General features: G+C 67.1%; 41 protein-coding genes and 1 tRNA gene. 20 read left to right on the top strand and 22 right to left on the bottom strand.

Annotated features, from left to right (window positions below):
• Nucleotides 1-345 precede the first annotated feature (345 nt).
• From MKK65_RS21080 to MKK65_RS21070, 3 genes are all read right to left on the bottom strand, one after another.
• A complete protein-coding gene (locus MKK65_RS21080; RefSeq protein ID WP_243960082.1) occupies nt 346-870 on the bottom strand; it encodes a hypothetical protein in 525 nt (174 codons plus the stop codon).
• A gap of 727 nt (nt 871-1,597) precedes the next feature.
• The gene (locus MKK65_RS21075; protein ID WP_243960081.1) at nt 1,598-2,383 is read right to left on the bottom strand and encodes an FkbM family methyltransferase; all 786 of its coding nucleotides are present in this window, start codon (nt 2,381-2,383) and stop codon (nt 1,598-1,600) included.
• Between the two features lie 797 nt (nt 2,384-3,180).
• The gene (locus MKK65_RS21070; RefSeq protein WP_243960080.1) at nt 3,181-3,834 is read right to left on the bottom strand and encodes a protein-L-isoaspartate O-methyltransferase family protein; all 654 of its coding nucleotides are present in this window, start codon (nt 3,832-3,834) and stop codon (nt 3,181-3,183) included.
• A gap of 337 nt (nt 3,835-4,171) precedes the next feature.
• On the opposite strand from MKK65_RS21070, the gene MKK65_RS21065 reads away from it, so the two are divergent.
• Both MKK65_RS21065 and MKK65_RS21060 read left to right on the top strand, forming a co-directional pair.
• On the top strand, nt 4,172-5,446 hold the full coding sequence (locus tag MKK65_RS21065; protein WP_243960079.1) for a PQQ-dependent sugar dehydrogenase: 1,275 nt from the start codon (nt 4,172-4,174) through the stop codon (nt 5,444-5,446).
• A 17-nt stretch (nt 5,447-5,463) separates the two neighbouring features.
• A complete protein-coding gene (locus MKK65_RS21060; RefSeq protein WP_243960078.1) occupies nt 5,464-6,039 on the top strand; it encodes a c-type cytochrome in 576 nt (191 codons plus the stop codon).
• A gap of 9 nt (nt 6,040-6,048) precedes the next feature.
• Here the strand turns inward: MKK65_RS21060 and MKK65_RS21055 are convergent, their stop codons facing one another.
• Nucleotides 6,049-6,825 carry an MOSC domain-containing protein gene (locus MKK65_RS21055; RefSeq protein ID WP_243960077.1) on the bottom strand — a complete coding sequence of 259 codons (777 nt, stop codon included), beginning with the start codon at nt 6,823-6,825 and terminating at the stop codon, nt 6,049-6,051.
• A gap of 195 nt (nt 6,826-7,020) precedes the next feature.
• Between MKK65_RS21055 and clpB the strand changes: the two genes are divergently transcribed.
• Nucleotides 7,021-9,645, top strand: coding sequence for an ATP-dependent chaperone ClpB (clpB, locus tag MKK65_RS21050; RefSeq protein WP_243960076.1), 2,625 nt, complete (start codon nt 7,021-7,023; stop codon nt 9,643-9,645).
• Between the two features lie 78 nt (nt 9,646-9,723).
• On the opposite strand, the gene MKK65_RS21045 is transcribed toward clpB, so the two are convergent.
• Entirely contained in the window at nt 9,724-10,872 is a 1,149-nt protein-coding gene (locus MKK65_RS21045; protein WP_243960075.1) for an MFS transporter, read from the bottom strand.
• A 51-nt stretch (nt 10,873-10,923) separates the two neighbouring features.
• On the opposite strand from MKK65_RS21045, the gene MKK65_RS21040 reads away from it, so the two are divergent.
• Nucleotides 10,924-11,253 (top strand): ArsR/SmtB family transcription factor, encoded by a 330-nt coding sequence (locus MKK65_RS21040; protein WP_058191151.1) that lies wholly within the window; start codon nt 10,924-10,926, stop codon nt 11,251-11,253.
• 134 nt (nt 11,254-11,387) lie between these two features.
• On the opposite strand, the gene MKK65_RS21035 is transcribed toward MKK65_RS21040, so the two are convergent.
• The 4 genes from MKK65_RS21035 to MKK65_RS21020 form a co-directional block, all read right to left on the bottom strand.
• Nucleotides 11,388-12,281, bottom strand: a complete 894-nt coding sequence (locus MKK65_RS21035) for an inositol monophosphatase family protein (protein WP_243960074.1) — start codon at nt 12,279-12,281, stop codon at nt 11,388-11,390.
• On the bottom strand, nt 12,278-12,853 hold the full coding sequence (locus tag MKK65_RS21030; protein ID WP_243960073.1) for an NUDIX domain-containing protein: 576 nt from the start codon (nt 12,851-12,853) through the stop codon (nt 12,278-12,280). The genes MKK65_RS21035 and MKK65_RS21030 overlap by 4 nt, the downstream gene beginning before the upstream one ends.
• 9 nt (nt 12,854-12,862) lie before the next feature.
• Nucleotides 12,863-13,570 carry a glutathione binding-like protein gene (locus MKK65_RS21025; protein WP_243960072.1) on the bottom strand — a complete coding sequence of 236 codons (708 nt, stop codon included), beginning with the start codon at nt 13,568-13,570 and terminating at the stop codon, nt 12,863-12,865.
• Between the two features lie 192 nt (nt 13,571-13,762).
• On the bottom strand, nt 13,763-14,719 hold the full coding sequence (locus MKK65_RS21020; RefSeq protein WP_243960071.1) for an SMP-30/gluconolactonase/LRE family protein: 957 nt from the start codon (nt 14,717-14,719) through the stop codon (nt 13,763-13,765).
• Nucleotides 14,720-15,151: 432 nt separating this feature from the next.
• Between MKK65_RS21020 and MKK65_RS21015 the strand changes: the two genes are divergently transcribed.
• Nucleotides 15,152-15,228 (top strand) — tRNA-Pro (locus MKK65_RS21015).
• A 26-nt stretch (nt 15,229-15,254) separates the two neighbouring features.
• Nucleotides 15,255-15,566, top strand: coding sequence for an ETC complex I subunit (locus MKK65_RS21010; RefSeq protein ID WP_058191156.1), 312 nt, complete (start codon nt 15,255-15,257; stop codon nt 15,564-15,566).
• Nucleotides 15,567-15,604: 38 nt separating this feature from the next.
• Here MKK65_RS21010 and MKK65_RS21005 read toward each other — a convergent pair whose 3' ends face one another.
• A complete protein-coding gene (locus MKK65_RS21005) occupies nt 15,605-16,063 on the bottom strand; it encodes a nucleoside deaminase (RefSeq protein WP_243960070.1) in 459 nt (152 codons plus the stop codon).
• A gap of 51 nt (nt 16,064-16,114) precedes the next feature.
• On the bottom strand, nt 16,115-17,182 hold the full coding sequence (locus MKK65_RS21000) for a spore photoproduct lyase family protein (protein ID WP_243960069.1): 1,068 nt from the start codon (nt 17,180-17,182) through the stop codon (nt 16,115-16,117).
• A gap of 181 nt (nt 17,183-17,363) precedes the next feature.
• Here MKK65_RS21000 and MKK65_RS20995 point away from each other — a divergent pair, with 181 nt between their 5' ends.
• Nucleotides 17,364-19,379 carry a putative bifunctional diguanylate cyclase/phosphodiesterase gene (locus MKK65_RS20995; RefSeq protein WP_058191159.1) on the top strand — a complete coding sequence of 672 codons (2,016 nt, stop codon included), beginning with the start codon at nt 17,364-17,366 and terminating at the stop codon, nt 19,377-19,379.
• Here MKK65_RS20995 and MKK65_RS20990 read toward each other — a convergent pair.
• Genes MKK65_RS20990 through MKK65_RS20980 form a run of 3 tightly spaced genes read right to left on the bottom strand, consistent with a single transcriptional unit; the run spans nt 19,376 to nt 22,612 of the window.
• On the bottom strand, nt 19,376-20,851 hold the full coding sequence (locus MKK65_RS20990; protein WP_243960068.1) for a flavin-containing monooxygenase: 1,476 nt from the start codon (nt 20,849-20,851) through the stop codon (nt 19,376-19,378). The genes MKK65_RS20995 and MKK65_RS20990 overlap by 4 nt on opposite strands.
• Entirely contained in the window at nt 20,848-21,759 is a 912-nt protein-coding gene (locus MKK65_RS20985) for an alpha/beta hydrolase (protein WP_243960067.1), read from the bottom strand. Before MKK65_RS20985 ends, MKK65_RS20990 begins: the two co-directional genes overlap by 4 nt.
• Nucleotide 21,760: 1 nt before the next feature.
• A complete protein-coding gene (locus tag MKK65_RS20980; protein WP_243960066.1) occupies nt 21,761-22,612 on the bottom strand; it encodes an SDR family NAD(P)-dependent oxidoreductase in 852 nt (283 codons plus the stop codon).
• 102 nt (nt 22,613-22,714) lie between these two features.
• On the opposite strand from MKK65_RS20980, the gene MKK65_RS20975 reads away from it, so the two are divergent.
• Together MKK65_RS20975 and MKK65_RS20970 are read left to right on the top strand one after the other, a co-directional pair.
• Nucleotides 22,715-23,356 (top strand): TetR/AcrR family transcriptional regulator, encoded by a 642-nt coding sequence (locus MKK65_RS20975; protein WP_243960065.1) that lies wholly within the window; start codon nt 22,715-22,717, stop codon nt 23,354-23,356.
• A gap of 56 nt (nt 23,357-23,412) precedes the next feature.
• Nucleotides 23,413-24,660: a NupC/NupG family nucleoside CNT transporter gene (locus tag MKK65_RS20970; protein WP_243960064.1), complete on the top strand. Its 1,248-nt coding sequence runs from the start codon at nt 23,413-23,415 to the stop codon at nt 24,658-24,660.
• Between the two features lie 227 nt (nt 24,661-24,887).
• Here the strand turns inward: MKK65_RS20970 and MKK65_RS20965 are convergent, their stop codons facing one another.
• The 3 genes from MKK65_RS20965 to pqqA (MKK65_RS20955) form a co-directional block, all read right to left on the bottom strand.
• Nucleotides 24,888-25,862 carry an NAD-dependent epimerase/dehydratase family protein gene (locus MKK65_RS20965; protein WP_243960063.1) on the bottom strand — a complete coding sequence of 325 codons (975 nt, stop codon included), beginning with the start codon at nt 25,860-25,862 and terminating at the stop codon, nt 24,888-24,890.
• A 216-nt stretch (nt 25,863-26,078) separates the two neighbouring features.
• Nucleotides 26,079-26,168 carry a pyrroloquinoline quinone precursor peptide PqqA gene (gene pqqA, locus MKK65_RS20960; RefSeq protein WP_007559225.1) on the bottom strand — a complete coding sequence of 30 codons (90 nt, stop codon included), beginning with the start codon at nt 26,166-26,168 and terminating at the stop codon, nt 26,079-26,081.
• A gap of 78 nt (nt 26,169-26,246) precedes the next feature.
• Nucleotides 26,247-26,336 carry a pyrroloquinoline quinone precursor peptide PqqA gene (gene pqqA, locus MKK65_RS20955; protein WP_243960062.1) on the bottom strand — a complete coding sequence of 30 codons (90 nt, stop codon included), beginning with the start codon at nt 26,334-26,336 and terminating at the stop codon, nt 26,247-26,249.
• Between the two features lie 434 nt (nt 26,337-26,770).
• On the opposite strand from pqqA (MKK65_RS20955), the gene mgtE reads away from it, so the two are divergent.
• The gene (gene mgtE, locus MKK65_RS20950) at nt 26,771-28,141 is read left to right on the top strand and encodes a magnesium transporter (RefSeq protein WP_243960061.1); all 1,371 of its coding nucleotides are present in this window, start codon (nt 26,771-26,773) and stop codon (nt 28,139-28,141) included.
• Nucleotides 28,142-28,414: 273 nt separating this feature from the next.
• On the opposite strand, the gene MKK65_RS20945 is transcribed toward mgtE, so the two are convergent.
• The 4 genes from MKK65_RS20945 to paoA form a co-directional block, all read right to left on the bottom strand.
• A complete protein-coding gene (locus MKK65_RS20945; RefSeq protein ID WP_243960060.1) occupies nt 28,415-29,956 on the bottom strand; it encodes an acyl-CoA synthetase in 1,542 nt (513 codons plus the stop codon).
• Between the two features lie 95 nt (nt 29,957-30,051).
• Entirely contained in the window at nt 30,052-32,274 is a 2,223-nt protein-coding gene (locus MKK65_RS20940; protein WP_243960059.1) for a xanthine dehydrogenase family protein molybdopterin-binding subunit, read from the bottom strand.
• Between the two features lie 21 nt (nt 32,275-32,295).
• Complete coding sequence (locus tag MKK65_RS20935; protein WP_243960058.1) at nt 32,296-33,270, bottom strand: FAD binding domain-containing protein; 975 nt, start codon at nt 33,268-33,270, stop codon at nt 32,296-32,298.
• Between the two features lie 10 nt (nt 33,271-33,280).
• Nucleotides 33,281-33,931, bottom strand: a complete 651-nt coding sequence (paoA, locus tag MKK65_RS20930; RefSeq protein WP_243960057.1) for an aldehyde dehydrogenase iron-sulfur subunit PaoA — start codon at nt 33,929-33,931, stop codon at nt 33,281-33,283.
• Nucleotides 33,932-34,132: 201 nt separating this feature from the next.
• Here paoA and MKK65_RS20925 point away from each other — a divergent pair, with 201 nt between their 5' ends.
• The 10 genes from MKK65_RS20925 (at nt 34,133) to lptB (ending at nt 46,034) form a co-directional block, all read left to right on the top strand.
• Nucleotides 34,133-34,963 (top strand): aldo/keto reductase, encoded by an 831-nt coding sequence (locus MKK65_RS20925; protein WP_243960056.1) that lies wholly within the window; start codon nt 34,133-34,135, stop codon nt 34,961-34,963.
• 137 nt (nt 34,964-35,100) lie between these two features.
• The gene (nadA, locus tag MKK65_RS20920; RefSeq protein WP_243960055.1) at nt 35,101-36,111 is read left to right on the top strand and encodes a quinolinate synthase NadA; all 1,011 of its coding nucleotides are present in this window, start codon (nt 35,101-35,103) and stop codon (nt 36,109-36,111) included.
• Nucleotides 36,112-36,113: 2 nt separating this feature from the next.
• Nucleotides 36,114-37,637, top strand: a complete 1,524-nt coding sequence (locus tag MKK65_RS20915; RefSeq protein ID WP_243960054.1) for an L-aspartate oxidase — start codon at nt 36,114-36,116, stop codon at nt 37,635-37,637.
• Nucleotides 37,634-38,506, top strand: a complete 873-nt coding sequence (gene nadC, locus MKK65_RS20910) for a carboxylating nicotinate-nucleotide diphosphorylase (protein WP_243960053.1) — start codon at nt 37,634-37,636, stop codon at nt 38,504-38,506. Before MKK65_RS20915 ends, nadC begins: the two co-directional genes overlap by 4 nt.
• Before the next feature lie 283 nt (nt 38,507-38,789).
• A complete protein-coding gene (locus MKK65_RS20905; RefSeq protein WP_243960083.1) occupies nt 38,790-40,670 on the top strand; it encodes a potassium transporter Kup in 1,881 nt (626 codons plus the stop codon).
• Between the two features lie 364 nt (nt 40,671-41,034).
• Entirely contained in the window at nt 41,035-41,553 is a 519-nt protein-coding gene (locus MKK65_RS20900; RefSeq protein ID WP_243960052.1) for a DUF2442 domain-containing protein, read from the top strand.
• Between the two features lie 94 nt (nt 41,554-41,647).
• A complete protein-coding gene (gene htpG, locus MKK65_RS20895) occupies nt 41,648-43,480 on the top strand; it encodes a molecular chaperone HtpG (protein WP_243960051.1) in 1,833 nt (610 codons plus the stop codon).
• 306 nt (nt 43,481-43,786) lie between these two features.
• The gene (gene lptC, locus MKK65_RS20890; protein ID WP_243960050.1) at nt 43,787-44,506 is read left to right on the top strand and encodes an LPS export ABC transporter periplasmic protein LptC; all 720 of its coding nucleotides are present in this window, start codon (nt 43,787-43,789) and stop codon (nt 44,504-44,506) included.
• Entirely contained in the window at nt 44,503-45,177 is a 675-nt protein-coding gene (locus tag MKK65_RS20885; protein ID WP_243960049.1) for an LptA/OstA family protein, read from the top strand. The genes lptC and MKK65_RS20885 overlap by 4 nt, the downstream gene beginning before the upstream one ends.
• A gap of 65 nt (nt 45,178-45,242) precedes the next feature.
• Nucleotides 45,243-46,034 (top strand): LPS export ABC transporter ATP-binding protein, encoded by a 792-nt coding sequence (gene lptB / locus MKK65_RS20880; RefSeq protein ID WP_058191226.1) that lies wholly within the window; start codon nt 45,243-45,245, stop codon nt 46,032-46,034.
• Nucleotides 46,035-46,071: 37 nt separating this feature from the next.
• Here lptB and MKK65_RS20875 read toward each other — a convergent pair whose 3' ends face one another.
• Entirely contained in the window at nt 46,072-47,223 is a 1,152-nt protein-coding gene (locus tag MKK65_RS20875) for a dimethylmenaquinone methyltransferase (RefSeq protein ID WP_243960048.1), read from the bottom strand.
• Nucleotides 47,224-47,393 lie beyond the last annotated feature (170 nt).

Genomic DNA, 47,393 nt, shown 5'->3' with positions numbered 1-47,393 from the left:
CCCTGCGAGACCAGGACATCGACCTGGCGCAGTTTGGAGACCATCTCTTCAGCCGTAGGCTTCTTCCGTCCCATGACGACATCCTCCACATGGCCCAAAGCCATACTTCAAGGAGCACCGCTTTTATGGAGGCAGGCCAGTACTCGCAGTGCAATTGGTCGATGGCGCCTCTTCCATGAGGCGACGGATGACACGATGGTGGGCCCGGCAGGACTCGAACCTGCAACCAGACTGTTATAAGCGGTCGGCGCTAACCGTTGAGCTACAGGCCGGCGCCCGCATAGCCCTCGCAGGCCTGCGAGTGCAATCTGTGTCCCATCTGCAAGCGGCGTAGCGGTGGGGTTCCTATTCGGCCGCCTCCGTCTTACCAGTACCCTCCTGATCGTCCTCAGCGTTGTCCTCGGCCTGATCGTCGGAGGCTTGGTTCTCCATGGTCGCAGCAGGAGCGCCGGCACGGTAGATGTCGCCATGGCGTTCGAGTTCGCCGCTCGTCGACATCACGCTGAGGTATGTGGCCAGGGTGTTGGCCGCCACGTCCGTCAGGCGCTCCGTGATCTGGGCGTGCGTCAGACCCTCTGTTCCGGCATCCTCAAGGAGCGCCTTGAGTCGACCCTTGGCAGAGTTCGCCCGGGGGCCTCGGGGTCCGCGGCCAGCGCGAGGCTGATTATCGCTGTTGGACGCATGGCGGCGCTTCGGCTGTTCGTCAGCCAGCTCATCCATCGCCGTGCCTTCAACGATCGACGCCAGCGACCGCTCGGCCATGCGGAGCTTCGTCAACTCGCCGCTCACCCGCTCGTACTCAGCCTCAAGGGTCTCGCGCTGACGTCTCACGTTGGACAGGGCCTTTGAGAGTGTGTCGTCATTTGCCATTGGTCGATCAACTTCTTCGGTTTTAGGGCGTGGGCTTACAGGCGTAGTCGCTAAGCGTATCATTTGGCCATCTCATGATCGTTGCGATGACGGAAGATCGCGCCTGCAGCCCGCAGAGCCTGCATGAAAGTGTTGAGCTGGGCAATCGTGACTGTGGGGTCGGCGAAGCTGCTCTCGGCTCGCGCCACAACGCTCACAGGAACCTTGGCGCGCTGAGCCAGATCTTGGAGCGCCCAGCGACGAGAGAGCGCGTCCGTCGGCAGGCGTTTTAAGCCATTGAAATTCGGATAAAGGGTGAGACTTTGTCAGGTGTCATCGACATGCAAGTCGCGATCGAAGTCCATTACTCGGCACCACTGACCGCTTCGAGGCGCTATGTATCAAACCTTCACCGCAAGTCTCAATGCCGGTGACCGAACAGCGCAGACGTCCGTCCGGGTTGATGTTCTCCAGCCTGATCGCCACCAAAGTAACATCAATCCACCACCAGCTCCTATGGTAATGCTGTTAGCCATAACAATTGGACCAATTACGCGGCCTATTTAGATTGGCAGGCTTGGCCACGCAATGATTTGAGAGATAATCAAGTAATAACTTTGAGGCGGGGATTACCTGAAGCAGAGGAAGATAGACGTCAGATAAAATGAGGGTTGAGGTTTTTGATCAAAAATAAACAACAGTCGGTATTGTCGACAAATTAGTGCGAATGGTAACTGATGAGGCTGTACTATTTTCTCAGCAGGGCAATAGTTTCTTCGCGTGACTTGTGAACTGCAATGAATGTATGGATACCTTTAGGCAAGCTATTGTAATTGGTCGGTTGCTCAAAGTTTATGCCTCGATTGGCAATAGTGCTCAGCGCAAAGTTATGTTGCGATAAAACATCGACTATTTTGCTCAGATTATCTGAATGATCTGACGTCGATAAATAATATCTCAGCCGCACTATATGAATTTCACCAACGGCCAGCTTGCCCTGCAAGCCCTCTAAAACAAGATTGCTTTCGCGGTCTGTATTTAGATTTAAAATGTCGATTGATTTGATCGAGTTTTTCTCACAGTAGGCATCTCCTAACAATTCTTTGACGATTGTTTTTTCCCATTTGCCACCGCGGGGCACTCTCCCATGAATTAGCAATGACGTTTGAGGGTCAATAGGGTCATATTCCAGCAAGCGAGATCCGTTTTTATTCGATAGGCTAAAGTCGTTTAGTATAATTCGGTCAGACGACAATCTGGCGCTGAGATATTTATGTAGTAAAGGGTTAACTTCAAAAGCATGTATTTTCGCCATTGTAAATTTATTTAGACACACGGCAGCATATTCACCATCATTTGCACCTACATCAAGGATCGTATTTACTTCCAACTGAGCAATTTTATCGAGAAAATTCAGTTCTTCGCGGGAAACTGACTGATATTTCAGACCGCTACGTCTAATTTTTAAAAACGGAGCCCACCGAGCAATAAGATTATCTATAATGGTCCCGTTTTGCTTAACAGCCTGATTCATGTTCGGACCTGCTTCCTAGTCTTGTACACTCACTAGAGATCAAATCTCATTTTAGCATATTCCCGGCGTGACACAAACTGACGTTCCGGAAAATTTTGTAGGTCCTGATCACTCCTTACGACAATGGCTTGATGGTATTTCAAAAGAGTTCAAACATTTATACTGATGTTTAACATTCGAGAATCTGCTACTGGGTAGTTATATGCTGCCTAATTAAATCGATCTCACAAGTTTGAAACCGTTCGAGAGTTCTGTTTAATCAACATATCAATTGTCACTCAATTTTGTAATGCAGCTTGATCGAGATGGAGGCTGGCCGGTTAATGCAGGCTCTGCAGCCTGTTTGTATGCAAAGATAGGTTTGAGGAACCTGTTTTCGACCTGTTCGGCGCGAGCAGATCGCTGTTCGCATCAGACGTAAGTACCTGCAGTGCCACTCAAAATGGCTGACTTGGAGCCATTTTCTGATTTTTTCTGGCCTAAATTTTTGTGAAAACAGGTCATCTGGACAATCGCCGTAGCGACGATGGCCACATTGTTCCTGATGGATCTGTGTAATTCCATCGAGCGAACACTGCGAAATAAAATACTGAAATCAAATGGTAATCTATAAATAATGATACAAACCAACGGTTGCCACTTCCAGCCAGCGTTTTGAAAGTTCACAAAACATTTCGCGGCTTTTTCAATATCGATCGTCCGGAGCGTGGCGTCCGGACAGAAGGTTGTCTTACTTAAATCACCCCGCCCGCATTAGGTGGCGCCTCCCAATTTGGGGGAAGTGTGGCGAATTTACCTTAAAACGCGAACCCGACTTCGGCAGCAAAAGCGTCGAGGAGCGGCAGCGACGCGTCGAACAGCGGGCGCGAGCCGAAGGCGTCGCCAGCGCGTACAAATAGAGTTGCCTTGGCGTTGCGGTGCGGACCGAACACGCAGGCTAGGCGGCCGTCATCCTTAAGTTGGTCCAAGAGGGCTTGGGGCCTGACTTCCACTCGGCCGTTGATCAGGATCACGTCAAAGGGCGCCTGCTTCGGAACTCCCGCTTGTAGCGGGCCCTCGATGACCCGGGCCGAGGTTCCAAGGTTGGCTCGGGCCATCTCGGCGAGGTCGGGCGCCGATTCCAGCGCGGTCACATCCGCCCCGAGATTCGCCATCACGGCTGTGGCGTAGCCGGTACCGGTGCCGACATCGAGGGCCTTGGCGCCGGGCCGGATTTTCAGAGCCTGGACCAGGCGGGCCAGCACCATGGGGGCCGGCAGGCAGCGGCTCCCACCGTTCGCACCATCAAGTTGCAGGGTCTGATCGATATAGGCGAACGGCTCACGGCCCTTCGGCACGAAGGTCTCGCGCGGCACCGTGTCGAACGCGTCGAGAACCGCGTTGTCGTTCACGTCGAAGGTTCGCAACTGGCAGTCGACCATCATCCGCCGCGCCTGCGCGTAATCGATCATATATACGTGTCCTCGAACCGGATCGGAACGTCGCCCCCCGCCGGGCCGCAGCCCCCGGTCAAGCTCAAGTGTTCCGGACGCGCGCGTTGTCGGAGATCGCCCGCCAAAACGCAAGGTTTTCGCGTGTGGAGCAGGCCATGCGTGTCCAAGGCCGGGGCGCGACGCCATCTCTGGCAAACAGGCGGTCGGTGATCCGCTGATGCGCCCGCGTGGGTGACGACAGCACTCCGCTGTCGCGCCAGGGTTGTCCATGGACTCGCATCCTGCGGCTCAACGTTGAATAACGCGTGCAGACCGGACCGGGCGATCCAAGATCCCGGCTGTATCGGGAGATATCATGACGCCAGCCAGCAGGCCGACTCGAAACCGTGGATTCGCCGCCGCGCTCGCCTGCTTGGGTCTCGGGACCCTGGCCCCAGGCCTGTCGCGTGCGCAGGAGACGAAGGCCAGCTCCGCGCCGCCGGCCAGCGTGCAGATCGACCGCGGCTCGGCCCTCTACGGACGCCCCGAAGGCGGGGACGCCGCCAAGCTCGCGCCCGTCGCGGGGCCGCCCTTGGCGACAGCTGCCGCCAAGCTGCCGCTCGACAAGCTGAAGGTGCCGGAGGGCTTCAAGGTCGAGGTCTATGCCAGCGGCCTCGCCAATGCCCGCTCGATGACCCAGGCGCCGGACGGGACGCTGTTCGTCGGCACGCGCACCGTCGGCAAGGTCTACGCCGTGCTGCCGCAGGCCGGCTCGGACGGAAAGCGTGAGGTCAAGACCATTGCGTCCGGCCTGCACCGGCCGAACGGCGTCGCGTTCCACGACGGTGCGCTCTACGTGGCTGAGTTGTCGAAGATCTGGCGCTACGACGACATCGCCAAGCACCTCGACGGATCCGAAAAGCCGAGCCTCGTCTACGACGACCTGCCCAAGGACGAGGCCCATGGCTGGAAGTTTATCGCGATCGGGCCGGACAACAAGCTCTATGTCCCGGTCGGCGCACCCGGCAACATCGTGATGCCCCCGGACACGCACGCCCAGATCCGGCGCATCGATCTCGATGGCAAGAACGCCGAGGTGATCGCCCGCGGGGTGCGCAACACCGTCGGCTTCGATTGGAACCCGAAGACCAAGCAGCTCTGGTTCACCGATAACGGCCGCGACTGGGTCTCGGAGGACATCCCGAACGACGAGCTGAACGTCCTCACGGAGCCCGGCAAGCAGCATTTCGGCTATCCGTTCTGCCACCAGGGCACGTTCACCGATCCTGAATACGGCTGGGGCCATTCCTGCACGGAATTCACGGCGCCGGCGGCCCTGCTCGGGCCGCATACGGCTTCGCTCGGCATGCGGTTCTACACCGGCGCGCAGTTCCCGGAAGGCTACAAGGATGCCATGTTCATCGCCCGGCACGGCTCCTGGAATCGCACGACCAAGCTCGGCGGCGACGTGGTGGTGGCGCGGCCAGGCCCGGACGGCAAGGTTGCATCCGTGGAGCCGTTCCTGACCGGCTTCCTTCAGGAGAATAAGTACGCCGGCCGACCGGTGGACGTGCTGGTTGCTAAGGACGGGTCTCTGCTCGTCTCGGACGACTATAATGGCGCGATCTACCGCGTCAGCTACGGTCAGTGATGCGCCTTGGGGTGAGGATGGGGCTGATCCGGGGGCTTGCGTCCGTCCTTGGTGTCCCGCTGGCGGGTGCGGCGCTGGCTGCGCCCTATGCGGCGATGCAGGAGCGTCTCGCCCCCTGCGTCGCCTGCCACGGGGGTGGAGCCTCGGAAACGGAGGGCGTACCTTCCCTGGGCGGCCAGCAGGCGGATTACGTCGTGACGCAGCTGTTCCAGTTCCGGGAGAAGCAGCGCACGGCGCCCCCGATGAACGATGTCGCCGCCGGCTTCTCCGACGACGACCTGCGCGCCTATGCCGATGCCGTCGCGACCCTGCCGCCGCCCGCGTGGTCGGGGCCGGCCGCGGACCCGGCCCTGGTCACGCGCGCCCAGGCGCTGGTCTCAAAGCACCAGTGCAATTCCTGTCATGGCGCCGATCTGGCCGGCCGGGATGCGATTCCCCGAATCCGGGCCCAGCGGGAGGAATACCTCGCTCGGGCGCTGACGGTCTACAAGTCGAACGACCGGCCGGGATACGACCCCGCCATGAATGAGGTCGCGCAGGGCCTGAGCGAAGCCGACATCCAAGATCTTGCGGCCTACGTGTCAAGGCTCTGAGGGCCGCGCCTACCCCACCACGCGGAGCGTATCGCCCACCGCGAGCGCTCCACCGGCAATCACTTCGGCGTAAACCCCGAGGTCGCGGTGGCCGAGTCGCGCGTCAAGGGTCCAGGGGATGTCGTGGTCGCGCATGCCGCTCACCGGATCGACGTTGGTGGCGGCGCAGCGCACCGTGCGCTTGGTGATCTTGAGCCGCAGCCCGCTCGGCGCCTCGATCACCTGGCCGACCATGTCCAACTCGGCGAAGGGCGCGAGCCCCTCGATCAGCAGGTTGCCGCGGAAGCGCAGCGGGTCGACCGGCGCGCCGAGATAGTCTTCCACCGCCGCCACGCTTGCCCGGTTGATCAGCGAGACGTAGCCGGTGGGCGAATCGGTGAACCGGTATTGCGGCGGCGCCGCCAGCACCTTTGGCTCGCCCCGCAGGCTCTCCGGCAGGATGCGCCGCATCAGGTCGGCGAGCCCGTCCCGGCCGGCTTCCGTGTCGAGCCGGAAGGCCAGCGATTCCCCGGCATGCTCCACCGTGAGGGTGGCGGAGGAATCGTCGTAGCGGGTGCGCAGGCGGGCGAGCGCCTCGTCACGCATCAGCATCAGGTACTTGGTCTTGGGCTGGTGCCGCGGCGCCACCGGATTGAAGCCCGAAGGGCCGTTCTCGATGGCGTAGAGCCGGTCCCCCGGGAAGAACCCGCTGGTCTCCAGCTCGGCTCGGTCGAGCGGCTCCGGGCTCAGGCCCTTCACTGGGTAGCGGTAGAGGCCCAGGAGGGCGATTCTGAGCGCGGTTTGCATACGCAGAGGGTGGCTCGGAAAACCTGGGTCGCGCAAGGCCCCAGCCCCTTGTGGTGCGCAAATACAACACCACATCGAGCCTATCGGCGGCTTTCAGCGCCGGGGCCCCTAAGCGGCGGAGTGCCGGGGGGCGACGTTTCGGCAGAGCCGCGCCATCTCGGGCGGCGGATGTCGGCACGGGAGGGTGAGACACGCATGAATATCGAACTCTACACCGAGCGCGCCCGCGGTTTCGTCCAGGCAGCGCAGAACCTCGCGATGCGCGAGGGCCATCCGCAGCTTCAGCCTGGGCACCTGCTCAAGGTGCTGCTCGACGACCCCGAGGGCTTATGCGCCGGTCTGATCGACCGCGCGGGTGGGCAGTCGCGGGTCGCGCTGGCACAGACCGAGCAGTGGCTCGCCAAGCAGCCGAAGGTCTCCGGCAACGCGTCGGCCCCGCAGGCGACGCGCGAGCTGATGCGCCTGTTCGACACCGCCGAGCAGGCGGCCAAGAAGGCCGGGGATTCCTACGTCACGGTGGAGCGCCTGCTCCTCGCCCTGGCGGTCGAGAAGGAGTCCGAGGCCGGCCGTGCGCTGCAGGCGGCGGGCGTGACGCCTGCGTCGCTGAACGGGGCGATCAATGCGCTCCGTAAGGGCCGCACCGCCGACAACGCCTCGGCCGAGAACGCCTACGACGCGCTCAAGAAATATGCCCGCGACCTCACCGAGGCCGCCCGGGACGGCAAGCTCGACCCGGTGATCGGCCGCGACGAGGAGATCCGGCGGACCATCCAGGTCCTGTCCCGGCGCACCAAGAACAACCCCGTTCTGATCGGCGAGCCCGGCGTCGGCAAGACCGCGATCGTCGAGGGCCTGGCCCTGCGCATCATCAACGGCGACGTGCCGGAATCACTCAAGGACAAGAGCCTGCTGGCCCTCGACATGGGCTCGCTGATCGCCGGCGCGAAGTATCGCGGCGAATTCGAGGAGCGGCTGAAGGGCGTGCTCTCCGAGGTCACGGCGGCCGAGGGCGGCATCATCCTGTTCATCGACGAGATGCACACGCTTGTCGGTGCCGGTAAGGCGGACGGGGCGATGGACGCCTCGAATCTCCTGAAGCCGGCGCTCGCCCGCGGCGAACTGCACTGCGTCGGCGCCACCACGCTGGACGAGTACCGCAAGCACGTCGAGAAGGACGCCGCGCTCGCCCGTCGCTTCCAGCCGGTCTTTGTCTCGGAGCCGACCGTGGAAGACACGGTCTCGATCCTGCGCGGCCTCAAGGAGAAGTACGAGCAGCACCACGGCGTACGCATCCAGGACTCGGCCCTGGTGGCGGCGGCGATGCTGTCGAACCGCTACATCACCGACCGGTTCCTGCCCGACAAGGCGATCGACCTCATCGACGAGGCCGGCTCGCGCCTGCGCATGCAGGTCGATTCGAAGCCGGAAGAGCTCGATTCGATCGACCGCGAGATCGTGCGGCTGAAGATCGAGGCCGAGGCACTCAAGAAGGAGACCGATTCCGCCTCCCGCGACCGGCTGGTCCGCCTGGAGAAGGAGTTGGCCGACCTGGAGGAGCGCTCGGCGTCGATCACCGCCCGGTGGAAAGCCGAGAAGGACAAGCTCGGCACGGCCGCCGGCCTGAAGAAGAAGCTCGACGAGGCCCGCAACGAACTGGCCGCGGCCCAGCGCCAGGGCCAGTACCAGCGCGCCGGCGAACTCGCCTACGGCGTGATTCCCGGCCTGGAGAAGCAGCTCGCTGAGATCGAGGAGAAGTCCGAGGGCGGCCGCGACGGCATGATGGAGGAGGCGGTCACACCCGCCCACGTCGCCGGCGTGGTGTCGCGCTGGACCGGTGTGCCGGTGGACAAGATGCTGGAAGGCGAGCGCGAGAAGCTGCTCGCCATGGAAGATGCGCTGGCTAGGCGCGTTGTCGGCCAGCGCGAGGCGGTGGAGGCGGTCTCGACCGCGGTCCGGCGCGCCCGAGCCGGGCTTCAGGACCCGAACCGGCCGATCGGCTCGTTCATGTTCCTCGGCCCCACGGGCGTCGGCAAGACCGAGCTGACCAAGGCGCTCGCCGGCTTCCTGTTCGACGACGACACGGCGCTCGTGCGCATCGACATGTCCGAGTACATGGAGAAGCACGCAGTCGCCCGGCTGATCGGTGCGCCTCCGGGCTATGTCGGCTACGAGGAGGGCGGAGCGCTCACCGAGGCGGTCCGGCGGCGGCCCTATCAGGTCGTGCTGTTCGACGAGGTCGAGAAGGCGCATCCGGACGTGTTCAACGTCCTGCTGCAGGTTCTCGATGACGGAAGGCTAACGGACGGGCAGGGGCGGACGGTCGATTTCCGCAACACGCTGCTGATCATGACCTCGAATCTCGGGTCCGAGTACTTGGTGAACCAGCCCGCGGGCGAGGACACCGATGCGGTCCGCGACGAGGTGATGAACGTGGTGCGGGGCCACTTCCGGCCGGAATTCCTGAACCGGGTCGACGAGATCATCCTGTTCCACCGCTTGGCGCGGTCGGAGATGGGGGCGATCGTGGAGATCCAGCTCGGGCGCCTCGCGAAACTCTTGGAGGATCGCAAGATCACCCTCGACCTCGACGAGGAGGCCAAGATCTGGCTCGCCGACAAGGGCTACGACCCGGCCTACGGCGCGCGGCCGCTGAAGCGGGTGATCCAGAAGAACGTCCAGGATCCGCTGGCCGAGCTGGTCCTCTCGGGCAAGATCCATGACGGCGAGACGGTGCCGGTTCGGCTGGGCCCGATGGGCCTGATGATCGGCGACGTCACGGTCGGCGCCAAGCGCCGGCCGGCCAACGTAGCTCTGAACTGAGCGGCTCGGTTGCGAGCGAGGCGGTGCGCCGGATGACGGTGCGCCGCCATTTTCGTATGAGTCGTGCGTTCTGGACCCTCAGCCCACAGCGATGCGCCTGACGCGAGCGAGGATCGCCACCTGCAGCGCGAGGCCCGCAGCCGCCACAGCGGCGGCGGTGATCGGCAGGGCGGAGATTCCCGCCAGCGTGACCACCACGCCGCCGAGCGCCGCACCGGCCGCGCCGCCCAAATAGTTCGCCGAGCTGTTCAGCGCGACGGCGACGCTGCCGTGATCGGGCCGGAGGTGCAGCAGAGCATGCTGCTGCGGCGCCTGCGAGGCCCAGCCCATCGCCCCCCAGACCAGTAGCGGCAGGTAGCTGATGAGCGGGGTGCCGAGCAGGCTAGGGAGCAATGCGAGCGCCAGCGTCAGCGCGGCCAGGATCACGGCCATCACCCGGCGGGGATCGCGCGTCCGGTCGATCACCGGGCCGACCGAAAAGCTGCCCACCATCCCGCCGATGCCCCAGGCCCAGAAATAGGAGGCCGCGGCGTTGCCGAGCCCGGCCTGGTCGAGGAGCGGGGCCAGGTAGGTGTAGAGCCCCAGGCTGGCGATGGCGGTGAGGAAGGTCACCGCCACCGTCGCAACCACCGATGTGTCGGTCAGCAGGGCGATCCGGGCCCGCCACGAGGGCGGCTCCGCAACCTCGATGTCGGGCAGGCGGGCCAGGATGGCGACCGTGGCGACGGCGCCCAGAAGTGTCACCATCCAGAGGGCGCTCTGCCAGCCGAGCCGTTCGGCGATCCACAGCCCGGCCGGCACGCCGATGACCGTCCCGGTGCTCATGCCCCCGAGGGTCAGCGCAAGGGCGCGGCCCTTGCGGCCCGGCTCCACCAGAGTGGCCGCGGACGCGATCGCTACCGGCGCGTACAGACCGGCCGCAAGGCCGGCGAGCGCCCGGGCCAGGAGCAGCCCCAACAGGCTGGTGGCGAGGGCGCTCAGCATGTTCGCGATGGTGAAGACCGCGAGCGCCAGCCCGAGGATCCGCCGCACCGGCTTGTCGGCCAGCAGGGTGGCACAGACCGGGGCGGCCAGCGCGTAGGCCAGGGTGAAGACCGTGACCGCCTGCCCGGCCTCGCCGGGCTCGACCTGGAACGCGGCGCCGATCCCCGGCAGCAGCCCCGCGACCACATACGCATCCAAGCCCAGGGCGAACATCCCGAGCGCCAGAACCGCGATTCGTCTCATGTCTCGCCGCCTCTTTACGATGTACGACGAAAATCGTACATAAACGGCGCCATGAGCCCTCGCAAGTTCTTCCATCCGGACGTTTCCGAGCTGACCCTGCACCGGATCCTGTTCGCCCTGAGCGATCCGACTCGCCTGGCGGTGGTGTTGGATCTGCTGAAGGACGGTGAGCGCGCGTCGGGCGATCTCCTGGCCGAGAGCGTGCCGCGCTCGACTATGACGCACCATCTCAAGATCCTACGGGAGGCCGGCGTGACGCGCACCCGGCCGGAGGGGATGCGCTGCCTGATCTCGCTGCGCCGGGAGGATGTCGACGCGCGCTTCCCCGGGCTCCTCGACGCGATCATGGCTCATGGCGGGGCCGAGGCGTCAGCGCCGTAAGGAACGGGTTTCCGAAGGGCATGCCCTTCGGCGGGTTATCAGGGCCGAGCCCTGATGTTGCAGGGCTCGGCCCTGCACCCGCAAAAAGTCGAAGACCTTTTGAAACCAGGGTTTTTCAAGCGTCGGGCAGGCCGCTAGGCCTTGCGGATTGCTTTCGCCAGATCGGCTGCCTGGTCGCGGTCGCGGCAGACCAGCCAGAGGTCGTCGTGGGCCGACAACTCGGCGTCGAACAGGTCGATGAAGGCGGCCGGCGGGGCGGCGAGGTCCGGCCAGTGGTAGAGGCGAAAGCCCAGCGCCTCGAAAAGCGGCAGGATCGGCGCCAGGTCCCACAACATGCTGTTGACGACCGTCGCGTCGAGCCGCCCGGTGGCCAGGAGCGCGGCGTCCGAGATCGATCCGCCCTCGCTCCAGGGGAACCAGGCCCGCCCATAATCCAGGGTGAAGCGCTGCGCCGCGACGGCGAGCCAGCCGACATGGCCCGTGCGGCTGGTGGAGGGTTTCAGCGCGCGCAGGGCCTCCGTCCGGCGGCCGCCCCGGGTCGGCGCCCAGAACGCCCGGCCTTCATAGGCCGCGAATAGGATACCCCGGGCCGCCTCCGCGAGTTCGACGCGGGCGGGGCCGGACCGGTCCTCGTTCCAGGCCGGCAGGTTCATCACGCCCGCCCGGGGCCAGCCGGCGCGGCAGGCCGCCACCATGACACCCCAGCCCGACAGGCCGCCCGCGAAGGGCCGCGTGCCGTCGATCGGGTCGCCCACGAAGGTCCAGGCATCCCGGGCGAGCATCGCTTTCGCGGCCGCGTGGCCCAGATCGCCGGCGGTCTCCTCCTCGATCAGATCGGGCCCGAAGCGGGCGTGCAGCAGACGGCTGACCGCGAGATCGGCCTCGGTGAGCGCCTGCCCGAGATCCGGTCCCTTGTTGGTCATGTCGAGCCCGGATGCGCGCATCGTGAGGGCCAGCAGGGCGGCCTCCTCGGTGAAGGCCAGCATCTCGGCCAGGACGGCGTCGATCGAAGCGTCGGGTTGGATCATGCGGCGAACAAATCCGGGCGGCGCAGCATCAGCGCCTGAACCAGCACCAGGGTCTTGAGGTCGACCAGACGGCCGGAACGGGCCTGCTCTGCCAGGTCGGACAGGGGCAGCTCCAGCACCGCGACCTGCTCGCCCTCGCCGGGCAGGCCGCCGCCGGGGCCTACCCGGTCGGTTTCGGCATAGGGCGCGAGGTAGAGCCACAGGCGCTCCGAGGAGACGCTCGGCATACTGTAGGCATGCGCCACGGGTTCGAGCTGCTCGAGCCGCAGGCCCGCTTCCTCCATCGCCTCACGGATCGCAGTCTCTTCCGGCTCGCCGCCGTCGAGGCCGCCTGCGGGCGCCTCGTCGAGGGAAGCGGGCTCGCCCCAGAAGGCGGGCCCGACCCGGTTCTGCCGGACCAGCAGGGCGACCCGGCGCCCGGGATCGTAGGGCAGCACGCATGCCGCCTCGCCGTGGTCCTCCAGGGCCCGCGGCACCGTGCTACCGTCGGGCTGGGTGAGCGTGGCGATGCCGAAAGTGTTCCAGCCTTTGTGGATCACCTGCAGGGGGAGGGCGGTCTGCGTGTCAGTCATGGACGCGGATCAGCGCTGGGTGGTGGTGGCGGTCTGGCCGAACATCACCTTCTTGGCGTCCTCGCTCATGGTCTTTCCGTGATCGGGATTGACCTCCGGCGCCCGGGCATACGCCGCCTTGGTGGCAGGCCGCTCCGCGATGGCGGTGAACCAGCGCTTGAGATGGGGGTGCTCGTCGAGGTTCTGCCCCTGCTTTTCCCACGGCACGATCCACGGGTAGCAGGCCATGTCGGCGATCGAGTACTCGGAGCCCGCGATGTAGGGGCGGTCGGCTAAGCGCCGGTCGAGCACGCCGTAGAGCCGGTTGGTCTCGTTCACGTAGCGCTTGATCGCGTAGTCGATCTTCTCGGGGGCGTATTGCGAGAAGTGATGGTTCTGGCCGAGCATCGGCCCCAATCCGCCCATCTGCCAGAACAGCCATTGCAGGACCTCGGCCCGACCACGCAGATCACGCGCGATGAAGCGCCCGGTCTTCTCGGCGAGATACAACAGGATCGCGCCTGATTCGAACAGAGAAACCGGCGCGCCGCCATCGGCCGGCTCGTCATCGACGATCGCCGGCATGCGATTGTTCGGCGCGATCTTGAGAAAATCCGGGTTGAATTGTTCGCCTTTGCCGATGTTGACCGGCTTGATCCGGTAGGGAATGCCGGTCTCTTCGAGGAACATCGTGATCTTGTGGCCGTTCGGCGTCGGCCAATAGTACAGATCGATCATCGGATTGTGTCCTGCTGGCGCATCATCCCTGACGGCGATGCCGACTTTCGGAAAAGATGATGCCAAAACAAAGCTCGCGCGCCGCCTCGTGGATGCACGATCCGGCGGAGGCCCCGAGCCCCTGTTCCGGGGAGGTGGGCCCGCGACGCGCCTCGGTCAAGCATGGCCCGGGCCAGCTGATCCATCGCGGCCTCACCCGCCGGCGCAGCCCTGAACGTCCACGTAGAGGGCGTAGAGCGACTGGCTCGCCGCCATGAACAGGCGGTTCCGGTGCCGACCGCCGAAGCAGAGATTGGCGCAGCGTTCCGGCAGGCGGATGCGGCCGATCAGGCGGCCGTCCGGGTTGAACACCATCACGCCGTCCAGCGCGTCGTCACCCATACCCCAGCCGCACCAGAGGTTGCCATCGGTATCGCAGCGGATCCCATCCGGGGTGCCCGGCCCGGCATCGATCAGAACCCGGCGGTCGCGTAGGGTCCGGCCGTCGACAACATCGAAGGCGACGATTCGCCGGGTCGGCTCGCTGCGGGACTCGACCAGATAGAGCTTCGATTCGTCCGGTGAGAAGCACAGGCCGTTCGGACCGGCCATGTCGTGCGCGACCACCGCGAGCGCGCCGGTCTCGGCGTCCACCCGGTAGACGTTCTGCGGCAGCTCCGACTCGGCCCGCTCACCCTCATAGAACCCGGCGATGCCGAAGGTCGGATCGGTGAACCAGACCGAGCCGTCGCGGGCGGTGACGACATCGTTCGGCGAATTGAGGCGCTTGCCCTCGAACGCCTCCGCCAGCACCGTGATGGCCCCGTCATACGCGGTCCGCACCACCCGGCGGCCGCCATGCTCGCAGGTGATGAGCCGCCCCTGCTGGTCGCGGGTGTTGCCATTGGCGAATCCCGACGGCTTGCGGAACACGCCGACTGCGCCGGTCTCCTCGTCCCAGCGCAGGATCCGGTTGTTGGGGATGTCGCTCCATAGGAGATAGCGCCCGTCCCCGAACCAGACCGGCCCCTCGCACCAGCGGCAGCCGGTCGCCAGACGCTCGACCGCCGCGCTGAACACCCGATAGCGGGCGAAGGACGCATCGAGGATCTCGATGGCCGGATCCGGATAGCGGGTGCTCGGTATCCACACGGATCTGATCTCCCCCATCGGCGCGCAATTCGGCGCGCGGCGCCCGCGATACAGAATCGCCGAAGAGATGCCAGAGGAGGAAAGGCTACCACGTTGCCGAAGGCATGGTCGCCGCGCAAACGCTAGCTTGGGCGCTTGCGGTTTAAGACAAGAAACCCGCAGCGCGACCTCGCGGGCGCGACGAGGACCAAGATCCCCCACCGCCTGTTTCCGAGCCGCACCTCCACCGCCCCCCAATGGACATGCAGCCGGTTCGTCGGTGCGAGAATCAGCCCTCGCCGTCCCTATGAAGAGCCTAGTTGCAGCAGAATTGTCTGACAAGTGATCGACGCGTTTGTCGATCGGCCCTTGCCCGATGCGGTTAATCGGCCTGGCGGGCCAGCTGGTGCCGGCTGCCCCGTTGCGTCAGATCCCCCGAAACGCTAGGGCTTACGTGCCGTAACGGGCAGTCGGGGTGTGGCGCAGTCTGGTAGCGCACCTGGTTTGGGACCAGGGGGTCGTAGGTTCGAATCCTATCGCCCCGACCATTCGATCAGGAGCTTGTCGAGTTCAGATGCCGAGTGCTCGCATCTTCCGTCCATCCCGGGACGCCACGCAGTCGGGGTTGGCCCGCACCAAGCAGTGGATCCTGGAGTTCGACCAGACCAGCCCGCGCGAGATCGATCCGTTGATGGGCTGGAACGGATCGGCTGACATGATGCAGCAGGTGCGTCTGGAATTCGACACGGAGGAGGAGGCGGTGGCTTACGCCAAGCGCGAGGGCATCGCCTATCGGGTCGAACAGCCGGCCAAGCCGGTGTTCCGCAAGGGCCTGTCCTACTCGGACAACTTCAAGTTCAACCGTACGGCACCCTGGACGCACTGAGCAGTTCCGGCATCGTCGGGTGAAGCGACCGCCGCTTTTCAAGTCTTCCGGCGCGCTTCCCATGCGGCGTAGGGTGCCTCGCCAGCGGGCCGGATCTGTCTGAGGCGCATCGGCTGCTCCTCCAGGGGACGGCACAGTTCCGCATAGATGGTTGCGCTGTCCGCGCCGTGCTCTTCAGCCTCCTCGGCCGAGAAGGCGAAGTATCCCTCGCGAAAGCCTGCGAGCCGCATCGCGGCGTGACACATCGGGCAGGGGCGCCCACTCGCATACATCACGCAATCGGAGAGGTCGCGCCGCGCCAGCATCTGGCTGGCCTCTCGCAGCGCCACCATTTCTGCATGCGCACTCGGATCGTTGGTGGCATGGACCGTGTTGGCCGCTCGGACCAGCACGGCACCGTCGTGCACGATGACCGCGCCGTAGGGGGAGCCGCCGGCCTGCACATTCGCCTCGGCCAGCGCGACTGCCTCGCGGATATAGGTCTCGTGATCCGACATTGCTGCGACACTCCCGAACTGCACGCGCCAACGCGCCGTGGGCCCGAGGGTTCAGAACGCGTAGCGGACGGTGCAATAGGGCATGGTCTCGGCCAGCAGGGCCTTGAACCGGGTGAGCCATTGGCCTTTCCAGCCGGTTCGGTAGCGCAGGTTGGTGCCGCCCCCCTCGGAGATCTTCGCCTCCTGGATGTCGGGCCGCCACAGCAGCTCCTCGGCCTTCGGGTGCCAGCCGAGATTCACGTCGTGCAGGCCCGCATTGTGGGTCAGCATGATGATCTCGCATTTGAGCTGCGCCTTGGCAGCGTCCGACAGCGTGCCGTCGATCTCTGAGAACAGCGCACGCCAATCCGCCTCCCAACCCTCGTAAAGGATCACCGGCGAGAAATTGGCGTGGACCTCGTATCCGGCGGCCACGAAGTCGTCGATCGCGGCGATCCGCTCCGCGATCGGCGTTGTGCGGACGTCGACGATCTTGGCGATCCGGGCCGGCATCAGCGAGAACCGGATCCGCGTCTTGCGTTGTGGATCGTAGGCCAGCAGGTCGCGATTGACCGCCTTCGTGGCGAAGGAGGCCTTCGCGTTTGGCAGGGTGCGGAATTGCTCGATGAAAGTGCGGACGCCACGGCTCACAGCAGCGTCCACCGAGAGGTCGCCGTTCTCGCCGATATCGTAGATCCAGTACATCGGGTCGATCGAATCGGGTTCCGGTAACGGCCCCTGGCGTCCGGCATGGCGGGCGATCGCTGCGCAGGCCTGGTCGATGTTCACGAACAGCGAGATCGGATTCGAGAAACCCTTGCGCCGTGGCACGTAGCAATAGGCGCAGGCCATGGCGCAGCCGTTCGAGGTGGAGGGCGCAATGAAGTGCGCGCTGCGGCCGTTCGGGCGCATCGTCAGGCTCTTTTTCACGCCGAGCACCAGGGTTGAGCGCTTGATCCGCACCCAATCCTCCACCGAGCCCGCATTTCCATGCAGCGCCGGGATGTTCCAGTGCGATGGCACCGGGATGCGCTCCGCGTCGGGAAAGCGCGTCAGGATCTCTCGGCCGATCGGGAAATCGCCCACCGACGGCTCGTGATAGATGGTCCGGATATCGAGGAGGTCACTGGTCAGGGCCATGAAGGATCCGGGGCCCGGTGACGGCCCTAAATCGAATATGGCGCGGGGCGGCGCGACCGGAATGGCTTGCGACGCGCCGCCCCAAGGCCGCGCGCCAAGTCAGGAGAGTGTGCGGATCTCCAAGTTCAACACTCTCTTACGACTCTTGGTTGATTATCGTGTGCCTCTGATTGGACGCACGATGACGATTCACCACCTGGTGGAAACGGCCCCCGGGACGGCAGCTTCCGGCGACGCGGGACGGCTGCAGGCTCTGGTCCGTCGGGATCAGCTCGAGGCCGTACGCGGCAGCGTCCTCACCGCGATCCCGGTCAACATGCTACTCGGGTTGGCCAGCGTCCTGGTGGCGTTCCAGAGCGGTCATGGCCGCGCCGGGATGATCTGGTACGCGGCCTCGACCGGGGCCAACCTCCTGCGCATCGGCCTGTGCCGGGCCGCATGTCCGGGTCTCGTGCTGACGGCCGAGACGGCACCGGCTATGGCCGCGGCCGCGTCGCGTTCGGTCGAGGGGCATCTGCGCGCCAGCACGCTGGCGGCCTTGCTGTCGGGACTGGTCTGGGCGTTTCTGCCACTGCTCTGTGCCGGCTACACGTCCCCGCAGACATTGTTCTACCTCACTATAACCTGTGGGATCACCGCTGGCGCGGTCACGCATGGGACCGCGTATGCTCGGATCCCGTTGAGCTTCATTGTGCTGCCGTTGCTCTCGGTGGCCTTCTGCCTGTTCGCCGCCGGCGGGTTCGACCGCGTCTGCCTGTCGGCCTGCGTGCTGCTCTACCTGGCCGCCCTGTCACGAACCGCGTTCCAGAGCGAAGCCGGCTTCCGCGAGGCGAGCCGGCTGAAGAACGACGCCACCGCGTTGGCCCGCTCCCGGGCCGAGGCTCAGGCCAGCGCCAACGCCTTGGTCGATGAGATGCGCTGGCGCGCGACCCATGACGACCTCACCGGGCTGCTCAACCGGGCCGGCTTCATTCAGCAAGCGGAAACGCGTCTGGACGCCGGGACCGCCTGCCTGCTGCTTCTCGACCTCGACGGCTTCAAGTCGGTCAACGACGTCTACGGCCACCAGACCGGCGACCGGGTGCTGGTCGAAGTGGCGCGCCGTCTGCGCGCCGCCTTGCCGCCCGGTGGCTTGGCCGCTCGGCTCGGCGGCGACGAGTTCGCGGTGCTGTACGATCCGGCGGCCACCGGTCTGCCCTACGAGACCCTGGCGGCCGCCCTGATCGCCGCGGTGGCGCAGCCCTTCGACGGCTTCGACGAGGCGCGGCTCGGTGTCAGCATCGGCGTCCATGCGGAGCCCGAGCCCGATTTGATGGCCATGCTCAGCTGCGCCGATGAGGCGCTCTACGCCTCCAAGGCTGCCGGGCGGAACCGCTTCCGGCTGTTCGACGTGGGGCTGCGCGATCGCCTGGAGATGCGACGGGACCTCGAGCGCGACCTCTCGCATGCCCTGGTCGAGAATGCCCTCGAAGTCTGGTTCCAGCCGATCTACGCGCTCGATGCCCGGACTTTGGTCGGGCTCGAGGCGCTGGTGCGCTGGCACCACCCGCGCCTCGGCTGGATCGCGCCCCCGGACCTGATCGCCGCGGCTGCGATGGCAGGCCTCACTGAGTCGCTCTTGCGCTTCATCCTCGATCAAGTCTGTCGAATGATGCAGATCCTGAGCGTCCAGGGTCGCGGAACGGTCCGGGTGGCGATGAACGTCTCGCCCCGGGAAATGGCGCAGATTCCGGTTGACGAGATCGTCATCGCACGCCTCGGCGCTCTGGGCCTGCCGTCAGCCCAGTTGGAGATCGAGATCACCGAAGAGACCGCCCTCGATCTCGGTGCGGTGCAGGGCAAGCTCCAGGCGCTCTCGCGCGCCGGCATCCGGGTCGCGCTCGACGATTTCGGCATCGGCTACTCGTCGCTCTCATCCCTGCGCCAGCTCCGGGCCGACCGAATCAAGATCGACCGGAGCTTCGTCACCGGCCTCAGCACCTGTGACGACAAGCGCGGGCTGGTCCTGGCGGTGCTCGGCCTCGGCAACCTGCTCGGGCTCGAGGTGGTGGCCGAAGGGGTCGAGTCGCAGGAGGATCTGCAGACGCTGCAGGCGATGGGCTGCCCGTTCCTGCAGGGCTATCATCTCGGCCGGCCTATGCCGGTGCAGGCCCTGGAGACTACGGTGCTCGTCGCGCCGCAAGCGGCAGTCGCTTAACCCAGCCGGTAATCCGTCATCCGGGCGCGCCGGGCGCTGCGGCGGTAGGCCATGACCGAGTCCGGCCACAAGGTCGCGTTGCGGCCCTCGGCGTCAAGATACCAGCTGCGGCAGCCGCCCGCCTGCCAGATGCTGTCGGCGAGCCGGGTCCGGATTCGGTCCAGGAAACGAGCCTGCGCTTCCGGGCGGACATCGATCGCCCGGGCGCCGCGGCGCAAGGCCGCCAGGCAGTCAAGCACGTGGTGCACCTGAACCTCGATCATCGCGATGATCGAGTTGTGCCCCAGCCCGGTATTGGGGCCGAGCAGCATGAAGTAGTTGGGAAATTCAGCGACCGTGATGCCCTGAAAGGCGCCCATCCCGCCGCCGGCCCAGGCATCGGCCAGGCGCAGGCCGCCGCGCCCGACGAGGTCCATCCGGGCGAAGCTCCCGGTGACATCGAAGCCGGTGGCGTAGACGATCACGTCGAGATCGTGGGCGGTGCCGTCCGCCGTGGTCACGCCGGACTCCGTGATCCGGGCGATGTCGCCGGTCTCCAGGGTGACGTTCGAGCGCTGCAGGGCCGGGTAGTAATCGTCGGATATGAGCACGCGCTTGCAGCCGAGGCGGTAGTTCGGCGTCAGCTTCGCGCGCAGGTCCCGGTCCTTCACCGCCTTGGCGAGGTGGTGTCGGGCCAGGCCCTCCGCCTGCTTGGTCAGCTTCGAGACCTTGGTGAAGCCGAACAGGGCGCGCAGCTCGTGCAGCCAGAACAGCCGCGCGCGCTCGATCCGCCGAAGCAGCGGCAGGCGCCGGTAGCGCGCCTTCGTGGCCTCCGCGATGGCGTGGTCGTTCTTGGGCATGATCCAGGGTGGCGTCCGCTGGAACAGGGTGAGGTGGGCGGCGACCTTGGCGAGTTCCGGCACGACCTGAATCGCGCTCGCCCCGGTGCCGATCACCCCGACGCGCTTGCCCGCGAGAGCGACGGAATGGTCCCAGGCCGCGGTGTGGAAGGCCGGACCCGCGAAGCTGTCCCGGCCCGGCAGGTCGGGATAGGCCGGATGGTGCAGGCCGCCCATGCCGGAGACGATCACTCGGGCAGTCAACGGCCCGCGATCGGTCTCCACGTGCCAGAGGGCGCGGGCCTCGTCCCAGGTCGCGCCCGTGAAGGTGGTCTTGAGCTGGATCAGCGGCATCAGCCCGTTGCGCTCGGCGGTCTCGCGCAGATAGGCGTGGATCTCGGCTTGCGGCGCATACATCCGCGTCCAGTCGGCCTTGGGGGCAAACGACAGCGAGTAGAGGTGCGAGGGCACGTCGCAGGCCGCGCCCGGATAGGTGTTCTCGTGCCAGGTCCCGCCGATGTCCGCCGCCTTCTCGATCACCCGCAGGGGACCGATCCCGGATTGCTTGCAGCGGATCGCCATGGCGAGGCCGGAGAATCCGGCACCGACGATCAGGACCTCGAGGATGTCAGGGACGGTGTCGGGCGCGGTCATCGCGAAAGGCTCCCCGATGCGGCAGCACCCTGCGGGGCGTGCGCCTTCAGGAAGGCGGCGGCCTCGTCGAGGGAGGTCCGCGCCTCCGGCAGGATATGGGCGGCGAACTGCCAGGCATGGGACACGACGGGAAAGACCTTCAGCTCGGTCACGACCCCGGCCGCCCGGGCGCGCTCGGCCATGCGGATGGAATCGTCGCGCAGGACCTCCCGTTCGCCGACATGGAACAGCAGGGGCGGGTAGCCGGTCGGATCGGCGTTGATCGGCGAGATCCGGGGATCGGCCGGGTCGGCCTTACCGAGATACATCGTGCGGATCACGGCGAGCGCCCCGGGGTCGAACATGGCGTCGCGCCACGCATTGCTGCGCCGGGAGCCGTCCTCGGAGACGAAGTCGGTGGCGGGTGAGAACAGGGCCGCGGCCCAGGGCATCGGCAGGCCGCGGGCCCGCGCCTCGCCGATCGAAACCAGGGCTAGGTTGGCGCCCGCCGACTCGCCGGCGACGCAAGCCGCTCCCTCGGCGCTGAACGCCTGCCAGACGGCAACCGCGTCCTCGACCGCCGCCGGGAAGGGGTGCTCGGGAGCGAGGCGGTAATCGGGGACGAACAGGGAGAACCCGCGGAGGGCCAGCGCCCCGGTCACCGGCCGGTGAGTTTTCGGCGAGCAGGCGATGAAGCCGCCGCCGTGGATGTAGAGCATCCGCTGCTGTCCGGCCCCTGATTTCGGCCGGACCCATTCCCCCCGGATCCCGCCGACCGTGCCGGGCTCGTAGGTCACGCCCTTCGGGTCGAGGAAGGCCGGGGCCTCGAAGATCCGGCGGAATGCGGCCGCGTCCCGGGCCTTCGCCAGGGGACCGCGGACCTTGTTGCGGACCATCCAGGTGCCGAGATACGCGCGCAGGCTTGCCATCTCAGACCTTCCCGCCGGACAGGCGCACGATCGTCTTCCAGTAGCCTGCTGGCATCAGGCGCTGGATCAGGGCCGCGCTCTTGGCATCCTTGCCGATCAGGATGCGGGGCTGTCGGCGCTCGATCCCCTGGATGATCGCGGCTGCGGCGTCCTCGGGTGAGAGGGTGAGCAGCTTGCCGAACGCCTCCCGGGCCTTCTCGTCCTCCACCCGGGCGCGCTCGGCCGCATCCGGATCGGTGGGCGGGCGCGTGCCGCGGGCGCTGCGGGCGATGGCGGTGGCGACGCCGCCGGGATGGACCACCGTCACCCCGAGCCCGGTGCCGGCATATTCGTGCCGCAGGGCTTCGGTGAAGCCGCGCACCGCGAACTTGCTCGTGGCGTAGGCGACCTGGCCGGGCGGGGCGATCAGCCCGAACAGGCTCGACAGGTTGACGATCTGGGCCGCCGGCCGGGCCCGCAGCATCGGCAGGAAGGCGTGGCACATCCGCACCACGGCACGCAGGTTGATGTCCATCAGCCACTCGAAATCTTCGAGATGCGTTTCTTCGAACCGGCCGCCGAGCGCCACGCCCGCATTGTTGATCAGGATGTCGAGGCGGCCGAACCGGCCCGCGGCCCATTCCGGCAGCCGCTGGATCGCCTCAGCGTCGGCGAGGTCGAGGACCTGGGTCTCCACCGCCGCGCCGGTGGCGCGCACCTTGCCGGCAATGGTCTCCAGGCCTGTAGCGTCGCGATCCACCAGCAGAAGGCGACAACCCTTGGCGGCCAAGCCCACCGCCAGGGCGGCGCCAATACCGCTCGCGGCGCCGGTGAGGAGCACGACGGCGCCCGCGAGTTGGAGTTTCTGGGCCAAGCCGTACCTCCCGTTCCGCCGGGCATACCCGACGCTATCGTGGGGATAGCCCTGGCCGCGCAGATTGTCTAGGGTGAATACCCTAAAGCGGATTTGGGGACCATGCAGGAAGGCGTCAGCCGCACGGGGCGGGGGGCCGCCACGCTGGAGCGGGCGACGGGGACGCGCGAGAAAATTCTCGCGCAGAGCCTCGCCCTGTTCAACGGCCGCGGCCTCGGCCGGGTGACCACCGCGGAAATCGCCGCGGCTTCCGGGATCCGGGAGGGCAATCTCCAGTACCATTTCCCGCGCAAGAGCGGGTTGGTGGAGGCGCTGTTCTCTACCTTCGAGGTCGAGGCCGAAGCGGTGGCGGGCCGCATGCCGGCCGATCCCGCCGCGCCTGAGGCGCTGCTCACCTATCAGCGCGGCTGGTTCGACCTGATCTGGCGCTACCGCTGCATCTACCGCGACGGCATCGCCATGGTGGAGATCGCCCCGGCTTTGCGCCCGCGGGTCCATGCCCTGCGGGCGCGGACGCAGGCGCTGGCGCGGGGCGTGTTCGAGGCGGCCCAGCAGGCCGGGCGGCTGCGAATCGAGCCGGACGCGCTGGGGCGGCTCATCGACAATGCCTGGATCGTGTCGAGCCACTGGATGAGCCACCGGCTCCAGGGCGGCACCGAGCTGACCCAGACCGATCTCGACTGGGGCTTCGCGCAGGTCAGCGACCTGTTCGCCCCCTACCTCGTGGTGGATCGCCCGGGCTGATACGCGCTTGGCCCGAACCTTTCATCCGGCTGCCAGGCGCGACACGCAAGGACACGATGCTCGACCGACTGAGCCATGCCGGCCTCTCCATCCTGCTGCTGCTGGTGATCGCCGCGCTGTTCTCCACCAACCGCCGGGCGATCCGCCCCCGGGTCGTGCTCACCGCCCTGGCGCTGCAGGTCGGGCTCGGCGCCCTGGTGCTGTTCCTGCCCGCCGGGCAGGCGACGCTGAGGGCCGCCGCCGACCTGGTGGCGACGGGGCTCTCCTACGGTGACCGTGGTACGGCCTTCCTGTTCGGCGGGTTGGTCGAGCCGCGCATGTTCGAGCTGTTCGGCGGCTCCGGCTTCATCCTGGCCCTGCGGGTGCTGCCGCAGATCCTGTACGTCTCGGCGCTGATCGGGGTGCTGTACCATCTTGGCGTGATGCAGGCACTCGCCCGGGGCCTCGGCGCGGTGCTGCGGCGGATCCTCGGCACCTCACCGATCGAGTCGTTCTCGGCGGTGATCACCATCGCCATCGGCCAGAGCGAGATCGCGGTGGCGTTGCGGCCGTTCCTGCCGCTGCTCACCGGGGCGGAGCTGTTCGCCGTGATGGCGAGCGGCGCCTCCTCCACCGCCGGGTCGATCCTGGCGGGCTACGCGGCGCTCGGGGTGCCGATGACCTACCTGCTCGCGGCCTCCGTGATGGCGATCCCCGGGGGGCTGCTCTACGCCAAGATCCTGATGCCCTCCACCGAGCCGACCCGGATCGCCACCACCCGCGTGGAGTTCGGCGAGACCCGGGCGGCCAACATCATCGAGGCGGCGGCCGACGGCACCCAGAAGGGCCTCGCGGTGGCGGTCTCGGTCGGCGCGATGCTGATCGCCTTCGTGGGCCTGATCGCCCTGGCCAACGGGATCGTGGGCTATCTCGGCGGTCTGGGCGGCTATCCAGCGGCCTCGATCGAGGGCGTGCTCGGTTGGGTGCTGGCTCCGCTGGCCTGGCTGCTGGGGGTGCCCTGGGAGAGCGCCACCCTGGTCGGCGGCGCGATCGGCCAGAAGCTCGCGTTCAACGAGTTCCTCGCCTACGCCAACCTGTCGCCGACCCTGAAGGGCGGCGCCCTCGACCCACGCTCCCAGGCGATTGTCTGCTTCGCCCTGTGCGGCTTCGCCAACCTCGCCTCGATCGCGATCCAGCTCGCCAGCTTCTCCAGCCTGGTCCCCGAGCGCCGCGCCGAGGTCGCCCGCTACGGGCTGCGGGCGATCCTGGCCGGCACGCTGTCGAACCTCACCAGCGCGGCGATCGCCGGGATGTTCGTGGCCTAAGGGGAGGGCATGTTCACACATCGCATTGCTTGAGGCGCGACGCGCTCTCCTCCCCCCTTGTGGGGAGGAGTTGGAGGTGGGGGTGGTTCAGACGGCCCCGTTACGCGCGATCCTGCACCACCCCCACCCCTGACCCCTCCCCGCGAGGGGGAGGGGAAAAGCGCGGTGCTTCAAACGCTTGCTGCTGGAGCGATGTTTAAATCCGCCAGGCCTGAGGAGAGGGCGCGTCAGGGACCGAAGACCGGCCCGCCGTATCCGCTCTCCTTCGGCGAGACGTAAGCCGGGTCGTGTGCGAAGGGCAGGGGCCGCCCGTCCCGCAGGGCGTCCAGGATTGCGGCGAAGCCAGTCCGGCAGCGGAAATCGAGCACAGTCTCGGCGAGACGCGAATCATAGACGCGACCGATGTGGGCGGGCAGCGTCCAGCCTCGCCGGGCGTAGAGCTCCGCGGCGTCGGGGAAGTGGCGCGCGATGACGGCGGTGGCGTCCTCCTTCAGGGCCTTGGCCTCGGCCCGGTCGAAGGGCGTCGGCGCGGACAGGATGAACAGGCCGAACCCGATCTCGGGCGCCCGCATCAGCGCTGCGACATGTCCCTCCGCCGCGTCTTCGACGGTCAGGCGCCGGTTCAGGAACTCGTTGGCCTTGAGGTTTTCGCCGGACAGCTCGCGATGGGTGTCGTCCTCTTCCGGGAAGAAGCGGCTCGTGCGTAGGACCACGCAGGCCAGGCCGCGTTCGGCGGCGGTGAGGCGGCACAGGCCCTCGGCGGCGAGCTTGGTCACCCCGTAGATGTTGCGCGGCGCCAGCGGCCCGCTGGTCTCGTCCAGCCAGATCGCGGCATCGCCGGCCTCGTCGCGGATCGCTTGGCTGATCATCAGCGAGGTCGAGGAGGTGAACACGAATCGGTCGTTCCCGGCCGCGACTGCCGCCTCCAGGAGGTTCAGCGTGCCCGTGACGTTGCAATCGACGAAGGCCTGAGCCGGGTAGCGCGCGATATCGGGTTTGTGCAGGGCACCCGCATGGATCACGGCCTCGATCCCGCGATCGAACGCTCGACTGACGATGCTCCGATCCGCCACGGAGCCGATGAGATCGGTGTCGGGCCCCGGGGCCACGTCGAGGCCGGTCACGCGATAGCCGAAGGCCCGCAGGCGCGGGGCGAGGAACCGGCCGAGCCAGCCGGAGGAACCGGTGAGCAGGACGTGCATGGCCCAACCTTAAAGGATCGGCGTCCCCGTTTCGGAGGGCGCCACGACTTCTCGGAGGATCCCGGGCGGCGTCCGCTGCACGCGAGCGCCGAGGGATGAGGTCGGGGCGAGAAAATCTGAAGTGCCGCCGACGATCAAGATCGTGCAGCGGGACAGCGCACAAACAAAAAGCGCCGCTTCGGCTGAAGCGGCGCCCATAAACGTCAGAGTGACGTCTTAATTGAACGTGTCGATCTCAGCCGACTCGTAGCTCGTAACTTCCATGCCGACGCAGATCTCGGACACGACGGGAGCAGACCAGGCCATGATTTTCTCCAAGTGACGAATGGTTGATGATGAAGACCGTTATCCCCGGCTCGTCAACGACCCGGGAACTGGGCCGACTCAGTTGAACGTGTCGATCTCAGCCGACTCGTAGCTCGTGACTTCCATGCCGACGCAGATCTCGGACAGGATCGGGGCAGACCAAGCCATGGCGTTTCTCCTCGTTGTTGCTGAGATCCATATAGGCAATATTTTGGACGCAATACAAGTGAGCACAACACTTATATTTCTCATAGGCGCCCGACTATCTCGGCCGTGCGAGCGCCGCGGCGTCCCGGCCACAGCGCGTCGCGCGCGCGAAACCGGCTCGGGACGGGCACCGGTTTCGGCTTGACGGAATTTTCCCGTAGGGGCACGAGGCAGCCGCGCGGGGCCGCCATCCGGGGACGCCGCGCTCCCTTTCAGCATCGACCAGCGAAGCGACGTGCCAGACCGATCGTGCCTGCCGTGCCCGGCGACGCGCCGTCATCCCGCCTGAGCCGCTGAGAGGCCCGGCCGCGGGGTGAGCGGCGTGGCTCACCGGTCGCGGCCCTGAGAGTCAGCAGACCGGCGGCGCGCCGTCTCGTAACCCGCGAGGCGAGGCCATGAACGAGATCGCCCCCATCGACGCGCGTGTCGACCCGTCCGTGCTGGCCGCACGCCTGTCGGACGAGCGCGCGCCCGACATCGTCGAGGCCCTGAACGAGGAGGCCCCCGAGGTCGCCGCCGCGATCATCCTCGGCCTGCCGATGGAGCGGGCGATCGAGGTGCTCGACCAGCCGGAGCTCGACTGCGCCGCCGACATCATCGAGATGCTGCCGCGCGACCGGGTGGCCGGCTACCTGTCCGGCATGTCGGCCGACCGGGTCACGGACGTGTTCCGGGAGATCGAGGAGCCCGGCCGGTCCGACCTGCGCGCCCGCCTCGATGCCGAGACCCGCGGCGCCGTCGACCGCCTCTCGGCCTACGGCGAGGAGACGGTCGGCTCGCTGATGACAACTGAGTTCGTCACCGTGCCGGGCACCTGGACGGTGGGCCAGACCCTGGAGCACATCCGCCACGTCGAGAAGACCCGCGAGACCATCTACGCGATCTTCGTGCTCGACCCGCGCACCCGGGCGCTCACCAAGGCGGTGCCCCTGCGCCGTCTGATCTCGGGCGACCCCAACGACAACGTGCTCAGCGTCGCCCCCGGCCGGCGGCCGCTCGCAGTCTCGCCCACGGCGAGCCGCGAGGAGGCCGCCCGGCTGATCTCGAAATACGATCTGCTGGCGCTGCCGGTGGTCGACGCGGTCGGGCACGTGATCGGCATCGTCACGGTGGACGACATGATCGACGCCATGGTCGAGAAGCAGACTCAGGACGTGCAGCGCTTCGGCGGTATGGAGGCGTTGCCCGAGCCCTACATGGATATCGGCTTCTTCACGATGATCCGGAAGCGCGCCGGCTGGCTCTGCGCTTTGTTCCTCTCGGAGATGCTCACCGCGTCCGCCATGCAGGGCTTCGAGGGCGAATTGGAGAAGGCGATCGTCCTGACCCTGTTCATACCGCTGATCATGAGCTCGGGCGGCAATTCCGGCTCCCAGGCGACGTCGCTGCTGATCCGCGCGCTGGCCCTGCACCAGATCCGGCTCGGGGATTGGTGGCGGGTGGCCTTGCGCGAGTTGCCCACCGGAATCGTGCTGGGCAGCATCCTCGGGGTGATCGCGGTGATCCGGATCGTGGCCTGGCAGAAGCTCGGCCTCTATGATTACGGCGAGCACTGGCCGCTGGTCGCCGCTACGGTCGGCACGGCGCTGGTGGGCATCGTGATGTTCGGCTCCCTCACAGGTTCGATGCTGCCCTTCATCCTGCAACGGATCGGCTTCGACCCCGCCACCGCCTCCGCCCCGTTCGTGGCGACTTTGGTCGATGTCACCGGACTCGTGATCTATTTCTCCGTGGCGCTGCTGATCCTGCGGGGGACGCTGCTGTAGAGCGGCGATTGCGGGTGCCTCCGGGCTTAGAAATGCGGGGCGGGCAGAATAAGCCGCCCTGTCATTCCGGCGCGCCGCAGGCGAACCCGGAATCCAGAGCCGCCAACGGAGCGAAGTTTTGAACTGACTGTGGTCCTGGATTCCGGGCTCCGCTTCGCGGCCCCGGAATGACACGGTGGATGTTTGCGTGCCGTGCGTAACTTCCCGCGTCTCAAAAATTCTAGATTTCGATTTGCAATCACTCATCCTGCAAAGGACTTGGAGGATGCCAACTCAACCCATAGCCTCAACCAGCCGCTTGCGCTGCACCTTGCCGTTGGCGGTCCGGGGCAGGGCGTCGAGAAAGCGGATCTCCCGCGGGCGCTTGTAGGCGGCGAGCCGGCTCTCGCACCAGGCCAGCAGCTCCGCCGCGTCTGGCTCGGCGCCGGGCTGGAGCACGACGAAGCCGCAGATGACCGAGACGTCGGCGCGCACCGGTAGCTCGGCCACACCGACCTCCGCCACGGACGGGTGGGCGGAGAGCACGACCTCGACTTCGTTCGGCGAGACCCGGTAGCCCATGGCCTTCATCAGGTCGTTGTTGCGGCCCTCGAACCAGACGTAGCCGTCCGCATCGAACCGAGCGAGGTCGCCGCCGACGAACCAGTCGCCGCGCATCACCTCGGCCTCCTCGTCGGGACGGTTCCAGTAGCCGAGCATCAGCGCCGGCTCTGAGCGGTGGACCGCCAGGAGGCCGGTCTCACCGGCTGGCAGCGGCTCGGGCTCCCCCTCCACCGGCAGGATCGCGACGCGTCGGCCGGGCTGCGGCCGGCCCGGGGAGCCCGCGCGCACCGGGATGGTCGGGCCGCTGGAGATGTAGGTGGAGATCTCGCTCATCCCGAGCGCCTCGTAGAGCGGCTTGCCGGTCGCGCGGGTCCAGGCCTCGAGCAGCTCCACAGACAGGGGCTCGCCGGCGGTGCAGCCGTGGCGCAGGCTCGACAGGTCGTGGCTTTCGAGGGCGCCGTACTTCAGGATCTGACGGTAGAGGGTCGGGACCGCGGCGAACAGGGTCGCGCGGTATTCCGCGATCAGGCGCGGCCAGACCGACGGGTCGCGGGGGCCGTTGTAGAGCACCGCCGTGGCGCCCACCGACCAGGGGTCGCTCAAGCCCACGCCCAGCGTGTAGGTCCAGTTCATGGTGCCGGCATGCAGCATCACATCGGATTCGGTAAGCCCGATCCAGTGCGCGACCATCGGCCAACGGCCATAGGCGGCCCGGTGGGCATGCAGCACACCCTTGGGCCGGCTGGTGGTGCCGGAGGTGTAGATCAGCATCGCAGGGTCGTCGGCGGCGGTGTCGGCGTAATCCGGCAGCGGCGGGCCGGCCTTCAGGGCGGCGATGGCGGCGGCATTGAGCAGAAGCCGGGAGCCCAGGGCCTCCGGCGGGACCGTGCAGCCGTCGCCGACCACGATCGCCGCCGCACCGGAATTCTCCATCAGGAACGCGGCCTCGCCCTCGGTCAACTGCGGCGAGGACGGCAATGCCACCAAGCCCGCCGCCAGAGCGCCGAAATAGACCAGGACGTAATCGGCCTCGTTGCCCATCCGGATCATCACCCGGTCGCCGGGCGTCAGACCGAGCCCGAGAAAGCCCGCCGCGATGCTTCGGACCGCCCGGTCGACCGCTCTGAAGCTGAGGCGGCTGGCGGTACCGTCGCCGACCAAGACCAGCGCGGTCTTATTGGGGCGCAGCCCTGCATTCTCGGCAAGGCAATACCGGGCCGCGTTGAAGCGGGCCGGCGGTCGGCGATCATGGGGGCGGACAGCGTCGGGCAAAGGGCGTTCCCCGGGGCTAGGATTTTGCCCGGGTGTCCCGCATCGGCGCGCCGCCCGTCAACCGTGGGTGGGGACGAGCGCCGATGCGACCACCATTAGGTCCGGCGCTGGGCCTGGCCCTCCTGCTCCTCGAAGCCCTTGAGCACCTTGTCGAGGGTCATCGGGTATTCGCGGATCCGGATGCCCGTGGCGTTGTGGATCGCGTTGGCGAGCGCCGCCCCGGCGCCGCAGATGCCGAGCTCACCGAGACCCTTGCTCTTCAAGGGATTCGATTTGTCGTCGAGCTCGGGCAGGAACACGGCCTCGATCTCGGGAACGTCGGCATGAACCGGGACATGGTACTCAGCCATGTCGTGGTTGACGAAGAAGCTGTAGCGCGAATCGACCACGGCATCCTCCATCAACGCCGCACCAATTCCGAAGGTCATGCCGCCGATCGCTTGGCTTCGCGCGGTCTTCGCATTGAGGATGCGACCGCCGGTGAAAACGCCCAACATTCTTCGAAGCCTGATCTCGCCGGTATCGGCGTCAACGCCGATTTCTGCGAAGTGTGCGCCGTAGGAGTACTGCGAGAATTTCTGCTTCATCTCCCCCGGCTTGATCTCACCGGACGCCTCCAGGCCTGTACCGGCGAGGTCTTGGAGTGATTCCGTTCGGTTTCCGGAGGTCACTGCGCCGTCCCGGAAGGTCGCGCCCTCCGGGTTGAGGTCGCCCGCCTTCAGCAGCGCCTGCCGAAGGTTGTCGCAAGCAACGTAAAGTGCCGAGCCCGACGAGCCGGCGCCGAACGAGCCGCCCGAGCCCGCCGCGAACGGGAAATCCGTATCGCCCATCTCGACCCGCACCCGCTCAACCGGAAGGCCCAGCATCTCACCGGCGATCTGGGTCAGGATCGTGTAGGTGCCAGTGCCGGGATCGGTCATCGCCATGCGGACCACTAAGACCCCATCCGGGCCGAGCCGCACCTTGGCGGAGGACGGCATCAACGGGTTCAATCGGGCAGCAGCCGACATGCCCATGCCCACAAGCCAATTGCCCTCCCGCCGGCTGCCCGGCGCCTGCCGCTTGTCCCAGCCGAATAGGCGAGCGCCCTCGCGCATGCAGGGCACGAGCTGGCGCGTGGAGAACGGCACCTTCTTTTCAGGATCCTCGGCGGGCTCGTTGCGCACCCGCAGCTCGACGGGATCGATTTTGAGATGCTCGGCCAACTCATCCATGGCGCATTCGAAGGCGAGCTGCCCCACGGCTTCGCCCGGTGCCCGCATAGAAGATGCGATCGGCATGTTCAGGTTGACGAGCCGGTGGCGCGTGACGCGGTTCTGCGCGGCGTAGAGCGAGCGGGTCACGTTTGCGGAGGTCTCGAAAAAACCATCGCCCTCGGCCGTGTCGGACCAGGATTCATGGCTGATCGCTGACAGCTTTCCGTCCTTGTCGGCGCCGAGCCGGATTCGCTGGACCGTATCGGTGCGGTGGGTTGCAACGTGAAACTCCTGCTGGCGCGTCAGGGCCACTTTCACCGGCCGCTGGATCACCTTGGAGGCCAGGATTGCCAGCGTCGCCTCAGGCTGGACCTGCAATTTCGCCCCGAACCCGCCGCCAATATACGGACTGACGATCCGAACCTTCTCAGGGGCCAGCTTGAGCACAGACCCCAGCGCCTTCTGGCCCCGGTTCGGCATCTGGTTCGCAGTGTACAGCACCACGCCGTCCCCCTCCCAGGAGGCAATGGTGGCGTGCGGCTCCATCTGGGCGTGGATCTGGGGCGGGGTCGTGTATTCGACGTCGAGTTTTACCGGAGCCGCCGCAATAGCCGCATCGAAGTCGCCGAGCTTGGAATCCGGCGGCGAGTTCATCGGCTTCGGCTCGTAGGCCGCCGCCATGTTGTCCTTGAGCAGAGCCTTCGGCTTGGCTGTCTTGTAGCTCACCTTGATCAACATCGCGGCGGCCCGGGCCTGTTCGAAGGTCTCAGCGACTACGAACGCGACAGGCTGACCAAAGAACTTGACCTCGGTGCCTTGGAGCTGAGGCCAGACTTGTTCCTTCTTTTCACCCTGATCAGGGACGTTCTCGTGAGTCAGGACCAGGATCGTCCCGGGGGCGCGGCGAGCGGCCTCGGCGTCGATTGACTGGATCGTACCAGCCGCGATGGCGGCCGGCACGATGAATCCATAGGCCGGGTTCTTGAGAGCCTTGGTTTCGTAAGCGTAGGGCGCGTGCCCAGTGACCTTCAGGGGTCCGTCGACCCGGTCCAGCGGCTTGCCGACGAGACCATCCGGACGGTCGTCGAGGGGCGTCCGGCCGATCGGTTGGTTCATCTCCATGGGATTGGTCCTTGCCGGATTTTACGCGCGGGTCGCCTGCGCCATCACGGCGCGCAGGGTCCGCCGCGTCAGCGGGATCTTGAAGTCATTGGCGCCGTAGCCGCGGGCACCCTTCAGAGCGACGTCGGCGGCGGCATCGGCGGAGCCGGTCCGCACCAGTGCCTCCTCGGCCTCGGCCACGCGCCAGGGCTTGTGCGCCAGGCCGCCGAAGGCGAGCCGCGCGGCGGTAGGCTTGCCGCCTTCGGCACCTGTGATGATTGCGGCCACCGACACGGTCGCGAAGGCGTAGGAGGCCCGGTCGCGGACCTTGCGGTAGATGTGCTGGCCGGCGACGGGCTTCGGCAGCGTGACTGCGGTGATGATCTCGCCCTTGCGCAGGTCGGTCTCAATCTGCGGTGTGTCTCCCGGCAGTCGATGGAAATCGGCCATCGAGATGGTGCGGGTCTGCCCATTCGGATCGACAGTCTCGACCTTGGCGTCCAGGGCCCGCATCGCAACATTCATGTCGGACGGATTGGTGGCGATGCAGGCCTCGCTCGCGCCGAGCACCGCCATAATCCGGTTGAACCCACCGATTGCCGAGCAGCCCGACCCGGGCTCACGTTTGTTGCAAGGCATTGCGGTATCGTAAAAATAGTAGCAGCGCGTCCGCTGGAGCAGGTTGCCAGCGGTCGTTGCTTTGTTGCGCAACTGCCCGGAGGCGCCGGCCAGCAGCGCCTTCGCTAAGACCGCGTAATCCTTGCGGACCCGCGGGTCGGCAGCGAGGTCGGAATTGCGCACCAGCGCGCCGATACGCAGACCGCCCTCCGGCGTCGACTCAACCTTGTCGAGAGGCAGCCGATTGACGTCGATCAGCGTCGCCGGGGTCTCGATCTGCAATTTCATCAGGTCCAGCAGATTGGTTCCGCCGGCTATGAACTTTGCGTTCGGCTGCTCGGCCGCGAGCTTGGCCGCATCCTGCACGGTGGCGGGACGCTCATAGGTGAAAGCCTTCATGTCCGCCCCCTCAGAGATAGCTGGCGGCGGTATCGCGGATTGCCGCGACGATGTTCGGATAGGCACTGCAGCGGCAGATGTTGCCACTCATCCGCTCGCGGATCTCGGCGTCGCTCAGGTTCGGCGTCGAGACGATGTCCTCGGTGACGTGGCTGGGCCATCCGGCCTTGGCCTCACTCAGCATGCCGACCGACGAGCAAATTTGGCCGGGTGTGCAGTAGCCGCACTGGAAGCCGTCATGTTCGATGAAGGCCGCCTGCATTGGGTGCAGGTTGTCCCCGGAGGCCAGACCCTCGATCGTCGTGATCTCATCACCCTCGTGCATTGCCGCGAGCGTCAGGCAGGAATTGATCCGCCGGCCGTCGACCAGCACTGTGCAGGCACCGCACTGTCCGTGGTCGCAGCCCTTCTTGGTGCCGGTCAGCGCCAAATTCTCGCGCAGAGCGTCGAGCAGAGTCGTGCGTGTGTCGAGAACTAGGTCTCGCGGCTGGCCGTTGATCGTCAGCCGAACGGGCATGGTCTGTGGAGCGGGATCGCCGGGCGCGGCCGCAGCGGGTCCCGGCCGGAAACCCAGTGCGCCGACCGCACCGGCGGCCGCGCAGCCTTCCACCACAGCGCGCCGCGTCAGGGCGAACGGCTTCGTCGGAGTCGGTTCTGTCATGCTGCTATCCCGCCCATGCGCGACGCCCACGGCGCGACGCAGCCTGGAATTCAATGTCCCAACGCCAGCGTCAGTCGTTTAGATCCGGTCCAGACTGCGCCCCTTCACCGCGGCTCATCCATGACAAGCACCGTCGGACCCTAGTCGATCCGTGAACGCGGCCCAGGTGAACGGTCAGCCCCTCGTCCTCGGAGCCCAAGAATGGCTGTCACCGTCCCGACCCTGCCCCTCAACGATGGGCATCGCATCCCGCAGATCGGGTTCGGATGCTGGCAACTTTCGGACTCGCAGGCGCCCGATCTCGTCGGTCACGCGCTCAAGGCCGGGTATCGTCTGATCGACACCGCCGCCGCTTACGGCAACGAGGCCGGAGTCGGCCGCGGTATCCGCGAAGCGCAGGTCCCACGGGCTGACGTCATCCTCACCACCAAGCTTTGGAATGACCGGCAAGGCCGTGACGCGACGCGTGAGGCCTTCGACGAGAGCCTGAAGCGCCTGGGGCAGGACTATGTGGATCTCTATCTCATCCACTGGCCCTGTCCCCAGCGGCACCTGTTTGTAGAAAGCTGGCGGACGATGATCCAACTGCGCGACGAGGGCCGCGCGAAGTCGATTGGCGTCTCGAACTTCACCCCGGAGCACATCGCCACGCTGATCGGCGAGACCGGTGTCGCGCCTGCTGTCAACCAGATCGAACTCCATCCGCATTTTCAGCGGACGGAACCGCGCGACGACGATCGTCGCCACAAGATCGTGACCGAGTCCTGGAGCCCGCTGGGCCAGGGCAAGGAACTGAACGACCCGGTAATCGTCACGATCGCCCGCGCCCACGGCAAGAGCGCAGCCCAGGTAGTACTCCGCTGGCAAGTGCAGATCGGTTGCGTCGCGATCCCGAAGACCGCTCGGCCAGAGCGGCTCATTGAGAACATCGCGGTGTTCGACTTCACGCTTAGCGATGCCGAGATGGCGCAGATTGCCGCCCTGGACCGGCCGGACGGGCGGATCGGGCCTGACCCGGCGACATTTTGCTGAGGAGAAAGCTTGCTGCGACGCAGCGTAACACCGCGCCGCAAAAGATTTATGCTCAAGGCTAGCATATCTAGACAGCCGGGTCCGGCGCCCATAAGTTAGACGGCACAATGCTCAAACTGAGCATAATGGAGGACGCCATGACGGCGACCGTGTCACCCGTCTCTCGTATGTCGGTTCCGGGCCTGCCGCTGCCGGATCTCTACGCCCGTGTCAGCCGCCACATCCCCGCGATCGAGTGGCCGGCGCTGGCCCCCGATATCGAGGCGATCCTGCGGCTCAAGCGCGAGCGCAACGCCGTGATCCTGGCGCACAATTACCAGGCGCCGGAGATCTTCCACACGGTGGCGGACATCGTTGGCGATAGCCTGGCGCTAGCGCGCGAGGCGGTGAACGTCGATGCCGACGTCATCGTGCTGGCCGGCGTCCACTTCATGGCCGAGACCGCCAAGCTGCTGAACCCGGCCAAGACCGTCCTGATTCCCGATATGGGCGCGGGCTGCTCGCTGGCCGACTCGATCACCGCCGCCGACGTGCGCGGCCTGCGGGCCAAGTACCCGGGCGTGCCGATCGTGACCTACGTGAACACCTCGGCCGCCGTGAAAGCCGAGTCGGACCTGTGCTGCACCAGCGGCAACGCCGTTGCGGTGGTGAAGTCGCTGAACGCCCCCCGGGTGCTGATGATCCCGGACGAGTTCCTGGCCCAGAACGTCCAGGCCGAGATCCCCGAGGTCGAGATCCTGACCTGGGCCGGCCATTGCGAGGTGCACGAGCGGTTCACGCCGGGCGACATCCGCGACGTGCGCGACAGCTACCCCGGCGTCACCGTGATCGCGCATCCGGAATGCCCGCCGGACGTGGTCGCCGAATCGGATTTTTCCGGCTCGACCGCGATGATGATGGATTTCGTGCTCCAGAAGCGTCCGCGCCAGGTCGTGCTGGTGACCGAGTGCTCCATGGCCGACAACATCGCGGCGGCGAACCCGGACATCGAGTTCATCAAGCCCTGCAACATGTGCCCGCACATGAAGCGGATGAGCTTGAAGAACATCCGCCGGGCCCTGGAGACGCTGACCCACGAGGTCACGGTCGATCCGGCGCTCGCCGACCGCGCCCGGGCGGCGGTCGAACGCATGCTGCTGGTGCGCTAGCCATGAACGCCGTCTCTCCCAACATGGCCGACCGCGTCGTCGTGGTCGGCGGCGGCGTCGCCGGCCTCAGCGTCGCGCTGCGGCTCGCGCCGCGTCCCGTGACGCTGATCACCGCCTCCGCCCTCGGGCTGGGCACTGCAACCGGCTGGGCGCAGGGCGGCATCGCCGCCTCCGTGGGCGCCGACGATGCGGCGTCGCTCCACGCTGCCGACACCGAAGCCGCCGGCGCCGGGCTCACCGAGCCCGACGTGGCGCTCCGGGTCGCCCAGGCGGGTCCAGGGCTGATCGACTGGCTGGTGCGGATCGGCGTCCCGTTCGACCGCACCGAGGACGGTGCCATGGCCCTCGGCCTGGAGGCGGCCCACGGTCGTCGCCGCATCGTCCGTTCCGGCGGCGACGCCACCGGTGCCCGGGTCCTCGAAGGGCTGGTGCGGGCCGTCCTGTCCGCGCCCTCCATCGAAGTCGTCGAAGCCCGCGCCTGCGACCTGCTGCGGGACACAAACGGCGCGGTGGCTGGCATCGTGGCCGAGCGCGACGGCGCTCGGTTCCGCATCCCGGCCCGGGCCGTGGTGCTGGCCACCGGTGGCGTCGGCGCCCTCTATGCGGCGACCACCAATCCGCCCGGCGCCGTCGGCGGCGGTTTGGCGCTCGCCGCCCGGGCCGGGGCGGTGATGCGCGACATGGAGTTCGTGCAGTTCCACCCGACCGCCATCGCGGCCGGCGCCGACCCGATGCCGCTTGCCACAGAGGCGCTGCGCGGCGAGGGCGCCCGGCTGATCGACGAGACCGGCGCGGCCGTGATGGCCGGCATTGCCGGCGGCGACCTCGCGCCTCGGGACGTGGTCGCCCGGGGCATCTTCCAGGCGCTGCAACGGGGGCGCATCGTCTATCTCGATGCCCGCGGTGCCCTCGGGGCCGCGATGCCAAAGCGCTTCCCCACGGTGGCGGGCCTGTGCGCCGCCGCCGGGATTGACCCCGCCCTGCAGCCGATCCCTGTCCGCCCGGCGGCCCACTATCACATGGGCGGCGTGAAGGTGGACACCCACGGCGCCACTTCGGTGCCGGGGCTCTACGCCTGCGGCGAAGTTGCCTCCTCGGGCCTGCATGGCGCCAACCGGCTCGCCAGCAACTCTTTGCTGGAGGGGCTCGCCTATGCCGGCTTCATCGCCGACGCCCTCGACGCGCCGCTCCCGGGCGCGATCGTGCCCGAGGCGGCGGCGTTCCGGTCGGCCGCCGAGTTGCCCTCGATTCGCCGGCTGATGGAGACCCAGGTCGGCGTCGTGCGCGATGCCGCCGGCCTCGCCGAGGCGGTTTCGGTCCTCGAGCCCCGTGCCAAGACCTGCGACGCCGCCCTGGTGGCGCTGATGATCGCCCGGGGAGCGCGGTCCCGCGAGGAGAGCCGCGGCGCCCATTGGCGCAGCGATTGTCCGCATATGGCCCCGGCGGCGCACACCGAGACGACGCTCGCCGCTCTGACAGCCGAGCGCCGCGAGAGCATCACCGCAGGGACGGAGCTGACGCCATGACGCCATCGGTCCTGTCGGACGACATCCTGCCCCTGCCGCGGCTCCTGGTCGAGCCGATCGTGCGCGCCGCCCTGGTCGAGGATCTCGGCCGGGCCGGTGACATCACCACCGACGCCATCGTGCCTCCGGGCGAGCGGATGCGCGGCGTGATCGCCTCCCGGCAGGCCGGCGTGATCTCGGGCACCGATGCGGCCGCGATCGCCTTCGCGCTCATCGATCCGGCTGTGTCAGTCACGGTTGAGCGCGGCGACGGCGCCCGCGTCGTGCCCGGCGACGTGGTCCTGTGTCTCGAAGGGCCGGCCCGGGCAATCCTAACCGCCGAGCGCGTCGCCCTGAACCTGCTGTGCCGGATGTCCGGCGTCGCCACGGCGACGAACAGTCTCGTCGAGGCGGCGCGCCCGCATGGCAAGGCGTCGATCGTCTGTACCCGCAAGACGACGCCGGGTCTGCGGGCCCTGGAGAAGCACGCCGTTCGCGCCGGCGGTGGCTCGAACCACCGCTTCGGCCTCGACGACGCGGTGCTGATCAAGGACAACCACGTCGCGGTGGCCGGCGGCATCGTGCCGGCGATCGAGCGTGCCCGGGCGCGGGCCGGCCATCTGGTCAAGATCGAGTGCGAGGTCGACAGCCTGGAGCAGCTGGAAGAAGCCCTCTCGGTCGGCGTGGACGCGGTCCTCCTCGACAATATGGGGCCCGACCTGCTGACCCGCGCGGTGGCGATGATCGACGGCCGCGCCCTCTCGGAAGCCTCCGGCCGGATCACCCGCGAGACCGTGGGCGCGGTGGCGGCCTCCGGCGTCGACCTGATCTCCTGCGGCTGGATCACCCACTCGGCGGCAATCATCGACCTCGGGCTGGACGCGGCCTAATCGGCATTACTCTGTCGCCCTGTACGGCAAGAGAGTGACGTCGATCTTCATTCCACTGTCATCACGTTCAGGTGACAGGTCGTCGTCGTGCTCGCGGCGAAGAGGATTTGGGTCTTCCGCCCTGCATCCGGCTTGCTAAGGTCGCGCACGACAGCGATGCCCTCGACTGGATACGCCCGTGCGCCAAGCCTCCAGTCCCGCGGCTGCCCCGCCGGTCGCTCTGCCTGCTGCGCCGGTGGCACGAAAGCCCGGCGCCGTCCGGCACGGGCCCGGACCGGCGCTGATGCTGGGGGCGCTCGGCGTCGTCTACGGCGATATCGGCACCAGCCCGCTCTATGCCTTCAAGGAGGCCGTGAAGGCGGCGACCGCCGGGGGCGCCGCGGTGCCGGCGGCGGCGGTTGGGGCAGTCTCGCTGATCCTATGGTCGCTGATCCTGATCGTGTCGCTGAAATACGCGGTGCTGATCCTGCGGGCCGACAACCGGGGGGAGGGCGGCATCGTCGCGATGCTGGCGCTGCTCGGCGCTCGACAGGCCCAGCCGCGGACCTGGAAAGCCGTGCTGCTGGTGGTCGGGCTGGTCGGGGCGGCCCTGCTCTACGGTGACGGTGCAATCACCCCGGCGATCTCGGTTCTCTCGGCCATCGAGGGGCTGAAGGTCGATGCGCCGGTGCTGACGCCGTTCGTGGTGCCGCTTACCCTGGCGATCCTGGTCGCGCTGTTCGCCGTCCAGCACAAGGGCGTGGCGGTGATCGGCCGGGTGTTCGGCCCGGTGATGCTGGTCTGGTTCGTCGTGCTCGTCCTGCTGGCGATCCCGAGCATCCTGCGCGCGCCCGAAATTTTGGGAGCAGCCAATCCATGGCGGGCGGTGGAGTTTCTGTCCCATGCCGGCTGGCATGTAAGCTTCATGATGCTCGGCGCGGCCTTCCTGGCGGTGACCGGCGGCGAGGCGATGTACGCCGATCTCGGTCATTTCGGCGCCCCGGCGATCCGCGTGGCCTGGTTCGGCCTCGTGCTGCCGGCGCTGCTGATCCACTATTGCGGCCAAGGCGCGCTGCTGATCGCCGATCCGGGCGCGATCGAGAACCCGTTCTACCGGCTGGCCCCCGAATGGGCGCATTACCCGCTGGTCGCGCTCGCCACGATGGCCACCGTCATCGCCTCGCAGGCGGTGATCTCGGGGGTGTATTCGCTGACCCAGCAATCGATCCAGCTCGGCTTCATGCCGATGATGCGGGTGGTCCACACCGACCAGGACGAGCGCGGCCAGATCTACGTGCCGGCGGTGAACTGGCTGCTCGCCGCGGGGACCCTCACCGCCGTGGTGGTGTTCGGCTCCTCCGACGCGCTGGCCGGCGCCTACGGCATCGCGGTCTCGGCGCTGATGGGCATCACCACCCTGCTCGCCGCCCTGATCGCGCTGCGCTGGGGCTACAACCCGATCCTGGTCTTCGCGGTCAACGGCTTCTTCCTCGCCATCGACGCCCTGTTCTTCGCTGCCAACAGCGTGAAACTGTTCGAGGGCGGCTGGTTTCCCCTGGTGCTGGCCGCGGCCGTCGCCTTCCTGATGCTGACCTGGATGAAGGGCAACCACGTCCTGGAGGCGGTGCGCGAGACCATGCGCCAGCCCGAGGCGACGTTCCTGGCCCGCCTCGCCTCGCATCCACCGGTGACCCTGCCCGGCACCGCGGCGTTCCTCACCGCCGCCACCGAGGGCATCCCGATGGCCCTGGGCCGGCTGGTGGAGCGCAGCCGCTGCCTGCACGAGCGCATCCTGCTGATCACCGTGATCTACGAGGAGGCGCCGGTGATCCCGGCCGAGGAGCGGGCGCAGGTGACCCTGGTCGCGCAGGGCATCCGCAAGGCGATCTCGAAATACACCCCCGGGATGGAGCGCGTCGTCCTGCGCTACGGCTTCATGCAGACCGCCTCGATTCCCGAGGGCCTGCACTGCGCGGTGAAGAGCGGCCTGCTGCCGCCGGAATACCTGGAGGACCTGACCTTCTTCGTCGGCCACGAGGTGGTCGTCCCGTCGAAGAAGCCCGGCATGGCCCTGTGGCGCCAGGGCCTGTTCGCCTTCATGAAGCGCAACGCCGAGCGCACCGGCGCCCATTTCTGCCTGCCGACCCGGCAGATCGTGGAGGTCGGAACCGAGATCGAGATCTGATTTCTTCGTGGCTTCACGACAGCGGCGGCAATCACAGAGCAATCGACTATCGAGATTTTCCTCCCCCCGAATTTCAGATTTCCATCACGCTCGAACTTCAACCCCGTCATCCCGGGGCCGCGGAGCGCGGGATCCATAACCGCAGACAGATCAAGGCCTTGAACCATCGGCTGCTATGGATTCCGGGCTCGCCTGCGGCGCCCCGGAATGACGAGGTGTATCTCGCGCTGAGAGCAGGAAACGACCGAGCCAGAGAAGGCGGTTCTGTGTGCGGGCGGTCTGGATCTCGGCAAAGCCCTGGCCGACGTGGTGGATTGGGCGTCGGTGCGCACCGAGGCGCTGATGATCGAATGGAGGCGGCTCAATGAGCGCGGATGATATCGTCACCGTCGGGCGGCCGCTGCCGAAGCTGGCCAGCGTCGCGCCGGCGGGCGGCGCCTTCGATGTGGTGGTGACCTGGGCGGCTGGAGACCGGATCGGACGCACGGACAGAGTGGATCTCGCCCCGGCGATCTTCACCTACAAGGTGTTCCGCCCCCTGCGCGAAGGCGCGATCCCGTTCGGTGCCGTACGGCTCGGCGCCTGGGGCGGCTCGATCGTCTGGGAGGACGATGAAGACCTCGATATCGGGGCCGAGACGATCGAGGATCTGGCCGCGGCTACGATGACCAACGCGGAGTTCGCGGAGTTTCTTCGGCGCAACCGCCTGACCCTCGACGCGGCGGCGGCCCAACTTGGCATCGCACGCCGCCGGGTGGCCTACTTCACCAAGGATCGCGAGATCCCACGCTACATCGCCCTCGCATGCCGCCAGCTCGACTGCATGCTGGGGCCGCCGAGGCCCGGTGATGTTGCCGGACACGCCGCAGTCAGTGCCGCCTGAGGGCGAGCACGCTTACGCTTCGCAGCCTCATTGAAAACCGCCGGCCAAGCCGACATATCGGCCCCGCATTTTCCCCTACGCGGAGGCATTCCCTGTGAGCGAGACGATCGAGCGGCACGAGTTCGGGGCGGAGGTGGGTCGGCTCCTCGATCTCGTTGTGCACGCGCTCTATTCCGACCGCGAGATCTTCCTGCGCGAACTCGTCGCCAATGCCGCCGACGCCATGGATCGGCGCCGGTTCGAGGCGCTGACCTCGGCGGCGAGCGCCCTGCCGCCGGACGCCAAGGTCCGGATCGTGCCCGACAAGGACGCGCGCACCCTGACTGTCTCGGATGCCGGCATCGGCATGACCAAGGAGGATCTGGCGTCCAATCTCGGCACCATCGCCCGATCCGGCACGCGGGCCTTCTCGCAGACGCTGGATTCGGCCAAGGCCGAGGACCGCCCGAGCCTGATCGGCCAGTTCGGCGTCGGCTTCTACTCGGCCTTCATGGTCGCCGACCGGGTCACCGTCACGTCGCGCCGGGCCGGCAGCGACGAGGCCTGGACCTGGGCCTCCGAAGGCCAGGGCAGCTACACGCTGGAGACCGCGACCCGCGCGGAGCCCGGCACCGACATCGTGCTGCACCTCAAGGAGGATGCGGACGAGTATCTCGAGCCCTACCGCCTCGATCACCTCGTCCGGAAATGGGCCGACTTCATCACCGTGCCGATCGCCATCGCCCGCGACGGCAAGGACGAATCCGCCAACCAGGGCACCGCGCTCTGGCGCAAGCCCAAATCCGAGGTGACGGAGGAGCAGTACGAGGCGTTCTACCACGCCATCGGCATGAACTTCGACAAGCCCTGGGCGACGCTGCACTGGCGGGCCGAAGGCCAGCTCGAGTTCTCCGCGCTGCTGTTCGTGCCCGGCGCGAAGCCGTTCCAGGCCCTCGAGAACGACCGGCAGAGCAAGGTCCGCCTGCATGTCCGGCGGATGTTCATCACCGACGAGGCCGAGTTACTGCCGCCGTGGCTGCGCTTCGTCCAGGGTGTGGTGGACACCGAGGACCTGCCCCTCAACGTCTCCCGTGAGATGCTTCAATCGACGCCGGCGCTGGCCCGGATCCGCCGCGCGGTCACTGGCCGCGTCGTTTCCGAGCTGACCACCCGGGCTAAGGATGCCGAGAGCTACCAGACCTTCTGGGAAAATTTCGGCGCGGTGCTTAAGGAAGGCATCTACGAGGATTTCGAGCGCCGCGGTGAGATCGCGCCCCTGCTGCGCTTCCGCTCCTCGGCGGTCGAGGGCTGGACCTCGCTGCCTGACTACGTGTCGCGCATGAAGGACGGCCAGGACGCGATCTACTACCTCGTCGCCGACGATGCCGAGGCGCTGAAATCCTCGCCCCAGCTCGAAGGCTTCAGGGCGCGCGGGCTGGAGGTGCTGCTGCTCTCCGACCACGTCGACGCCTTCTGGCCCGACCAGCTCGGCAGCTTCGAGGAGAAGCCGCTCAAGTCGATCACCAAGGGCGGCCTCGATCTCTCGAAATTCGCCCCCGAGGGCGAGCAGCCGGAGGCGCCGGAGGGCATCGACGCCTTCGTGGCCGCCGTGAAGGCGGCGCTCGGGGCCGAGGTCTCCGACGTGCGCACCACCGACCGGCTGGTGGATTCGGCCGTGGTGCTCTCGGCCGGCACGGCCGGGCCCGACCTGCAGATGCAGCGCCTGATGCGCCGCGCCGGCCGTGCCGGTGCCGCGCAGCCGGTGCTGGAGATCAACCCGCGTCACCCGCTGATCCGGGCTCTTGCTGCCGCGCCCCAATTAGAGATCGCGCAGGAGGCCGGCACGCTGCTCGACCTCGCTCGCATCCAGGACGGCGACAGCCCTCGCGACCCGGCCGGCTTCGCCCGCACGATCGCGGCGGCCCTGGCGGCGGCCAGGGGCGCCTAACGCGAGCGATTCGCTCTTAAAGATCGAAGCCGGGCCCGATATGCGGGCCCGGCTTCGACCGGAAAGGTGTTTGCGATCCGCTCAGTGGGGCTCTTCGCGGGTACGTTGCTGCAACAGGCGGATGTGTGTTCACGCACCTGCGCGTCGAAAGTTTCCAAGTTCGGTTGATCATTCGGAAACGGTAGAGCCATAACTTCGCCACTGGTCGGGGCCATTCCCCGGCTGGAGGCGCGGGCGCGGTGGGGGCCGCAGGCGTCTGAGCCGATCCCTCTCGTGCGCGCGGCCTGCGCGCCTTACGGACGCTGCATGAACCCGGTCGAGGCTTCAGCCGGCAACGGACAGGCGGTCGCGGCAGCGCGCACGCGGGCTCACGCCCGGGCGTACCGCCACAGCGGTCGCGTGCGCACCATGCGTCGCCTCATCCCGGTGGCGGCCGGGGGCGCGGTGGCGTTGCTGTTCGCCTACCTGTTCAATCCCTTCGCCGCGAGCCTGCCGGGCGTGTCGGTCGGCCCGGTGACGGTGGCCGGCTCCAAGGTCCGTATGGAGAGCCCCCGGCTCGCGGGCTTCCGCCAGGGCAACCGCGGCTACGAGGTGACGGCCGACGCCGCCCTTCAGGACGTGCGCAAGCCGAGCCTGATCGAGCTGGAGCGGATGCGCGGCCACCTTGCCACCGACGACCAGGGCGGCATGGCCCGGCTCTCGGCCGCGTCCGGCCTGTTCGACACCGCCCGCGAGGCGCTGGACCTGAAGGACGACATCCGGATCTGGACCGACAAGGGCGAGGAGGCGCGCCTGCGTTCGGCGGCCGTGGTATTTAAGACCGGTTCCGTAAGCTCTCAGGAGCCAGTCACGGTCTCGACCCCCCGCGCCACCGTGAATGCCAACGCCCTCGACGTGGTCGAGAACGGCAAGCGGATCTCGTTCATCGGCAACGTCCACGTGGTGATCGTGAACGACGACCAGGCCGACAAGGCGCCGCTGCGCATCCTGACATCGAACGCCGACCCGGTGGAAGGCAGCCGATGAGTGCGGGCGCAACGCTTTGCGCGGCCCTCGCCGCCTGCCTCGCGCTCGCCGGTCCAGCGCTCGCCGAGAAGCCGGCAAAGAAGGATTCACCCTTCGGCAATATCGGCGGCGGCGGCAAGGATCCGATCAAGATCGACGCCGACCGGCTCGACGTGTTCGATCGGGAGAACCGCGCGGTGTTCGTCGGTAACGTCGTGGCCGTCCAGGGCGAGAGCACGATCCGCTGCTCAACCATGACCGTCTATTACAAGCGCGGCAAAGATGGTGCCGGCAAGAGTTCCGCGAGCAAGGACGCAGAGGCCAAGACCGCAGACGGTGACGAGGCGCCGGCGCCGAAAAATCCGGCCGAGAACGGCATCCAGAAGGTTGATTGCGCGGGCCCGGTCACGGTGGTCCAGAAGGATCAGGTCGCCACCGGCGATCACGCGGTGTTCGACCAGGATGCAAAGCGGATCGTGCTCACCGGCAACGTCGTGCTGAGCCAGTGCCAGAACGTCACCCGCGGCCAGCGGTTGGTCTACGATATGGGCACCGGACGGGCGAACATGGACCCGGTGGCGGGTGGGCGTGTCTCGGCCCTCTTCGTGCCCGGCGAGAAGGCCGACGCGAAGGATGGCAAGCCGAAGGGCTGCGCGCAGCTGCCCGTCAAGCCGCGGGCGCAGGTCAATTGAGCGACGCGGTCGCTTTCCGGGCGGAGCCGCAGGATGCGGCGGGCCGCCCGACGCTCCTCGGCCGCATGTTCGGCCGGCGCGCCCGCCCGCCCCTCGTTGACGCGGACGAGGCTGCGGCCACCGAAGAGGGTGGTCCCGGTATCCTGAGCGTGCGTGGCTTGCGCAAGAGCTACGGCGCCCGCACCGTTGTGCACGAAGCGGGGCTGACAGTGCGCACCGGCGAGGCCGTGGGTCTGCTCGGCCCGAATGGCGCCGGCAAGACCACGATTTTCTACATGATCACCGGGCTGGTGGTGGCTGATCGCGGCCACATCACCCTGGACGGCCTGCCGATCACCCACCTGCCTATGTACCAGCGCGCGCGGCTCGGCATCGGCTACCTGCCGCAGGAAGCCTCGATCTTCCGAGGGCTGACCGTCGAGGACAATATCCGCGCCGTGCTTGAGGTGGCTGAGCCAGACCGCAAGGAGCGCGCACGCAAGCTCGATTCATTGCTTGAGGAATTCGACATCGCGCGCCTGCGCAAGTCGCCCTCGATCGCACTGTCGGGCGGCGAGCGGCGGCGCTGCGAGATCGCCCGGGCACTCGCCTCCTCGCCGACCTTCATGCTGCTGGACGAGCCCTTCGCGGGCATCGACCCGATCGCGGTGGGCGACATTCAGGATCTGGTCAAACATCTCAAGCAGCGCGGCATCGGCGTGCTGATCACCGACCATAACGTGCGCGAAACCCTGGGCCTGATTGATCGCGCCTACATCGCCCATTCCGGTCGCATCCTCACCGAGGGTACCCCGGAGGAGATCGTCGCCAACCCGGATGCGCGGCGGTTGTATTTGGGCGAGGATTTCCGGCTCTGACGTCGTAGGAGTTCCATCGCCCGTCAGGCGCGTGGCCTCACCCCTTCCAATTCTTCAGCGCTGCGAACGGGCTGTCTGCCTCCGGGGGCTTGTCCGGGTTCAGCACCGGCTCGACCTGTGCGATCGCGTCGGCCATCGAAAAGGCCGAGCCGCTTTGGAGCCGGCCGCCGGCGGCGTCGCGGTGGCCGCCGCCGCGGAACAGGCGAGCGCCGTCGAGGGCCGTGCCGTCGTTGGAGCGGAACGACAGCGTGCCCATCCGCTGGACGTTGACGACGCGCTTGGCCCGGCCCGCATCCATGATGAGGTCGGAGACCCGCTGGAAGGTCCCCGAATCGAGGGCGAAGGACAGGAGCGTGCCGTCCTTGAGTGGACGGAACAGAGCGTCGGAGCGAGCGAGCGCCCGGGCGAGCCGCATGCGCGTCGTGAGCGCCCGGTCGTCGTCCGGCGCGTCGCGAAGAAGGGTCTCGGTCACGTCGGAGCGGAACGCAAGCGCTTGCCGCTCCAGATCGGCTGGCCGTGCACCCTCCCGCAATGCCGCAGCGGCGGCCAGCAGCAGGCCGGACATGAAGGCCTCATGCCAGGGATGGCCGACCGGTACGAAGCTCGACACGCTCTCCCAGAACAGCTCGTCGAGCGCCAAGCCTCCCGCGAAGGCCGGGCTGTCCTTGCGCCAGAGGTCCACGGCGTCGATCGCGGCCAGCAGGGCGGTGAGGTCGGTCGCGGGCTCGTGGGTGGCGAACAGGGCCCGGTGATCGAAAGTCATCCGGGTGGCGCAGACGTTTTCGTCGATCAGCACAGTGCAGTCCGGATCGCCGAGGTCAATCCGGTTCAGACCGGCCCGCTCTGGATCGGCCACCGGCTCCAGGCCCTGGCGGCGCAACTGATCCAACGAGGAGGCGTGGTGATCGAGGACCACGAGCCGGTGCTTCCGGCCGTCCTCGCGGCGGCGGTTCATGGCGGCGAATTTCTTCAGGCCCGCGATGGTCTGCTCCTCTAGCCCGAGATCGGTCATGAGCAGGATCTCGCTCTCTCCCGCCCGGGCCAGGCGCTTCGTCTCGTCCTCGAAGACCGGACCGACATCGCTGTAGCGCGGCACGTGGACGACGCGCTCGGCCGCCTTGCACGCGGCGGCAACCGTGGCGGCGCCGTAGCCGTCGAGGTCGTGGTGGGTGATCTGGATCAGGCGCACGCGGAGCGGTCTCGGTCGGTGACGGGTGCGAGCGGTCTACGACGCCCGGCGCCGCGACGCGAGGGGGCGGTCTGTCAGCCAGCAGCTTCCCCTCGGCGGCATTCGATGCAGAATAATGCCCGGACCCCGTGAGTCGCGAGACGCATGGTTGGACCCGCAGCACCATGAAG

The organism is Methylobacterium sp. J-001 (assembly GCF_022829565.1).
Lineage (GTDB): Bacteria > Pseudomonadota > Alphaproteobacteria > Rhizobiales > Beijerinckiaceae > Methylobacterium.
This window is presented reverse-complemented; position numbering and strand designations above follow the sequence as displayed.

What these genes read in the sequence shown, in the direction of transcription:
- clpB (WP_243960076.1), top strand. Translation starts at nt 7,021, where the DNA reads ATGAATATCGAACTCTACACCGAGCGCGCCCGCGGTTTCGTCCAGGCA.
- MKK65_RS20965 (WP_243960063.1), bottom strand. Translation starts at nt 25,862, where the DNA reads ATGCACGTCCTGCTCACCGGTTCCTCCGGCTGGCTCGGCCGGTTCCTC.
- MKK65_RS20940 (WP_243960059.1), bottom strand. Translation starts at nt 32,274, where the DNA reads ATGGAGATGAACCAACCGATCGGCCGGACGCCCCTCGACGACCGTCCG.
- MKK65_RS20975 (WP_243960065.1), top strand. Translation starts at nt 22,715, where the DNA reads ATGCAGGAAGGCGTCAGCCGCACGGGGCGGGGGGCCGCCACGCTGGAG.
- lptB (WP_058191226.1), top strand. Translation starts at nt 45,243, where the DNA reads ATGTTCGGCCGGCGCGCCCGCCCGCCCCTCGTTGACGCGGACGAGGCT.
- lptC (WP_243960050.1), top strand. Translation starts at nt 43,787, where the DNA reads ATGAACCCGGTCGAGGCTTCAGCCGGCAACGGACAGGCGGTCGCGGCA.
- MKK65_RS20905 (WP_243960083.1), top strand. Translation starts at nt 38,790, where the DNA reads ATGCTGGGGGCGCTCGGCGTCGTCTACGGCGATATCGGCACCAGCCCG.
- MKK65_RS20885 (WP_243960049.1), top strand. Translation starts at nt 44,503, where the DNA reads ATGAGTGCGGGCGCAACGCTTTGCGCGGCCCTCGCCGCCTGCCTCGCG.
- MKK65_RS20990 (WP_243960068.1), bottom strand. Translation starts at nt 20,851, where the DNA reads ATGACCGCGCCCGACACCGTCCCTGACATCCTCGAGGTCCTGATCGTC.
- MKK65_RS21060 (WP_243960078.1), top strand. Translation starts at nt 5,464, where the DNA reads ATGGGGCTGATCCGGGGGCTTGCGTCCGTCCTTGGTGTCCCGCTGGCG.
- MKK65_RS21070 (WP_243960080.1), bottom strand. Translation starts at nt 3,834, where the DNA reads ATGATCGATTACGCGCAGGCGCGGCGGATGATGGTCGACTGCCAGTTG.
- MKK65_RS21030 (WP_243960073.1), bottom strand. Translation starts at nt 12,853, where the DNA reads ATGACTGACACGCAGACCGCCCTCCCCCTGCAGGTGATCCACAAAGGC.
- pqqA (WP_007559225.1), bottom strand. Translation starts at nt 26,168, where the DNA reads ATGGCCTGGTCTGCTCCCGTCGTGTCCGAGATCTGCGTCGGCATGGAA.
- MKK65_RS21000 (WP_243960069.1), bottom strand. Translation starts at nt 17,182, where the DNA reads ATGGCCCTGACCAGTGACCTCCTCGATATCCGGACCATCTATCACGAG.
- MKK65_RS21020 (WP_243960071.1), bottom strand. Translation starts at nt 14,719, where the DNA reads ATGGGGGAGATCAGATCCGTGTGGATACCGAGCACCCGCTATCCGGAT.
- MKK65_RS20915 (WP_243960054.1), top strand. Translation starts at nt 36,114, where the DNA reads ATGAACGCCGTCTCTCCCAACATGGCCGACCGCGTCGTCGTGGTCGGC.
- nadA (WP_243960055.1), top strand. Translation starts at nt 35,101, where the DNA reads ATGACGGCGACCGTGTCACCCGTCTCTCGTATGTCGGTTCCGGGCCTG.
- MKK65_RS21025 (WP_243960072.1), bottom strand. Translation starts at nt 13,570, where the DNA reads ATGATCGATCTGTACTATTGGCCGACGCCGAACGGCCACAAGATCACG.
- MKK65_RS20925 (WP_243960056.1), top strand. Translation starts at nt 34,133, where the DNA reads ATGGCTGTCACCGTCCCGACCCTGCCCCTCAACGATGGGCATCGCATC.
- MKK65_RS21065 (WP_243960079.1), top strand. Translation starts at nt 4,172, where the DNA reads ATGACGCCAGCCAGCAGGCCGACTCGAAACCGTGGATTCGCCGCCGCG.
- MKK65_RS21075 (WP_243960081.1), bottom strand. Translation starts at nt 2,383, where the DNA reads ATGAATCAGGCTGTTAAGCAAAACGGGACCATTATAGATAATCTTATT.
- MKK65_RS20970 (WP_243960064.1), top strand. Translation starts at nt 23,413, where the DNA reads ATGCTCGACCGACTGAGCCATGCCGGCCTCTCCATCCTGCTGCTGCTG.
- MKK65_RS20995 (WP_058191159.1), top strand. Translation starts at nt 17,364, where the DNA reads ATGACGATTCACCACCTGGTGGAAACGGCCCCCGGGACGGCAGCTTCC.
- MKK65_RS21035 (WP_243960074.1), bottom strand. Translation starts at nt 12,281, where the DNA reads ATGATCCAACCCGACGCTTCGATCGACGCCGTCCTGGCCGAGATGCTG.
- MKK65_RS21080 (WP_243960082.1), bottom strand. Translation starts at nt 870, where the DNA reads ATGGCAAATGACGACACACTCTCAAAGGCCCTGTCCAACGTGAGACGT.
- nadC (WP_243960053.1), top strand. Translation starts at nt 37,634, where the DNA reads ATGACGCCATCGGTCCTGTCGGACGACATCCTGCCCCTGCCGCGGCTC.
- MKK65_RS20900 (WP_243960052.1), top strand. Translation starts at nt 41,035, where the DNA reads ATGAGCGCGGATGATATCGTCACCGTCGGGCGGCCGCTGCCGAAGCTG.
- MKK65_RS20935 (WP_243960058.1), bottom strand. Translation starts at nt 33,270, where the DNA reads ATGAAGGCTTTCACCTATGAGCGTCCCGCCACCGTGCAGGATGCGGCC.
- mgtE (WP_243960061.1), top strand. Translation starts at nt 26,771, where the DNA reads ATGAACGAGATCGCCCCCATCGACGCGCGTGTCGACCCGTCCGTGCTG.
- MKK65_RS20985 (WP_243960067.1), bottom strand. Translation starts at nt 21,759, where the DNA reads ATGGCAAGCCTGCGCGCGTATCTCGGCACCTGGATGGTCCGCAACAAG.
- MKK65_RS21040 (WP_058191151.1), top strand. Translation starts at nt 10,924, where the DNA reads ATGAGCCCTCGCAAGTTCTTCCATCCGGACGTTTCCGAGCTGACCCTG.
- paoA (WP_243960057.1), bottom strand. Translation starts at nt 33,931, where the DNA reads ATGACAGAACCGACTCCGACGAAGCCGTTCGCCCTGACGCGGCGCGCT.
- MKK65_RS21055 (WP_243960077.1), bottom strand. Translation starts at nt 6,825, where the DNA reads ATGCAAACCGCGCTCAGAATCGCCCTCCTGGGCCTCTACCGCTACCCA.
- MKK65_RS21045 (WP_243960075.1), bottom strand. Translation starts at nt 10,872, where the DNA reads ATGAGACGAATCGCGGTTCTGGCGCTCGGGATGTTCGCCCTGGGCTTG.
- MKK65_RS21005 (WP_243960070.1), bottom strand. Translation starts at nt 16,063, where the DNA reads ATGTCGGATCACGAGACCTATATCCGCGAGGCAGTCGCGCTGGCCGAG.
- pqqA (WP_243960062.1), bottom strand. Translation starts at nt 26,336, where the DNA reads ATGGCTTGGTCTGCCCCGATCCTGTCCGAGATCTGCGTCGGCATGGAA.
- MKK65_RS21010 (WP_058191156.1), top strand. Translation starts at nt 15,255, where the DNA reads ATGCCGAGTGCTCGCATCTTCCGTCCATCCCGGGACGCCACGCAGTCG.